This window comes from Clostridium sp. AF32-7AC (genome assembly GCF_003477925.1).
GTDB lineage: Bacteria > Bacillota > Clostridia > Lachnospirales > Lachnospiraceae > Otoolea > Otoolea fessa.
The window spans coordinates 77,378-131,429 of sequence record NZ_QUEG01000007.1 but is presented as its reverse complement, the minus strand read 5'-3'; the positions used below and the strand labels follow the sequence as shown (position 1 = coordinate 131,429).

The 54,052-nt window shown below is 48.1% G+C and carries 72 protein-coding genes, 1 pseudogene and 1 riboswitch (2 of these 74 cut by a window edge); all 73 genes and pseudogenes read right to left on the bottom strand.

The features are described 5' to 3' along the window. Positions 1 to 439: the 5' portion of a 4Fe-4S binding protein gene (locus DWZ45_RS11100; protein ID WP_117796821.1), read on the bottom strand. Its footprint begins 137 nt before the window's first position; only the first 439 of its 576 coding nucleotides appear in the window; it begins with the start codon at positions 437 to 439; the stop codon falls past the left edge of the window. Next, the gene (locus DWZ45_RS11095) at positions 436 to 639 is read right to left on the bottom strand and encodes a 4Fe-4S binding protein (protein WP_107000759.1); all 204 of its coding nucleotides are present in this window, start codon (positions 637 to 639) and stop codon (positions 436 to 438) included. Before DWZ45_RS11095 ends, DWZ45_RS11100 begins: the two co-directional genes overlap by 4 nt. Before the next feature lie 12 nt (positions 640 to 651). Continuing rightward, positions 652 to 897: a ferredoxin-thioredoxin reductase catalytic domain-containing protein gene (locus DWZ45_RS11090; RefSeq protein WP_107001011.1), complete on the bottom strand. Its 246-nt coding sequence runs from the start codon at positions 895 to 897 to the stop codon at positions 652 to 654. A gap of 132 nt (positions 898 to 1,029) precedes the next feature. Continuing rightward, positions 1,030 to 1,188 carry a rubredoxin gene (locus DWZ45_RS11085; protein ID WP_107000760.1) on the bottom strand — a complete coding sequence of 53 codons (159 nt, stop codon included), beginning with the start codon at positions 1,186 to 1,188 and terminating at the stop codon, positions 1,030 to 1,032. Positions 1,189 to 1,277: 89 nt separating this feature from the next. Further along, positions 1,278 to 1,490: a DUF6219 family protein gene (locus DWZ45_RS11080; RefSeq protein WP_107000761.1), complete on the bottom strand. Its 213-nt coding sequence runs from the start codon at positions 1,488 to 1,490 to the stop codon at positions 1,278 to 1,280. Positions 1,491 to 1,566: 76 nt separating this feature from the next. Beyond that, positions 1,567 to 1,941, bottom strand: a complete 375-nt coding sequence (locus DWZ45_RS11075) for a desulfoferrodoxin family protein (RefSeq protein WP_107000762.1) — start codon at positions 1,939 to 1,941, stop codon at positions 1,567 to 1,569. Between the two features lie 20 nt (positions 1,942 to 1,961). Further along, positions 1,962 to 2,504, bottom strand: a complete 543-nt coding sequence (gene rbr / locus DWZ45_RS11070; RefSeq protein WP_107000763.1) for a rubrerythrin — start codon at positions 2,502 to 2,504, stop codon at positions 1,962 to 1,964. A gap of 79 nt (positions 2,505 to 2,583) precedes the next feature. Next, complete coding sequence (locus tag DWZ45_RS11065) at positions 2,584 to 3,240, bottom strand: Crp/Fnr family transcriptional regulator (protein WP_107000764.1); 657 nt, start codon at positions 3,238 to 3,240, stop codon at positions 2,584 to 2,586. 1 nt (position 3,241) lies between these two features. Further along, positions 3,242 to 4,021 (bottom strand): DUF134 domain-containing protein, encoded by a 780-nt coding sequence (locus DWZ45_RS11060; RefSeq protein WP_117796820.1) that lies wholly within the window; start codon positions 4,019 to 4,021, stop codon positions 3,242 to 3,244. 187 nt (positions 4,022 to 4,208) lie between these two features. Then, positions 4,209 to 5,519, bottom strand: a pseudogene (locus DWZ45_RS11055) (DUF87 domain-containing protein); the annotation flags it as partial. Continuing rightward, entirely contained in the window at positions 5,506 to 6,027 is a 522-nt protein-coding gene (locus DWZ45_RS11050; protein WP_270807914.1) for a helix-turn-helix domain-containing protein, read from the bottom strand. The gene DWZ45_RS11050 and the pseudogene DWZ45_RS11055, both read right to left, overlap by 14 nt. 47 nt (positions 6,028 to 6,074) lie before the next feature. Continuing rightward, positions 6,075 to 6,218 carry a hypothetical protein gene (locus DWZ45_RS14535; protein WP_182426670.1) on the bottom strand — a complete coding sequence of 48 codons (144 nt, stop codon included), beginning with the start codon at positions 6,216 to 6,218 and terminating at the stop codon, positions 6,075 to 6,077. Beyond that, positions 6,215 to 7,045 carry a phage antirepressor KilAC domain-containing protein gene (locus tag DWZ45_RS11045; protein WP_118469095.1) on the bottom strand — a complete coding sequence of 277 codons (831 nt, stop codon included), beginning with the start codon at positions 7,043 to 7,045 and terminating at the stop codon, positions 6,215 to 6,217. Before DWZ45_RS11045 ends, DWZ45_RS14535 begins: the two co-directional genes overlap by 4 nt. A gap of 433 nt (positions 7,046 to 7,478) precedes the next feature. Continuing rightward, positions 7,479 to 7,868, bottom strand: coding sequence for a 30S ribosomal protein S9 (gene rpsI / locus DWZ45_RS11040; protein WP_022358510.1), 390 nt, complete (start codon positions 7,866 to 7,868; stop codon positions 7,479 to 7,481). Positions 7,869 to 7,896: 28 nt separating this feature from the next. Continuing rightward, complete coding sequence (gene rplM / locus DWZ45_RS11035) at positions 7,897 to 8,331, bottom strand: 50S ribosomal protein L13 (protein WP_022358509.1); 435 nt, start codon at positions 8,329 to 8,331, stop codon at positions 7,897 to 7,899. 414 nt (positions 8,332 to 8,745) lie between these two features. Then, positions 8,746 to 9,555 (bottom strand): putative hydro-lyase, encoded by an 810-nt coding sequence (locus DWZ45_RS11030; RefSeq protein ID WP_022358508.1) that lies wholly within the window; start codon positions 9,553 to 9,555, stop codon positions 8,746 to 8,748. A 36-nt stretch (positions 9,556 to 9,591) separates the two neighbouring features. Beyond that, positions 9,592 to 10,689 carry a biotin-dependent carboxyltransferase family protein gene (locus DWZ45_RS11025; protein WP_117796819.1) on the bottom strand — a complete coding sequence of 366 codons (1,098 nt, stop codon included), beginning with the start codon at positions 10,687 to 10,689 and terminating at the stop codon, positions 9,592 to 9,594. A gap of 2 nt (positions 10,690 to 10,691) precedes the next feature. Then, complete coding sequence (gene pxpB / locus DWZ45_RS11020; protein ID WP_022358506.1) at positions 10,692 to 11,420, bottom strand: 5-oxoprolinase subunit PxpB; 729 nt, start codon at positions 11,418 to 11,420, stop codon at positions 10,692 to 10,694. Between the two features lie 223 nt (positions 11,421 to 11,643). Continuing rightward, positions 11,644 to 12,867 carry an NRAMP family divalent metal transporter gene (locus DWZ45_RS11015; RefSeq protein ID WP_118469093.1) on the bottom strand — a complete coding sequence of 408 codons (1,224 nt, stop codon included), beginning with the start codon at positions 12,865 to 12,867 and terminating at the stop codon, positions 11,644 to 11,646. Positions 12,868 to 12,891: 24 nt separating this feature from the next. Next, positions 12,892 to 13,653 (bottom strand): 5-oxoprolinase subunit PxpA, encoded by a 762-nt coding sequence (locus tag DWZ45_RS11010; RefSeq protein WP_022358636.1) that lies wholly within the window; start codon positions 13,651 to 13,653, stop codon positions 12,892 to 12,894. Between the two features lie 353 nt (positions 13,654 to 14,006). Further along, positions 14,007 to 15,371: a sigma-54 dependent transcriptional regulator gene (locus DWZ45_RS11005; protein ID WP_107000771.1), complete on the bottom strand. Its 1,365-nt coding sequence runs from the start codon at positions 15,369 to 15,371 to the stop codon at positions 14,007 to 14,009. 75 nt (positions 15,372 to 15,446) lie between these two features. Then, positions 15,447 to 16,763 (bottom strand): HAMP domain-containing sensor histidine kinase, encoded by a 1,317-nt coding sequence (locus DWZ45_RS11000; RefSeq protein WP_117796482.1) that lies wholly within the window; start codon positions 16,761 to 16,763, stop codon positions 15,447 to 15,449. A 61-nt stretch (positions 16,764 to 16,824) separates the two neighbouring features. Continuing rightward, complete coding sequence (locus DWZ45_RS10995) at positions 16,825 to 18,252, bottom strand: sodium:solute symporter family protein (RefSeq protein ID WP_118293461.1); 1,428 nt, start codon at positions 18,250 to 18,252, stop codon at positions 16,825 to 16,827. 2 nt (positions 18,253 to 18,254) lie between these two features. Next, entirely contained in the window at positions 18,255 to 19,286 is a 1,032-nt protein-coding gene (gene truA, locus DWZ45_RS10990; RefSeq protein ID WP_118469091.1) for a tRNA pseudouridine(38-40) synthase TruA, read from the bottom strand. Between the two features lie 156 nt (positions 19,287 to 19,442). Next, positions 19,443 to 20,444, bottom strand: coding sequence for a succinylglutamate desuccinylase/aspartoacylase family protein (locus tag DWZ45_RS10985; RefSeq protein WP_118469089.1), 1,002 nt, complete (start codon positions 20,442 to 20,444; stop codon positions 19,443 to 19,445). A 50-nt stretch (positions 20,445 to 20,494) separates the two neighbouring features. Further along, a complete protein-coding gene (locus DWZ45_RS10980) occupies positions 20,495 to 21,277 on the bottom strand; it encodes a dipeptide/oligopeptide/nickel ABC transporter ATP-binding protein (protein ID WP_117796485.1) in 783 nt (260 codons plus the stop codon). Then, positions 21,265 to 21,420: a hypothetical protein gene (locus tag DWZ45_RS14670; protein ID WP_243023477.1), complete on the bottom strand. Its 156-nt coding sequence runs from the start codon at positions 21,418 to 21,420 to the stop codon at positions 21,265 to 21,267. Before DWZ45_RS14670 ends, DWZ45_RS10980 begins: the two co-directional genes overlap by 13 nt. Continuing rightward, positions 21,383 to 22,120, bottom strand: coding sequence for an ABC transporter ATP-binding protein (locus tag DWZ45_RS10975; RefSeq protein ID WP_243023476.1), 738 nt, complete (start codon positions 22,118 to 22,120; stop codon positions 21,383 to 21,385). Before DWZ45_RS10975 ends, DWZ45_RS14670 begins: the two co-directional genes overlap by 38 nt. Further along, on the bottom strand, positions 22,117 to 22,941 hold the full coding sequence (gene opp1C / locus DWZ45_RS10970) for a nickel/cobalt ABC transporter permease (protein ID WP_107000778.1): 825 nt from the start codon (positions 22,939 to 22,941) through the stop codon (positions 22,117 to 22,119). Before opp1C ends, DWZ45_RS10975 begins: the two co-directional genes overlap by 4 nt. Further along, positions 22,941 to 23,882 carry a nickel/cobalt ABC transporter permease gene (gene opp1B, locus DWZ45_RS10965; protein ID WP_118469087.1) on the bottom strand — a complete coding sequence of 314 codons (942 nt, stop codon included), beginning with the start codon at positions 23,880 to 23,882 and terminating at the stop codon, positions 22,941 to 22,943. The genes opp1C and opp1B overlap by 1 nt, the downstream gene beginning before the upstream one ends. Before the next feature lie 11 nt (positions 23,883 to 23,893). After that, positions 23,894 to 25,519, bottom strand: a complete 1,626-nt coding sequence (gene nikA / locus DWZ45_RS10960; protein ID WP_118469085.1) for a nickel ABC transporter substrate-binding protein — start codon at positions 25,517 to 25,519, stop codon at positions 23,894 to 23,896. Between the two features lie 170 nt (positions 25,520 to 25,689). Beyond that, complete coding sequence (locus DWZ45_RS10955) at positions 25,690 to 26,592, bottom strand: LysR family transcriptional regulator (RefSeq protein WP_107000780.1); 903 nt, start codon at positions 26,590 to 26,592, stop codon at positions 25,690 to 25,692. A 150-nt stretch (positions 26,593 to 26,742) separates the two neighbouring features. Next, positions 26,743 to 27,543: an energy-coupling factor transporter transmembrane component T gene (locus DWZ45_RS10950; RefSeq protein WP_118469083.1), complete on the bottom strand. Its 801-nt coding sequence runs from the start codon at positions 27,541 to 27,543 to the stop codon at positions 26,743 to 26,745. After that, the gene (locus DWZ45_RS10945) at positions 27,540 to 28,403 is read right to left on the bottom strand and encodes an energy-coupling factor transporter ATPase (protein ID WP_118469081.1); all 864 of its coding nucleotides are present in this window, start codon (positions 28,401 to 28,403) and stop codon (positions 27,540 to 27,542) included. The genes DWZ45_RS10950 and DWZ45_RS10945 overlap by 4 nt, the downstream gene beginning before the upstream one ends. A gap of 2 nt (positions 28,404 to 28,405) precedes the next feature. After that, positions 28,406 to 29,266 carry an energy-coupling factor transporter ATPase gene (locus DWZ45_RS10940; RefSeq protein ID WP_118469121.1) on the bottom strand — a complete coding sequence of 287 codons (861 nt, stop codon included), beginning with the start codon at positions 29,264 to 29,266 and terminating at the stop codon, positions 28,406 to 28,408. A gap of 149 nt (positions 29,267 to 29,415) precedes the next feature. Further along, complete coding sequence (locus DWZ45_RS10935; protein WP_107000783.1) at positions 29,416 to 30,411, bottom strand: peptidylprolyl isomerase; 996 nt, start codon at positions 30,409 to 30,411, stop codon at positions 29,416 to 29,418. Positions 30,412 to 30,626: 215 nt separating this feature from the next. Then, the gene (locus DWZ45_RS10930) at positions 30,627 to 31,283 is read right to left on the bottom strand and encodes a Maf family protein (RefSeq protein WP_118469080.1); all 657 of its coding nucleotides are present in this window, start codon (positions 31,281 to 31,283) and stop codon (positions 30,627 to 30,629) included. Positions 31,284 to 31,382: 99 nt separating this feature from the next. Next, positions 31,383 to 31,844, bottom strand: coding sequence for a divergent PAP2 family protein (locus DWZ45_RS10925; protein ID WP_117796491.1), 462 nt, complete (start codon positions 31,842 to 31,844; stop codon positions 31,383 to 31,385). Positions 31,845 to 31,921: 77 nt separating this feature from the next. Next, on the bottom strand, positions 31,922 to 33,367 hold the full coding sequence (glgA, locus tag DWZ45_RS10920) for a glycogen synthase GlgA (protein ID WP_022358456.1): 1,446 nt from the start codon (positions 33,365 to 33,367) through the stop codon (positions 31,922 to 31,924). A gap of 270 nt (positions 33,368 to 33,637) precedes the next feature. Beyond that, complete coding sequence (locus tag DWZ45_RS10915; protein WP_117796493.1) at positions 33,638 to 34,306, bottom strand: hydrolase; 669 nt, start codon at positions 34,304 to 34,306, stop codon at positions 33,638 to 33,640. 207 nt (positions 34,307 to 34,513) lie between these two features. Continuing rightward, positions 34,514 to 35,320 (bottom strand): sporulation transcription factor Spo0A, encoded by an 807-nt coding sequence (gene spo0A / locus DWZ45_RS10910; RefSeq protein ID WP_117796494.1) that lies wholly within the window; start codon positions 35,318 to 35,320, stop codon positions 34,514 to 34,516. Between the two features lie 428 nt (positions 35,321 to 35,748). Continuing rightward, positions 35,749 to 35,824, bottom strand: a riboswitch (cyclic di-GMP riboswitch). 214 nt (positions 35,825 to 36,038) lie between these two features. Beyond that, positions 36,039 to 37,346 carry a SpoIVB peptidase gene (gene spoIVB, locus DWZ45_RS10900; protein ID WP_338126546.1) on the bottom strand — a complete coding sequence of 436 codons (1,308 nt, stop codon included), beginning with the start codon at positions 37,344 to 37,346 and terminating at the stop codon, positions 36,039 to 36,041. Positions 37,347 to 37,736: 390 nt separating this feature from the next. Beyond that, the gene (locus DWZ45_RS10895; RefSeq protein WP_022360547.1) at positions 37,737 to 38,273 is read right to left on the bottom strand and encodes a L17 family ribosomal protein; all 537 of its coding nucleotides are present in this window, start codon (positions 38,271 to 38,273) and stop codon (positions 37,737 to 37,739) included. A gap of 178 nt (positions 38,274 to 38,451) precedes the next feature. Next, the gene (locus tag DWZ45_RS10890; protein ID WP_107000788.1) at positions 38,452 to 39,414 is read right to left on the bottom strand and encodes a DNA-directed RNA polymerase subunit alpha; all 963 of its coding nucleotides are present in this window, start codon (positions 39,412 to 39,414) and stop codon (positions 38,452 to 38,454) included. Positions 39,415 to 39,540: 126 nt separating this feature from the next. Then, positions 39,541 to 40,134 (bottom strand): 30S ribosomal protein S4, encoded by a 594-nt coding sequence (rpsD, locus tag DWZ45_RS10885; RefSeq protein WP_107000789.1) that lies wholly within the window; start codon positions 40,132 to 40,134, stop codon positions 39,541 to 39,543. 18 nt (positions 40,135 to 40,152) lie between these two features. Next, on the bottom strand, positions 40,153 to 40,554 hold the full coding sequence (rpsK, locus tag DWZ45_RS10880; RefSeq protein WP_022360550.1) for a 30S ribosomal protein S11: 402 nt from the start codon (positions 40,552 to 40,554) through the stop codon (positions 40,153 to 40,155). A 75-nt stretch (positions 40,555 to 40,629) separates the two neighbouring features. Next, on the bottom strand, positions 40,630 to 40,998 hold the full coding sequence (gene rpsM / locus DWZ45_RS10875; RefSeq protein ID WP_022360551.1) for a 30S ribosomal protein S13: 369 nt from the start codon (positions 40,996 to 40,998) through the stop codon (positions 40,630 to 40,632). 131 nt (positions 40,999 to 41,129) lie between these two features. Then, positions 41,130 to 41,243, bottom strand: coding sequence for a 50S ribosomal protein L36 (rpmJ, locus tag DWZ45_RS10870; protein WP_003497809.1), 114 nt, complete (start codon positions 41,241 to 41,243; stop codon positions 41,130 to 41,132). A 249-nt stretch (positions 41,244 to 41,492) separates the two neighbouring features. Further along, positions 41,493 to 41,711, bottom strand: a complete 219-nt coding sequence (gene infA / locus DWZ45_RS10865; protein WP_022360552.1) for a translation initiation factor IF-1 — start codon at positions 41,709 to 41,711, stop codon at positions 41,493 to 41,495. A gap of 1 nt (position 41,712) precedes the next feature. Continuing rightward, positions 41,713 to 41,985: a hypothetical protein gene (locus DWZ45_RS10860; RefSeq protein WP_118469078.1), complete on the bottom strand. Its 273-nt coding sequence runs from the start codon at positions 41,983 to 41,985 to the stop codon at positions 41,713 to 41,715. A gap of 254 nt (positions 41,986 to 42,239) precedes the next feature. Further along, positions 42,240 to 42,989 (bottom strand): type I methionyl aminopeptidase, encoded by a 750-nt coding sequence (gene map / locus DWZ45_RS10855; protein ID WP_118469072.1) that lies wholly within the window; start codon positions 42,987 to 42,989, stop codon positions 42,240 to 42,242. Positions 42,990 to 42,992: 3 nt separating this feature from the next. Then, the gene (locus DWZ45_RS10850; RefSeq protein ID WP_022360555.1) at positions 42,993 to 43,637 is read right to left on the bottom strand and encodes an adenylate kinase; all 645 of its coding nucleotides are present in this window, start codon (positions 43,635 to 43,637) and stop codon (positions 42,993 to 42,995) included. Between the two features lie 108 nt (positions 43,638 to 43,745). Beyond that, complete coding sequence (secY, locus tag DWZ45_RS10845; protein WP_107000793.1) at positions 43,746 to 45,062, bottom strand: preprotein translocase subunit SecY; 1,317 nt, start codon at positions 45,060 to 45,062, stop codon at positions 43,746 to 43,748. Position 45,063: 1 nt separating this feature from the next. Continuing rightward, positions 45,064 to 45,504 (bottom strand): 50S ribosomal protein L15, encoded by a 441-nt coding sequence (gene rplO, locus DWZ45_RS10840; protein ID WP_022360557.1) that lies wholly within the window; start codon positions 45,502 to 45,504, stop codon positions 45,064 to 45,066. 23 nt (positions 45,505 to 45,527) lie between these two features. Beyond that, positions 45,528 to 45,710: a 50S ribosomal protein L30 gene (rpmD, locus tag DWZ45_RS10835; protein ID WP_022360558.1), complete on the bottom strand. Its 183-nt coding sequence runs from the start codon at positions 45,708 to 45,710 to the stop codon at positions 45,528 to 45,530. A 15-nt stretch (positions 45,711 to 45,725) separates the two neighbouring features. Then, complete coding sequence (gene rpsE, locus DWZ45_RS10830) at positions 45,726 to 46,235, bottom strand: 30S ribosomal protein S5 (RefSeq protein WP_022360559.1); 510 nt, start codon at positions 46,233 to 46,235, stop codon at positions 45,726 to 45,728. A 19-nt stretch (positions 46,236 to 46,254) separates the two neighbouring features. Next, complete coding sequence (gene rplR, locus DWZ45_RS10825) at positions 46,255 to 46,623, bottom strand: 50S ribosomal protein L18 (RefSeq protein WP_022360560.1); 369 nt, start codon at positions 46,621 to 46,623, stop codon at positions 46,255 to 46,257. 17 nt (positions 46,624 to 46,640) lie between these two features. Beyond that, positions 46,641 to 47,183: a 50S ribosomal protein L6 gene (gene rplF, locus DWZ45_RS10820; protein ID WP_022360561.1), complete on the bottom strand. Its 543-nt coding sequence runs from the start codon at positions 47,181 to 47,183 to the stop codon at positions 46,641 to 46,643. A 178-nt stretch (positions 47,184 to 47,361) separates the two neighbouring features. Continuing rightward, complete coding sequence (gene rpsH, locus DWZ45_RS10815) at positions 47,362 to 47,763, bottom strand: 30S ribosomal protein S8 (protein ID WP_022360562.1); 402 nt, start codon at positions 47,761 to 47,763, stop codon at positions 47,362 to 47,364. 201 nt (positions 47,764 to 47,964) lie between these two features. Next, positions 47,965 to 48,150 carry a type Z 30S ribosomal protein S14 gene (locus DWZ45_RS10810; RefSeq protein WP_022345134.1) on the bottom strand — a complete coding sequence of 62 codons (186 nt, stop codon included), beginning with the start codon at positions 48,148 to 48,150 and terminating at the stop codon, positions 47,965 to 47,967. Positions 48,151 to 48,164: 14 nt separating this feature from the next. Continuing rightward, positions 48,165 to 48,704 carry a 50S ribosomal protein L5 gene (rplE, locus tag DWZ45_RS10805; RefSeq protein ID WP_022360563.1) on the bottom strand — a complete coding sequence of 180 codons (540 nt, stop codon included), beginning with the start codon at positions 48,702 to 48,704 and terminating at the stop codon, positions 48,165 to 48,167. 23 nt (positions 48,705 to 48,727) lie between these two features. Further along, complete coding sequence (rplX, locus tag DWZ45_RS10800) at positions 48,728 to 49,033, bottom strand: 50S ribosomal protein L24 (RefSeq protein ID WP_022360564.1); 306 nt, start codon at positions 49,031 to 49,033, stop codon at positions 48,728 to 48,730. Between the two features lie 12 nt (positions 49,034 to 49,045). Further along, entirely contained in the window at positions 49,046 to 49,414 is a 369-nt protein-coding gene (gene rplN / locus DWZ45_RS10795; RefSeq protein WP_022360565.1) for a 50S ribosomal protein L14, read from the bottom strand. 27 nt (positions 49,415 to 49,441) lie between these two features. Next, a complete protein-coding gene (gene rpsQ, locus DWZ45_RS10790) occupies positions 49,442 to 49,696 on the bottom strand; it encodes a 30S ribosomal protein S17 (protein ID WP_107000794.1) in 255 nt (84 codons plus the stop codon). Positions 49,697 to 49,735: 39 nt separating this feature from the next. Next, positions 49,736 to 49,936 (bottom strand): 50S ribosomal protein L29, encoded by a 201-nt coding sequence (gene rpmC / locus DWZ45_RS10785; RefSeq protein ID WP_022360567.1) that lies wholly within the window; start codon positions 49,934 to 49,936, stop codon positions 49,736 to 49,738. After that, positions 49,926 to 50,363: a 50S ribosomal protein L16 gene (gene rplP, locus DWZ45_RS10780; RefSeq protein ID WP_022360568.1), complete on the bottom strand. Its 438-nt coding sequence runs from the start codon at positions 50,361 to 50,363 to the stop codon at positions 49,926 to 49,928. The genes rpmC and rplP overlap by 11 nt, the downstream gene beginning before the upstream one ends. After that, positions 50,363 to 51,019, bottom strand: a complete 657-nt coding sequence (gene rpsC / locus DWZ45_RS10775) for a 30S ribosomal protein S3 (protein ID WP_022360569.1) — start codon at positions 51,017 to 51,019, stop codon at positions 50,363 to 50,365. Before rpsC ends, rplP begins: the two co-directional genes overlap by 1 nt. Positions 51,020 to 51,031: 12 nt before the next feature. Next, entirely contained in the window at positions 51,032 to 51,418 is a 387-nt protein-coding gene (rplV, locus tag DWZ45_RS10770) for a 50S ribosomal protein L22 (RefSeq protein WP_022360570.1), read from the bottom strand. 26 nt (positions 51,419 to 51,444) lie between these two features. After that, positions 51,445 to 51,726 (bottom strand): 30S ribosomal protein S19, encoded by a 282-nt coding sequence (rpsS, locus tag DWZ45_RS10765; protein WP_022360571.1) that lies wholly within the window; start codon positions 51,724 to 51,726, stop codon positions 51,445 to 51,447. Between the two features lie 14 nt (positions 51,727 to 51,740). Beyond that, a complete protein-coding gene (rplB, locus tag DWZ45_RS10760) occupies positions 51,741 to 52,580 on the bottom strand; it encodes a 50S ribosomal protein L2 (protein WP_022360572.1) in 840 nt (279 codons plus the stop codon). 91 nt (positions 52,581 to 52,671) lie between these two features. Then, positions 52,672 to 52,971 (bottom strand): 50S ribosomal protein L23, encoded by a 300-nt coding sequence (gene rplW, locus DWZ45_RS10755; protein ID WP_022360573.1) that lies wholly within the window; start codon positions 52,969 to 52,971, stop codon positions 52,672 to 52,674. Further along, the gene (gene rplD, locus DWZ45_RS10750) at positions 52,971 to 53,591 is read right to left on the bottom strand and encodes a 50S ribosomal protein L4 (protein WP_022360574.1); all 621 of its coding nucleotides are present in this window, start codon (positions 53,589 to 53,591) and stop codon (positions 52,971 to 52,973) included. Before rplD ends, rplW begins: the two co-directional genes overlap by 1 nt. A gap of 29 nt (positions 53,592 to 53,620) precedes the next feature. After that, positions 53,621 to 54,052 carry the 3' portion of a 50S ribosomal protein L3 gene (gene rplC / locus DWZ45_RS10745; protein ID WP_022360575.1) on the bottom strand. 204 nt of this gene lie beyond the right edge of the window, so only the last 432 of its 636 coding nucleotides appear in the window; the start codon falls outside the window, past its right edge — the gene reads right to left on this strand; it ends in the stop codon at positions 53,621 to 53,623.

Genomic DNA, 54,052 nt, shown 5'->3' with positions numbered 1-54,052 from the left:
CGAAGCTGAATTGGGCTACCCAGTCTGTCACCGTTCCGGCGGTGTAGGCCCAGCCCCACGGCACACGGAAGGTCCAGAACAGCTTAATGGCCTCCCGCAGGGACGAAGTACCCGCAGCGACCAGATATGTCTGAAACACCATGTTGCCGAACATCGTCAGGAAAAAGATCAAAAAGCCATAACGGAACCACTTGGAGGACATCCAGCGGGGCGTGGGCTTGCAGCGGGAGCATTTAAGGTCTGTCCCTAGCTTGCTGAACAGTTGACCCCGTCCGCAGAGGTGGTTGCAAAAGTATTTGTTCCCACCAAAGATGGCTAAGAACAGCGGCAGAAGAAAATCGATCATGCCCAGCCACGCGAACAGGATATTGAAAAAGCCCAGTGCAAAATAGATGATTGCATATACCCACAGGTAATCGTACCAATGCTTTACTTTCATGCGTCAGCCCTCACTTTCACCTCAATGCAGCCGACGGGACAGATCTTTGCGCACTTGCCGCAGCCTACGCATCGTTCCGCCTCCACAGCGGCGTAGCAGCCGCGGCGCACCTTGACGGCCCCCAGTGGACAGGTATTTTCACACACGCCGCAGGCGACGCACCGCGTCTTATCTATGGCGGCCAGTTTCTTTGACAGCATAGCGTTCCTCCCTTAATCCTGCAAGGATTTGTAATAGAGCATACAGTGGCAGAATCCCTCGAAGCCCGGATCTGCAATTTGATCCTTAAACTCCTGGCACATACATTTGGTCGCCTCTGTGCTCTCCCTGCGGCAGGGGCAGTACCCGCCGGTGCGCTTGAGTCCTTCTCTGATGGTGCTGACAATCTCCTGATCGGAATTGAGCTTGATTTTCATGTTCGCCACCTCTTTCTTGTTGATTGATTGTGGCTTTATCATACCGCAGTACAAAGCATTTTTCTGTGACGAGGTTACGTTACGGCAAATTTTTATATAAGTGAGAAAGAGCCGTGAAGCGGTATCTTACATACTGCTTCACGGCTCTTTGTTTATAGGTTTTGTTGTGCTTCCTTACTCAGCCACAGAAAACTGGTCTTTGCCAACAAAACATAAGGGGCATTCAAAATCATCCGGAATATCTTCCCATTTTGTACCCGGTGCAATGCCGCCTTCCGGATAGCCATTTTCTTCGTCGTATTCCCAACCACACACATCGCATACATATTTCATAATGAAATTCTTCTTTCTTGTTTTTTATTTCGCACACAACATTAGCCCGACTTTATCGTCATCAGAAACAATAACGATTCCTATCTTACTCAAAGAATATCCACAGCTTCCGCTTGTTTTACTCTCTTTGTTTTCTTATTCCCTGAAATCATTTTATGACCCGTATATACTGCCATAACCATGCAGATCAAGGAACTAAGCGCAAGGTACTTATGCGTTGTTTTTGAGCCTTTATATCCAGTGCAAAAAGTTCCAAACATGGTAATTACCGCTCCGATTGACCAATATTTATGTGCTTTCATGACTTGTTTGCCTCCTGCCTGCAATACATGACATTCAGTTCTCTATGTTGGTTCTAAGATACCATGCGCGGAACGATCACGCTTTCCACAGACTGTGGAGGTTGCAGTAGGCGTAGACCGCCTCGACTTCGTCGCCCTCGCAGAGCGCAAAGCAGACCTCCGGCTTCTCGCCCGGGTGCAGTTCCTTGCGCTGGTTGCCCTGATTGGTGTGGAGGGACACCCACTCGATGTAGTGCTCCGGCAGCATGGGATGCTCTACGGAGCCGACCTTGACATGAACGATGCCGTTTTCCACAGTCCAGACAGGGACGTGCTTCTCCACGGCGGCGTCGGTGGTACCGGGGATGATCTCGCTCATCGGCTCACCGCAACAGATGACGGGAACGCCCGTGTCCTTGACCTTGGCAATGATGTTGCCGCAATGCTTGCAAATGTAAAACTTCTGCTCCATGATTCGTTCTCCTTTTCTCTTTAATAGTTTTCTGCGTGAATTTCAAAGTAGCTCTGGGGATGGTTGCAGGTCGGGCAGACCTCCGGTGCTTTCTCGCCGATCACGATATGCCCGCAGTTGCGGCACTCCCATACCTTGACCTCACTCTTGGCGAAGACCTCCGCCATCTCCACATTGTGCAGCAGGGCACGGTAGCGCTCCTCATGATGCTTTTCAATGGCGGCTACCAGGCGGAAACGCTGGGCCAGCTCATGGAAACCCTCCTCGTCGGCGGTTTTGGCAAAGCCGTCGTACATATCCGTCCACTCGTAGTTCTCGCCCTCAGCGGCGGAGAGAAGGTTTTCGGCGGTGTCGCCAATGCCGTTCAGCTCTTTGAACCACAGCTTGGCGTGTTCCTTCTCATTATCAGCGGTTTTGAGGAACAGCGCCGCGATCTGCTCGTAGCCTTCCTTCTTGGCCTTGGATGCAAAATAGGTGTATTTGTTGCGCGCCTCGGACTCACCGGCAAAGGCAGCCATCAGGTTTTTTTCGGTTTGAGTTCCTGCGTATTTCGTTTCTTTCATGGCGGATACTCCTTCCTGTTTTTCTGCTTTTATTGTAGCAAATCTATGATTTTCTTCTGTAACGAAGTCACATTTCTTTTTATTTTAGACGATTTAGTCTGTTCTTATCCCGCAGCGTGATTGCACCACGCTTCAGCTCCACCAGCCCGTCCTCCGAGAAGCTTTTGAGCATCCGTGCCACTGCCTCCCGTGCCGAGCTGATGTGCTGGGCGATCTGCTCATGGGTCATGCGTATCGTGTCGGAGCCGGTACGTTCCGCTTCGGCAAAGAGAAATTCTGCCAGCCGCTGATCCAATCCCTTGAACATAATCTGCTGCATCGCCCACATCACATCAGAAAACCGTTTCGTTGCCAGTTCATAAAGAAAACAGCGGACATGGAGATTTTTCTCCTTGAGTGCAGCAATGACATTTGCAGAGATAATCAGAATGTCCGTATCCATTCCGGCAGTCATTTGTGTATCAAAGGTGATCTGACTGATCACGCAGGAGGCGGAAAGCACGCATAGTTCGCCCGGATACAGGCGGAACAGCGTTACCTCCCGCCCCTCATCAGAGAGAAGATAGGTGCGGATCTCGCCGGAAAGAATAAACAGCATTCCGAGACATTCATTGTCGCTGCTGTGAACGAACGCACCCTTTTTATAATGACGGACAAAGGCACTTCGGCGTAGTGTGTCCATTTCGCGTTCGGTCAAGGATGACCAGAACGGAAGTTGTGTCAGTGTGCGTTCCATATCAATGGCAGCTATGCTTGCCGCAGCCGTGGTCACCGCAGGAGTGACCAGCCTCGCCGTGTTCATGGTCATGGTGGTCACAGTGAACATTGGGATCGTAGCCCAAACTTCCGTTGAGCAATGCGCTCACCGCCGCGTCAGCGTCCCCGCTGACACCGCCGTAGAGCTTGATGCCCGCTTCGGCGAGTGCTGCCTGCGCACCGCCGCCGATGCCTCCGCAAATCAAAGTGTCCACGCCGTTCTGCATCAGGAATCCTGCCAGTGCGCCGTGACCGCTGCCGTTGGTATCAACGACTTCCGCATGGACGATTTTGCCGTCCACAGATTCATAAAGCTTGAACTGCTCGGTGTGACCGAAATGCTGAAAGATCTGACCGTTGTCATAGGTAACTGCAATTTTCATAATGGAATCTCCTTTGCAAGTTTTGCCTGATTTTTCCATGTTGGCTCTCTGCATCCGGCAGCAACGGCCGCAGTGAGCTGCCTCCTGTCCTCCGCAGATGCGGTAGTTTCCCCCGGTGATGTGCAGCGGTTTCCCGTGGACAAGACACGCTACGATCTTGCTCCGTGCGCTTTCGTAAATCTCCTGCACGGTAGAGCGGGAAATCTCCATTTGAGCGGCACACTGCTCGTGGGTTTGCTGCTCCAAGTCAACCAGCCGAATGACCTCGTATTCGTCCAGCGTCAGCAGGATCGGCTCGGTATTCTCGCACCCGTTAGGACAGAATGTATCGACCTGTGGTACGCCACAAATTCGACGGCACCGTGGCGGTCTTGGCATGGGAGCTTTCCTCCCTTTGTATTCGGTATATTCCAATTATAGCACTTTGAGCAGAAAAAGCAATTTTTCAAAAGCTGCTACATTTTCCGTCCTCATATGTGTGCTGGCTGATATTCGGTGTCGAAGACTACGTGTGAGCCATGTTCGTATTGTCAGATTATCTACATTTGACAGAACTTCGCAGGGTATCCTCTTCCGAATAGTTCGCATTGATGTCCATCGGGTTGATATACTGCGCGCTGGAAGGGCTGATTTTAATGACCTGCCCCTAAAATTTCTTCACCAGTGCCGTGTACTCGGCTTCCGGATCGCACACAATTACATCGTCATCCGTCACCAGAAACGCATTGGCGATTTCTCGCTTGGCAGAGAAGGATTTACCGGAACCGGGAGTACCCAGAATCAGCCCGTTGGGGTTTTTGAGCTTTTTCCGGTCAACCATAATCAGGTTGTTGGACAGAGCATTCAGCCCATAGTACAGAGCCTCTTTCCCGGTCTGAAACAGTTCCTGGGTGGTAAACGGAACGAAAATTGCCGTGCTGCTGGTAGTCATGCTGCGCTGAATCTCAATCAGGTTCTGTGCCAGCGGCAGACAGCTCATCAGCCCCTGCTCCTGCTGAAAGTCCAGACGGCGCAGGTTGCAGTTGTACTTCTGCGCGATACTGGAAGCTTGAAACACATTGGTTTCCAGCTCCTGCTCCGTCTCGCCGGTATTCATCACCAGAAAGGTCAGCAGGAACATACGCTCATTCTGGCTCTGCAATTCCTTCAGCAGTGCCTTTGCGTCCCTGCCGTAAGTTGCCAAATCTGACGGAATGATGTCCATATCGTATCCGGAACGGACAGCTTTCTTCTGTTCCTCAATCTTGGAACGATCCAGCTCCGTAATGGTGTGCTTGATGGATTTGATTGCTTTGTTCTGGTCTACCGACTGAATGTGCATGGTCACAATCTGGCTGGATTCCATATCCAGAAAGTCCTTCAGCAGCTGATCCGACAGGTCGGAAGCCGTAATCTGGAGATAGGACATGGAACCATACATCCCACCCATCTGAAAAACACGGTTCTTCGGAAAGGCAAACCCGGTCGGGGCAATAAAGTCCTTTACCGACAGCCCGCTCTCCGGCAGCCACTTCCAATCGAAATTGAATCGGTCATGGTCACCCATGTGGAACATATCGTGCATCAGATGAAGCCGTTCCTTACCGTTCAGCAATTTTGCCCGGACACCCAAGCGTTTGAAGTTGTTCATCAGGTCGATCTCAATGTGATTGAGCCTCGGCTTTGCCTGTTTCATGGATTCTGCTTCAATGCCAAACGTCAGGTACTTCGTCTTGGTCAGGCCGTTGTTGCCCTGGGCAAGCTGGCGGCGCAGCATGGTGCTGTACTCCGTGCGCACCGGATTGAAATGATCCTTCTGGTACAGGATGCGCACCATCTTCTCAAAATTCGAGGCATCCGTAGCCATATTCATAAAAGAAAGCTCAAAGCGGATACTCAGAGAGCCGTTCCACCCGCATCTGATAATCTCCTGGGAACTCCTGCCGGAGCTTGCCGTATTCCGTGTCAGAGAGAAGGACATTTTCGTATGAGCCATACCGGTGCTGGATTTCCTTCTTCTCTCTTTTATTGATTGTTTCAGTACTTGTTCTATTAGTACTTAATTGCGCGGGATTTTCCGTAACCGGTGTGTCCGTATCCGGATTTACCGTATACGGCTTTTCCGTACACGGTGATTCCGAACACGGCTTTTTCCTTGGCATCTCATAGACCACATACTCCGCTCTGCCCATCCGACCGTTACTCTCACGCTGCTGGTTCCTTTCCAGATATCCAAGACGTTCCAGTTCTTTCAGAGCTGTAAGCACCCCATCTACGCCATCCGGTGTAATCGAAGATAATCCCCGTACCGAATAGTTCCATGTGTCCGGTAAACTAAGCAGCATAGAGAGAAGTCCTTTTCCTTTCAGGCTGAGACCCTGATCCCGCAGGTGGTAATTGCACATCGTTGTGTAATTGCTGTTTTTCTCAACCCTGAATACCGGCATGGTGCTCACCATCCTTTTTCGCAGGCTCCGTTTTTTTTCTTCGGACATTTGCGCGGACGATCTTCGCTGTCCTCCCGTCGATGGTATTTGCCGGTATCCTGCATCATGCGTTCAAATGCCTGAAGTCGTCCCTCTGTAAAAAGCGTCATTCGATCACACCCCATTTCTTAAACAACTTGAAGAGATGATTCTTTCCCTTGCAGGTCACTCTCGTCTGCTGCACCAGCTTTCCACTTCTGCCGTAGCAATCCCGGACAATAAAATAGCCCCTTGCAGATTTGTCTGCAAAAGGCATCAGCCAGCCGCTTGGACTGCGGTACAGATAGCGGTGATCCAGTAAGAGAGCCACTGCCGTCTTCTCCGGGATTCCGATTTCCTTACAGAAATTTCGGATGCAGGTGCAATCTTCCGGATTCACAAAGGTGTCGAAGTAGTCTGCCTTGGGCTGTGCCGCATCCAGCTGTTTGCGGATACCCTCAAGCTGCTCCCTCTCGGCTACAAGCTCCTGCGCCAGGGTGTAGATGACTTCCGGATGCTGAATCACCTGATCCAAAATGGAATCGCTCATATACACACCATGCTTGCGAATAGACGGGAGAACTTCATCAAACACCCAGTGTTCAAATCGTTCTGCCGATGGCAGCTTGCTGTGAACGATCAGCCGGTAAACATCGCCTTCTGTGATAAAGGAGATTTCAACAACCTGCTCTCCAACATCCCCATACTGATTCATCTTCTGCACGACCCCCTCGCGTTTCGTTAGGGGGCCTCTGCAATGGCGTTTCACAGCAGCGTAGGGATTCACATACCCCAACGCCTTCGCCACATCGCTTGCACAGAAGAAGGTCTTGCCTGCCTCCTGCAACACGCGGATCGAACCAAACTCCTGGTTCTCAAACACCTCCATCATCTGCCTCGACTTTCCGCCATGACTGCCCACATCGGTGTCATGGGTCTTCTGATTGAAATCCGTCATACCTGTTACCTCCTACTCAAATTTGTCTCGCCGGATTTCGGGCGAAAAAAATAGAGCCTCGACCCATTCTCGTTTGCAAAGAATGAGCCAAGGCTCTATGTAACAGGATACCTGATATTATTTTTTTGCAGAATTCGTCAGAACTCGCCAAACGAACCTGACACTGTTTTTCATTCCGTTTCAGCCAGATGTTTGCCGAAAATCTGTCAAGGATATGGGGCGAATTTCCCCTCCAAAATGGCCTTCTGTAAACCCATTTTCCCACCCATTAGGCTCAAAAATAGGCCGTAAACCCATGGTAAACCCATCAAAATGGACTAATTTGAAGTCAAATTTTCTCAAATTTCACCATCGGAATCAGGTGATTTCAGGCATAGAAAAAGCCCGGAAAATGCCATATTTCCGGGCTTTTTTAGCATTTTTAAGTTGTAGATTATCGCTTGCTGAACTGCGGAGCGCGACGAGCTGCTTTGAGACCGTACTTCTTACGCTCTTTCATTCTCGGGTCACGAGTTAAGAAGCCTGCTTTCTTCAGTACCGGACGGTAATCAGCGTCTGCCTGAAGAAGTGCTCTGGAGATACCGTGTCTTACAGCACCTGCCTGGCCTGTAAAACCACCACCACGTACGTTTACAAGTACATCGAACTTATCAACAGTCTCGGTTGCTACGAGCGGCTGACGTACAACTACCTTCAGGGTCTCAAGACCAAAGTACTCGTCGATGTCTCTTTTATTGATTGTAATCTTGCCGGTTCCCGGTACAAGGTATACTCTAGCGATAGATTTTTTTCTTCTGCCTGTTCCGTAAAATTTGTTAGCCATTATTGTTTCCTCCTTCCAGTGCCTTTAATTAAAACTTGATTTCTAAAACTTCCGGCTTCTGAGCTGCCTGCTCGTGCTCCGGACCTGCGTATACATGAAGTTTCGTAATCATGCTTCTTCCTAAAGGTCCCTTTGGAAGCATACCCTTAACTGCTAACTCAACAACCTTCTCCGGCTTCTTAGCCATCATTTCACGAAGGGTTGTCTCTCTCATACCACCTACATAATCAGAGTGATTGTAGTAGATCTTCTGATCCAGTTTCTTACCAGTTACTTTGATCTTCTCTGCGTTTACTACGATTACGTAATCGCCGCAATCCATGTGCGGGGTGAAGATCGGTTTGTTCTTACCTCTTAATACTTTTGCTACCTCAGATGCAAGACGACCTAATGTATATCCTGTAGCGTCAACTACATACCATTTTCTCTCGATTGTTGCTGGACTAGCCATAAAACTCTTCATTGGTTGACCTCCTGTTTTACTTCCTATAATTGAGATTAACTATATCATGAAATGCCTGCTCCGGGGCTTTGGTGCCGGCATATCCCGACTCACGTCATACTGACATATTATATTACACCGTCCCGGACGTGTCAAGCGGTTTTTCCTTGAAAATACAAGGTTTTTTCAACGATTTTCTCAAGGAATTTACAAGGTAAGTGCATTTCATCCCAAGCGTATGATATACGCATGAGATACACATGAAAAAGGAAGACTTCCTCCTCTCAGATTCCATCTTCCCTTTTCGCCGCTTTTTAGGTTGGTAATGAACTTTTTCTCTTTTCTCAAGAGAATTTATTTGAAGGAGACTGGGAAATCTCCGTCAAACCTTATTTTTCGATAAAACCGTTCCTGCAATGGAAGAACCGATTCTGCCTATTTCTGCTTCTTCGCTTCCAGATAATCATTCAGCTCCGTATTCAGGACATTGGTAATGAACATATGTCCCGGTGCGTGGGTAATGACTAACGGAAGTTTTGCATTTTCAATCGCTGCCTGAGGGGTAACGCCGCAAGCCCAGAATACCGGGATCTCACCCTCGCGGATCTCGACTGGATCGCCATAGTCTGGTTTGGAAATATCCTTGATACCGATCGCTGCCGGATCGCCGATCTGGACCGGACCGCCGTGTACGTTTGGATAACGGTCTGTGATCTCTTTGGCTTTCTGTGCGTTTTCTGGGGTCATGGGACGCATGCTGACAACCATCGGTCCCTTGAACACGCCGGCGCTCTCACACTGGATGTTAGTCTTGTACATGGAAACATTGCAGCCCTGCGCGATATGGCGCACTTCAATGCCGGCTTTCATAAGCGCCTCCTCAAAGGAGAAGCTGCAGCCAATCAGGAATGCAACCGAATCTTCTTTCCAATAAGAAGAAACATCTGTCACCTCATCGACTTTCACACCGTCGCGGTAAATGAAATATTTCGGGATGTCCGTCACGATGCTCGCGCCCTCGCCCATATCGTGGATATCCGGTGTGCCCTCTACGACTTCCAGGATTGGACACGGTTTCGGGTTCTTTCTTGCAAATTCTTTAAAATCATCCGCGTACTTCTTCGGCAGGATAACCAGATTTGCCTGTGCATATCCGGCACACATGCCAGCCGTCGGGCGGGTAATCTCGCCAGTCCGAATCAGTTTCCATACTTCCGGTGGTGTCATTTTGCTATAATCTGCCATATACGTTCCCTCCATATCTTTCAATACATCTGAGGTTTATCTGAATCTTTCAGTCTCTTCCTCTAATTCAACCATATATTCAGTTCCATCGATCACAACCCGGTAGGTTCCAATCGGATTCCAGTATCTCTTCGATTCACATCCAACCGCTACCTGAATCACCGCATCGAGTTCTCCGCACGGTTCCGGTACTTTTGCCAATTCTTCTTTGAGTGCCTTGAGTTTTTCCACCTGCTCAATGTAGAGCTTCTGTGCTTCCTCAACCGTTACTTTCTGGAAATGTACTTTATAACCCGGTCTGGACTGTGCAACCAGCGGAAGATCCACAGAGATAACGCCAGCAATCTTCGTATAACCGCCGGTGGTCTGATGATCCGCCATCATGATAATCGGTTGTCCGTGGGACGGCACCTGAATCGCACCAAAGGCGATACCGTCTGTGATAATATCGCCGCCATTTTTATGCTCGATGACCTCGCCCTCGAGACGGCAGCCCATACGGTCGGACTCATTCGTAAATGCATATGTGCTGCTTAAGAAAGTCTCTACACCTTTCTCGGTAAAGCAGTCATCCTGCGGTCCCATGACAACGCGGATGGTTTTCTCCGTCTGGGAGAAGTCCTCCGGCGTCACTTTTCTCTTTCTCATATTTGGAAGGGTCGTCTTCGGAGCGGCAAAACCAATCTCGTCCCCGCCACCGATCTTTCTTCCCTGATAACCGCCTACTTTCAGCTTTAAGTTGGTGGATTTGCTGCCCATCTGTACCGGGATATCCAGCCCGCCTGCTACTGCAATGTACACGCGGCTTCCACTTGTCATACCGGCAAAGTTCATGGAATCGCCCTTATGTACTAAAACTGCCTGATACATCGGAAGATCTTTTCCATTTACCTTTGGAACCAGATTGCCGCCGGTTACTGCGATAATATTGTCTTCTGTAAATTCCATCATCGGTCCCATCAGGGTTACTTCCAGAACCGCCTCGTTTTCATCATTTCCCACTAAAATATTCGCGATCGCTGCGGAACGCTGATCCATAACGCCTGATACAGACATACCGGACTCCTGATAGCCGGTGCGTCCCATGTCCTGTACGGTTGTGAGGAATCCGCCGCTTGCAAACTTAATGCCCATCTTTATACCTCCTTATCGTACACAACGTATTTGTAGGTTCCATCTTCGACTTCTTTTTCGATCTTTTTATACTCTTCCTCGGTTACTGCAGCAAACTTGATATACTGTCCCGCTTCCAGAAGCACTGGTTTCTCGCGGTCTGCATCATAGAGTTTTAACGGAGTCCGTCCAATTAACTGCCAGCCTCCCGGAGATGCTACCGGGTAGATACCGGTCTGCTCACCGGCAATACCGACGGAGCCGCCCTCAATCTTCACTCTCGGGCTCTTCAGACGCGGGGTTGCGATCTCTTTGCTCATGCCGCCCAGATATGGGAATCCAGCGATGAATCCAATCATGTAGATTAGATATTCTTCAGATGTATGAATCTTGATGACCTCTTCCACGGTCTTGTGATTGTGCTCCGCAACATTTTCAATATCCGGACCCATCTCTCCGCCGTAGAGAACCGGAATTTCGATAACGGTTGGCGGCGGGATCGGAATGCTGGATAAGGAACCCATCAATTTATCAAATTTTTCTGTGAGTGCCTTGAATCCGATCACTTCCGGATGATAATGTACTAATAAGGAGCGGTATGTCGGAACCGTCTCCACAATTCCCGGTATATCGCTTTTTTCAACCGCAATCTTGAATGCGCGGATTTTCTTGTTGATCTCCGGGCTGATTTCATTGCCAAACTCAACGCACACAGCGCTGTCGCCCGCTACAAGGTATCTTACCTCGCTCATATATACCTCCTGTCAGATAAACGAAGCCCCCGCCTGCCTGTTCTGCTTTTCTTCGAAAAACCTAAAAACTGCTTCCGACCCAACAAGCCAGTTACAGGGAAACGCCCGGCAGACCTGCTGCCATAAGCCAGCCATCTGCGTGCTCATCCAGCCAGTCCGCCGGGCGCCTGTCCGTTTAATCGTTTTTTATTATTTTACCACATTTTTTGCATTTTTTCATTCATTAACCAAAGATGGTAAGAATCTTCGGCAGAGCCTTGATTCCTGAGTAACCGGTCAGAAGAACAACGCATACACCAAGTACGATGAGTACGGTCGGATGTTTGTAATTTTCACCGACGATATCTTTCCTGCGGCTTGCCAGAAGAATGACAAGCAGTGTAATCGGAAGAATCAGTCCGTTTACGGAACCTGCCAGAACCAGAAGAGTTGCCGGCTGTCCAAGTAATGTCATGATAACGGTCGATACAGCGATGAAGCCGATAACGAACCATTTCTCATTCTCCATGATGAACGGATGCAGGGTCTTTAAGAAGGATACGGATGTATACGCTGCACCGATGATGGAGGTGATAGCTGCAAACAGGATAACCAGACCGAAGATCTTGTAACCGATGATGCCTGCGCCTGCCTTAAAAGCTGCTGCTGGCGGGCTTGCTACCCATGCTTCGCTTCCAACAACTTCCGGAGTTGCTGTAACAACGCCTAAAACTGCGAGGAACAGTAAAATTCTCATAACACCCGATACGCTGACGCCCATTAATACGGAGCGGCGAACGTGCGGAAGATCCTTGGTTCCGGAGAAACCTGCATCTAGAAGACGATGTGCACCGGAGAATGTGATGTAACCGCCGCAGCTTCCGCCAAGCAGGGTAATAATCGGGAATACCAGATTCGGGAATTCGTTCAGATGTCCAACGCTGCTGATTGCCTCAACAACCGGAGGTTTGGAACGGAATGCTACATAAAGTACGGTAACAATCATGATGCTTCCTAAGTATTTGGTCAGCTTATCCATGAAGTTTTTCGCATCCTTGGATAAGAAGATCAGGATACCGATGACACCGGCTACAACGGTTCCGACTTTCAGCGGAAAACCGAATACGATGTTAAAACCGGTTGCGGCGCCGCCGACGTTACCGATATTGAATACCAGACCGCCGAGAGACACAAGAAACGCAATGAAATATCCGAGTCCCGGAACAACTTTATTTGCGATATCCTGTCCACGCATACCGGACACACCGATGATGGACCAGATATTTAACTGGGTTGTAACATCCAGAAGAATGGTGCAGATGATTGCCAGTGCGAAAATAGAGCCATACTGACCGGTAAAGGTTGCAGTCTGTGTCAGGAAACCAGGTCCGATCGCGGACGTTGCCATCAGGAACGCGGCGCCAATCAGGGCTGTCGTGTTCGCATTACTTTTTTTCTTTTCTCCCATATTTTTCTTCTCCTTATATACGTATTAGCGGAACAGATTTTTAATCTCCACTCCCTCGGCTACCAGGGTCTCACGAATGTTCTTTACGAACTCCAGCGCTTTTGGGTTGTCTCCGTGTACACAGATGGAATCTGCCTTGATGGAAATGTCGTTTCCGTTGATGCTCTCAACTTTCCCTTCTTTTACCATTCTTACGACACGTTTGATTGCCAGGTCTTTATCTTTGATGACTGCTCCCGGAAGTTTTCTGGAAACCAGGGTTCCGTCATCGTTGTATGCACGGTCTGCGAACACCTCGCTCGCTGCCTGTAAACCAACCTCCTCGGCTGCCTTGATCATCTGGGATCCTGCCAGACCCATGAAGATGATATCTTTATCTACTTCATAGACTGCTTCACACATAGCTCTCGCCAGCTTCTCATCAACAGCTGCCATGTTGTAGAATGCACCGTGCGGTTTTACGTGCTGGATTTTTACGCCCTGGCTCTTAGTAAATGCGCTCAATGCGCCGAGCTGGTATTTCAGATATGCTTTCGCTTCTTCCGGAGTTACCACCATGTTTCTTCGACCGAAGCCCATCAGATCCGGAAATCCCGGATGTGCTCCTACTGCGGTTCCGTATTTCTTTGCCAGTGCGATGGTCTTATCCATAACCATCGGATCACCTGCATGCCATCCACAGGCTACGTTGGCGGAAGACACGTACTGAAGAATTTCTTCATCCATACCAATCGTATAGTTACCGAAGCTCTCACCTAAATCACTGTTTAAATCGACATAAAACATGGTTCATTCCTCCCTTTCTTAGCTCACACATCTCATTTTTGCGGCTTAACGTTTCTTCTGTCTGTTTTCAACAACCATCGGAAACTATTTTTAAGATGAGATGTTTTTTGTATGTTCCCCTTGTTTTTTTGCTTCTAATGATATTTTATCTGACTTTTATGTATTTTTCAATCATAATTTTAATATTTTTTAAAATAATTTAATTTATATACAAAAATCGTGCAAAAACGCACGTTTTAGGCGTGCGTTTTTGCACGATGTGATTTTTTGCACCTTTTTACCATTCATTCCTGCACCCGGTTTACCAGACAACCGTTTTCGTCCTTCCTCCTGATACAGTTTTTCTGCTTTTTCTACTTCTCCCCGTCTTCCCGCTCCATCTTCCGTTTCATTGAGAACCGGGTGACACCGAGCAGCGCCGCCGCCCGCGTCAGGTTATTGCCGGAAAGTTTCAACGCCTCCGACATATATCGTTTCTCCAGCGCCGCGACCTCCTGCTCGAGGTCGATCGGTCCTTTTTTCAGATCTTTCAGATAGATGCAGTCCCCGCTCTCCGGCCTTGCCTCCCGCTCGACCGGCGCCAGCTCCACGTGTTTTTCCAAGATATTTCCCTGGCTGAAGAGAAAACAGCGCTCAAAAATATTTTTAAGCTCCCTGACATTGCCCTTCCAGTCATACAAGAGCAGCTCCCGCATGAAATCCGGATCCACTTTTTCAATATTGCGGGCAAAGGCTTTATTATAATAGTCAAGGTAATAGTCACAGAGCACCGGGATATCCTCGCGCCGGTCACGAAGCGGCGGAATCTCGATCTGCATAACATTCAGCCGGTAGAACAGATCCTCCCGGAATTGCCCCGCCTTGATCGCCTCCTCGAGATTTCTGTTCGTCGCCGCAATGATCCGAACATCAACCGCCGTGTCCTCCAGCGCGCCGATCCGCTTAAATTTCCGGTCATCCAGGAAGGTCAGAAGTTTCGTCTGCATCGCCATCGGCAATTCGCCGATCTCGTCCAAAAAGACCGTACCGCCGTCCGCCAGCTCAATCAAGCCCTTTTTCGTCTTGAGCGCCCCCGCAAACGCGCCGCGCTCGTAGCCAAAGAGCTCGCTCTCCATCAGATTTTCCGGAATCGCACCGCAGTTAATGCGTACCATCAGGTTATCCTTGCGGGCGCTGTTCGCATGAATCTGCCGCGCCACAACTTCCTTGCCCGTTCCCGTCTCCCCGCGCAGGAGTACATTGACCGACAAATTTTCCCCAAGCACCTGAATAAGGTGCCGGATCCGGGCAGCTGCCTCACTGACACCTAAAAACTGCGGCACATCGCCTTTCAGGAAGACGAGTGAATCCCGGTTGCGCTTCTGCTCCAGACACCGCTTGATCAGCATATCGATCTCATCCACATCAAACGGCTTTAAAATATAATCATATGCACCGCGCTTCGTCGCCTCAACCGCCTGGGAGACGGAACCGTACGCCGTCATCATGATGACCTGCAGTTCCTCATCTGCATTTTTGAAATTGACAATCTCATCCATCCCGACACTGTTTTCGAGGAGATTGTCGAGAAGGAGCACACCCGGATGATATTTCCTGACAAACTCCAGCCCTTCCTCGACGGTTGCGGCTGAATAGGCGTCATATCCCCTGTCTTTCAGTCCTTCCTCCAGTGTATAGCGAATCAGAAATTCATCGTCCACAATCAAAATTCGATCCATGTGCATCCTCCTCCCTGTTTCATAACATTATACTCTAAATACTAAATTCGTGAAATACCTCATTAAATGGTCACACTATACCATTTTCCCCGGAAATTTTAAAACCACGTCTGTCCCTACCCCCGGCTTGCTCACGATCTCCATCGTTCCTCCATTTGACTCCACCAGGCGGCTCACGATTGAGAGCCCAAGCCCGGTTCCGTTGATGCTCTTTGTATAAAATGGTTCCAGCGCCTTGGAGACTTCTTCCTCCGTCATGCCTTTTCCGTTGTCCCGCACCGTCACAATCACTTCTTTCTCCTGCGCGGCTGCCATAAGCTTAATCTGTCCCTCGCGGTCCGGTACCAGCGCCCTCAGGCTGTTGCTGATCAGGTTGTGAATGATCTGGCGAAACTCATTTTCATTGAGACACGCCCTCAGTCCCTCTTCTGCCTCCACAAAAAGCGATGCGCGGCGGCTGTCCGGTCCTTTCGCATAGATCATTCCGATCTCCTTTAAAACACCGGTCACAGAAATCTCCGTTTTCGGTGATTCACGCCGGATTGACAAAGTCAGAAGGTTCATGATCAGCGCCGTGACACGGTCGATCTCATGGATCATGCTGTCACAGAGCATTTTATCGCCGTCCTTGACCGTCCTGCCCTTTAAAAGCTGAATGCCGGAGCGGATGCCCGCGATCGGGTTCTTGATCTCATGCGCCAGCGTCGCTGCCATCCGGCTGGTATATTCCATTTTCGTGTAATTATCCATGTTTTTGAGCAGCCCCTCAAAGGTAACCGCCAGCTGTCCGATCTCGTCGTGGCGGCTGACCGCCTCAAAACGGTATTTCTGATAACTGCCCTTGTTTTCCTCGATTTCCTTACAGGTATGGCTCATCCGGCGGATGGGGCGCGTGATACTGTGGGAAATGAAAATGCTTGCCTGGCAGATGAGAATCAGCGACGCGATCGCGCCGACTACCAAATAGCTCTGCTGCTCTAAGATGCGTTCCCCGAATATTCTCTCATCCATCCGGTACTCCAGCCGCCAGCCAAATGGATTGTCCCCCTTGCTGACTGCCAGTACCGATGTGTTTTCCCAACGGGTTCCAGCCGTGATCTCCTCACCGTCACGATCCAGAATCCGAATCCGCCCGCGCTCAAAATTCCGGTATTTTTCCGCGATCTCCTCCTCCGGCAGACGCTTTTCCAGAAAATGCAGATCGCGGTTTACATCCTCAAACAGCGTATCCGCCAGCTCCAGCTCGCTGTTTTTCTGCATCGTGTAGCCATTATAATAGGAAATCACGCTGAAACTTCCGATGACAAGGATTCCCACCAGAACAAAGGGAATCATGACCTCATTTTCAATCTGGAAAAACCAATTTGAAAGACGTTTCAGCCATTTATTCATCGCTCGTTTTCGCCTCCTTCTCGCTGTTGTCTGACAGCTTCATGTTTCCAAATGCCCGCCTTTAGCAAGCACGTTTTTTCCATATACTCTCCAGCACCGGGGCAAGGACAAAAACCAGGGTCGAACACAGCGTCACCGGAAATCCCCAGTAAACCGGCAGCTCGCGTGGCTGAAGCAGCACCGTCCCGGTTACCCCTGTCACAAATGCCGCCCATGCGCCCGTCCTCGTTGCCCGCTTATAATAAAGCGTGCCGTAGAGAAGTGGCGTCAGAATTGCTGAAAACAATCCCCAGATATCCGCGCCGAAAAACAGGCTGTTGGACGGTGGATTTAAGGAGAGCAGAAGCGCCAGCGTTCCGCCGAGAAAGATAAAGAGCTGCGTCAGCCCCAGGATACGGTCCTCTGTTTTCTTCCATTTTCCATACTGCGCCGCCACATCGTAGGACATCATCGAGCCAATCAGAAGCAGCTGCGAGTTCGCCGTCGACATGCACGCGCCGATCACGCTGATTAAGAAAAATCCGCTGAACCGCGATCGGAGCAAATAATTAATTGCGTAGACAAAAATATCGTCTGATCCGAAGTAATAGGACAGATAAGGAAACAGGATCCGAAGCCCCAGACCGATCTGGGTCAGGCAGAAATAAAAAAATGTCAAGAACACCAGCGAACAGATCAGGACTTTCCGCGCCGTCTCACGGCTCTTTGCCGCCACAATCCGGATCAGATACTGTGGGTTCGCTGCCAGCCCCATACCCCAGCCAAAAAACATCGTGAGGTACATGGTAAGGCTGTAATCTTTCATCAGATTTCCAAAACTGTCCGTCCCGCTGCCCGCCGCATTTCGACTAAACACCTCCGCGTTTGTCAGAAATCCGCTTCCCTCTATTCCTCCGACCACGACAAAATAGACAACCACTATACTGATCGTGAGCATGATAAGGTTGCCGCCATCCGTCTTGGTAACTGAATTGAATCCTCCAAAGGTAGAATACAGAATAAACAGATAAACCAAAAAAATTGCAACTTTATAATCAATATTTAAAAGCGTCGCCGCCGCAATTCCAAATCCCTTTATCTGGATCACCAGATAAAAAACGTAACCGCCCGAGAGCAGCAGCGCACAGCAGGTCCGCAGAAAGCGGGAATGGTAGCGCTCCCCGATAAACTGCGGGATCGTGAGCATGTCGCAGTCATAGATACGACCGCTGATGAGATACAGCAGCCCCGCGCCGATGAACCACGGGATAACCGTCACAGCGATCACGGAGGTTCCATTTTCAAAAACATTGCCCGTGTATCCCAGAATGGTCGCAGCGGACACCCAGGTCCCGACGAAGGTGGAAAACAGCCGCCAGAACCCGCATTTCCGTTCTCCGATAAAAAATTTCCCAATCGAATCGCTCTCACCGAACGATGATTTTCCTATGATCAGGATAATCAGCGAATAGACGCTGAAACAGACCAGATAATCAAATGTTCTACTCATACTCACTGATGTTCACCCTCGTAGACGGCTTCCAGCCAGCCTTCTTCCGTCTCCGGCTGCCGTCTCAGCCGGTAATATCCGCAGATGCTCCCCTCTTCTCCAAACGTATCCCGCACAAATACCTGTTTCGCACCATTTCGGTATGCCTGATGGATCACGCGACGCAGCACACCGTCAAGCTCTTCCGGCTCACAGCGCTCGATCGTGAGGTAGGCGAGCCCTTTCTCCGGGACATTTCTCTGATCGAGCACATAGTGCCAGTGCTTATTTTCGCCCTCCAGGTACGGTGCCAGCTCTTTTTCGTACTCCAGACTTACGAGCGTCAGCCCGCGTGCCGGGATCGTAGGACCTGCTGCCGCCCGGTTTTTCTCCTCCAGAATCTCCTCCATCTTCTCCGGCGGGTAAACGCCCATACCGATCTTAACCAGCGTCCCGGCGATGATGCGGACCATGTTGTAGAGAAAGCCGCTGCCGCTGATCCGGATGGTAATAAGGTCATTTACCTTGGTGATATCTAAGCTGTAGATGGTCCGCACCGTCTCCTCCGCCTGGGTCCGCACCGTACAAAAGCTCTTAAAATCGTGCTCGCCGATGAGATAGGATGCCGCTTTCTGCATTTTCTCTAAATCCAGATTGAAATAGCAGAAATAGCTGTATAAGCGCTGCAGCGGCATATCGATCTTGCGGTTCAAAATCTTGTATTCATAGGTTTTCACGCAGTTTGCCTTGCGTGGATGGAAGGTAAGCGGCACCTCCTCCGACGCCTGGATCCGCACATCGTCCGGCAGGCGCTGGTTGAGTGCAAAGCAGATCTTATCCCCCGGAATCCGGCTCTCGGTATCGAAAACTGCCACATTTCCCATCGCATGGACACCCGAATCCGTCCGGCTCGCCCCGATGACCTGGATATCCTCTTTTAAAAGAGAAGAAAGCGCCTTGTTTAACACTTCCTCGATCGTGACTCCGTTGGGCTGTAGCTGCCACCCGCAGTAGGCGGTTCCATCGTAGGAGACCACCAGTTTAATTCGTCTCATATATATTCCTCTATTTCTATATTTATCCTCAAAAATATATTTTCTGCTATTTATCATACCATATAATCCCCTTTTTTTGACAGATATTTTTTCATTGACCGTCTTTTCCTATGCAAAAAGCATCTTTGGATCCTTTCATCCAAAGATGCTTTTTTCTTAACATTTCCCATATGCTACCAGCGGTTCTCCCTCACTTACCCCCAGTGACAAGGTATAGTAAAAGACCATGCCGTCAAGCTCTGATTCATAACGATACATCAGGCTGCCGTCAAGCCGCCGGATTTCTCCCAGTAAATCTCCTTTTTTCAGGCAGCTTCCTTCCCGGATAGCCGGATACCAGAATCCATTTCCCGGTGCCTCCAGATAGCGCATGATCCGAATCTCCCTTTGCTCTATTTTCCCGGATGGAAGTACCTCTGATTCCGGGGAGCTTTCTGAATCTTTTAAATTCATTCCTTTGACTGATTCCAGAATACTTTCTGGCAAAATATCCAGATGAACCAGCAGTTCATACAGGTTTATCCGATATGCATCCACCTCCCGTTCTGTCCAACGTCCCAGTCCGCCCCGTTCTAGTAGAAGAGCCGGGATTCCTTTCTGCGCTGCCCAGCTGTACAGACCATTTTTCGCCGTTGATGCCACTCTCCACGACAAAGACAGCGCTCTTGCCGCTGCAGCCGCCTTTTTTTCTACCGTCTCGCCTGCTGCCACCGGAAAAAAGGCAAACGGAACTACCATCTCGTGAATATCTCCACTATGGAGATCCACGAGGAAGTCCGCATCTGGATACAGATACGTTTCCACAGCTGCTGCTATCTTCGCTGACCGGCTTCCCATTTCCGTTCCCGGAAATGCCCGATTTAAATTGACACCATCCTCCGGTACCAGCTGCTTGATTTCCTTATAAAATCCACCTTCATTAGCAATCGGAAGAAATACAACCTCTCCCTTCATCTGCCTCGGATCCAGTTCCTGAATCAGACGGGAAACTGCCAGAATTCCTATGTACTCACAGCCATGTACCCCCGCTGTAACAATCAACCGTTTTCCCGGTCTTGAACCACAGAAAGCCGCCGCTTTCAGGCTGCATTCCTCATCCACCGGAATTTTCAGCCACTGCTTCGTGCCTGCCTCCACCTTCGTTTCATATATTTTCATGTTCTATTTCCTGTTCTGAGAACTTTTCTGCTCCTTTTACTCAATTCCATCTAAACGATCGCCTGCAGCAGCCTGCGCGCATATTCATCCGTTGTCTTTCCCAGCTCCCGGACCGGACGGCATTCTGTGATATGTCCGCGGTATAAAAACAGCACCTCATCGCACAGATAGGTAACCGACGTCAAATCATGCGTAATAAATACATACGTCAGATTCAGTTTCTCCTTTAAATCTATAAGCAGATCCATAACCTGCACCTGCGTATGTGCATCCAAAGATGAAATCGCCTCATCGAACAGAATTATCTCCGGTTCGCAGGCTACCGCCCGGGCAATGCAGACTCGCTGGAGCTGACCGCCGGACAATTCATGGGGATATCGATCCAGAAAATCTGCACTTAGTCCCACCATCTCCATCAGCTCTCCGGCACCTTTTTTTATTTTCTCTCTTGAAAGCTTCCGGATTCCCTTTTTACGTGCTGCTGCCCGCTGTCCCTCCGCCAGAATATCCCGTATACGGAAACGCGGGTTCGCCGAGGTTGTATAATCCTGAAAAACAATACTGATTTTCTTCTGCAGATTCTTTCTCCCCTGACGGTTTCGATAAATCTCCTCCCCATCCAGAAGCACCTGCCCGGAATCCGGTTTTAAAAGTCCGCAAAGGACACGTCCAACCGTCGATTTTCCGCTTCCGGTTTCTCCTAAGATCCCCAGGCAGCTTCCCTTTTCCACCTGCAAAGATACGTCAAACAGCACCTGGTCCCTGGAGGTTCCAAACAATTTATCCTGACGCTCACTCCGGAAGCTGACACATATATCTTTTAATTCAAGCATAATTCCTCCTGATTATCCAGGCAAAGCCGGTAGCGCTCCATGACCGAGCGCCGTGTCTCTGCAAGCATCCGTGTATACGGATCCTTTGCATGCCTTAAGATATGTTCAAAATCGCCCTGTTCGACCAGTTTTCCTCCATTCATCACGACGATCTCGTCCGCAATCTTCGAAACCGCCCCCCAAATCATGGGAGATAAATATCATCGCCGTATGACTTTCTTCCTTGATCCGCTGAAATTCCTTCAAAATTTCAGCCTGGGTGATGGCATCGATTGCCGTTGTCGGTTCATCTGCCACCAGAAGTGCCGGCTTCATCGCCAGTGCCAGCCCAATCATGATTCTCTGAAGCATTCCTCCGGAAAGCTGGTGTGGATACTGCCCCAGCACTTCCTCCGGATTATGAATTCTCATTTTTTCCAATACTTCCAGGGAAATCTCCCGGATCTTTGCCCGATCCCAATCTGTATGGGCTGCAAAGGTCTCGGCCATCTGGCTTCCAATCCGGTAAAGTGGATCAAAGCAGGTCATCGGATTCTGGAGAACCATGCCTATCTTCTGCCCACGCAGCCGCCGCAGTTCATCCCGTCCTGCCCGGCATAGATCCTTTCCCTCAAACCATGCCTGTCCTTCTATCCGGAACTGGCGGTCCAGAAGTCCCAGAATTGCTTTTACCGTCATGCTTTTTCCGCTTCCGGATTCTCCCAGAATACCCAGGCACTGCCCCGGCTCTACCTCAAAGCTTACATTCTCGACCAATTTTTTCTGTTTATTTCTGATTTTCAGTTCTACATTCAGTCCATCCACCCGCAGAATCGGCTGCACCCGCTCATGATTCAGGCTCATTTCTGCACCTCCTTCGGATCCAGCACATCCCGCAGGGCATCTCCCATCAGGTTAAACGCTGCTACCAGAATTACCACCGCAATTCCCGGAACCAGCATCTGTACCGGATTGCTGGTGAGGACATTCTTCGCCTCGCTCAGCATCGCTCCCCATTCCGGTGTCGGTGCCTGTACACCCAGTCCCAGAAATGAGAGGGTTGAAATATTGATAATCGCCCATCCGACATCCAGAGAGGATAAAACTGCCAGATCTGCCGCAATTGACGGTACAAGATGGCGAAATAATATAAAAGATTCTGGTGTTCCTATACATCGTGAAAAGCGCACAAAGTTCCGGTCACGATACTGCATAACACCTGTCCGGATCATCCGCGCATACCAGGCCCATTTAATAAACACATTGGCCAGAATTACATTCTGCACGCTGATTCCCAACAGGGCTACCACTGCAAACACCATGATCTGGCTCGGAAATGAAAGCATTACATCGACTGTGCGCATGATCACCTCTTCCACGATCCCGCGGAAATAACCTGCCAAAAGTCCCATCAACGCTCCCAGGCCAATCGTTCCAAGCATGGTCAGGACTGCCAGCCCCAGCGTCGGACGGATTCCATAAATCATTCTCGACAAAATACACCGTCCCAGATTATCGGTACCAAGTGGATACTGCTGGCTGAATCCGGCAAATTTATTTAAAATATCCGTTGCATACGGATCATTCGGTGCGATAAACGGTGCAAAGATCCCTATGAGCGCCACGATAAGCACCAGACCAATCGTTCCAACGGCCGCCCGGTTTCGAATCAATCGTCCTACCATCAATGACTCTCCTTTCTAAGACGCGGATCTGAAATTGTCTGAAGAATATCAAATAATAAATTAAATCCGACAAATAGTACTCCGATCAATAGCACATACGTCTGGATCACCGGATAATCCCGGTTAAAAATCGAGCTGATACAGAGTGTCCCAAGCCCCGGCCAGGCAAATACATTCTCAACGACGAGCGTTCCGGAAATCAGCTGCGGTATGCTCATTCCGATCGCTACAATACAAGTATGCATCGAATTTTTCAAAATGTGTTTAAGAAGAATCTGCCGGTTTGGAATGCCTCTCACATTGGCATAGAGAACATAATCCTGTTTCATGTTTTCCAACATATTATTGCGGATCAGGCGGATATACGTCGATATATAACTCAATGATACCGTAAACGATGGCAGAATCAGGTGTTTAAAGCTCCCGCTTCCGCTCGTTGGAAGCAGATCCAGCTTGATCGAAACCAGCCAGATCAGAAGAAGCCCTACCCAGTATGCAGGCATCGCCGTTGTCATAAAAACAATCGCCCGCATGATGCGGTCAAACACACCATCCTTATAAACGGCACAGAGCACTCCAATCGGAATGCTCAGTACCAGAACCATCACAAACGATACACCCGCAAGCTGCAGAGTCGCCGGAAGACAGCGCATCAGTTCGCCCGCAACTGTACGGCTCGGATTGACGTAACTGATTCCAAAATCTCCCCTCAGACAGTCAGCCAGCCAGGAAATATATCGTATCAGATATGGTTTGTCCAATCCAAGTTCCGCCCTTACCTGTGCCACCGCTTCTTCTGTAATAATCGGTACCTGGCGGATGCGCAGTGCCACCTCCGCCGGATCGGATGGTATCAGGTTAATAAACACAAAACACACAAACGAAATGATAATAAGAAGCGGAATTGCCGACAGGATTCGTTTTATGATATATTGTTTCATTTATTTTTCCTTTATTTCTTCTCTCCAAAATAGAAATCAGCGAACGGAACCTCATACTGAGTCTGCGTAAAATGGAAGCCCTGCAGATCCGAACGGTAGATTGCCTTATTGCACTCATAAGTAAGCGGAATATAGACCGCATCCTCATGCAGACGGGTCAGCACAAATGTATACAGCTCCTGACGGCGCTCTTCATCCGTGGAAACCAGGATCTCTGTAATCGCATCATCGATATCTGCCTTATCTTCCAGTCCCTGCTGTGCCGCAAAATCTCCATAAACCGGAGCGCGCATCGCCGCCAGGGAGGACTGCGGGTCATACGGAGTTCCCCAGCAGATATTAAATACCATGTCAAAGTTTCCAGCCTTCATACTATCACGGTAAGACTGTTCTTCCTCTCCATGAATGTTCAGGGAGACACCCAGCTTCTGGTATTCGCTCTGGAGGTACTCCGCAATCGCTTTTTCCGTCACACTATCGCTGTTATAAAGCAGCTCCAGTTCCATTTTCTGGCCGTCTTTTTCACGTACGCCGTCTCCAGCCAACGTCCAGCCTGCTTCCTCCAGCATCTTCGTTGCTTCTTCCACATCATACTCATATGGGGGCAGATTGATATCGCAGTAAGGAACGGTAGATGCAAACAGTGTATCCGCCGGCTGTTCCAGACCATAAAAAATACCTTCTGAAATCGCTGCTTTGTTTGTCGCATGCTGAAGTGCCTTACGCACTTCCTTCTCATCCAGAATATCACGGGTTGTATTCAGTACAATCTGCCGGGTCGAGGTCGGATCCGATAACGCAACCGTAAAATTGTCATTTCCCGTATACTGGTTAATTGCATCCGCATCAATCATATTTTTACCGAAAATCAGATCAATTTCCCCTTTTTCCAGTGCCATGATACGCGTCTGATTATCCGGTATTACTTTTACCGTAATCTTTTTGATGGACGGCTGCTCCCCCCAATAGTTTTCGTTTGCTTCAAATACTGCATACTCATCTGTCACAAAATCGGTCAGGACATATGGACCTGTTCCAATGTATTCGTTTACGCCATCCTTTGTGCTTCCGTCCTTCATCGCCTTCGGAGAAATCATTGCAAACGGACGGGTAACTCCCAACTCTGTCAGCAGAGGATAGTACGGCTCCGACAGTTCGATCACAAAGGTTTTATCATCCGGAGCCGAAACCCCAACCAGAAGATTCATCATTTCCAGCCAGGTGTGACGATCTTTGTTTTCAATGATTGCATCAAAGTTTGCCTTGATCGCGTTGGCGTCACACACCTCTCCGTCCGAAAATTTCACTCCATCACGGATGTGGAACGTGTAGGTCTTTCCATCTTCACTGATATCCCAGCTCTCTGCCAGGCAGCCCTCATACCCATTTTCTGTAATATTGACTAAGGTCTCGTAGAGCATTTCCTGTGCATACATTTCACCTGCATACAGATGTGGATTCAGATCACGGATATCCCGATAATTAACAAATACCAGTTCATCCTTCGTGCTCTCTGCCGATGCACTCTGCTCTGATTTTGTCCCTTCTGTACTGTTTGAAGCGTTTCCGCCACATCCAGCCAAGACAGCCATGGAAAGAACACCAGCTGCCGCTATGAGTCTTTTACTTTTTTTCATATATGTCCTCCTGTTATGCCTGACGCAGGTTTGAAAGCCTGCATTTCTTTTATCTACTTTGTTAAAACAATTCGTTTTTACCGGCAGATAAAAGGATAACATAGTTACGCACAACTAACCACTATCGTTTTACAGGGGGATTGCTATAACGATTTGTTATATCTAAACAATTAAAGCATTTTTTTGAAATGTTCTAAAAACCACGCTGCCTCCGCACTCAGCTTTTCTTCATTCTGGTAAATATATCCGATTACCAGAAATGGTTCACTATTCCGGATCTTCAGATTACGGATTGGATATTGTTTATAATCCTCATATAAAAAATCAATTCCCAGGCTGCAGATATCGCTCTGCATCAGGAGATTCATTGTCATATGATCGCTATTGGTATGTACAACCGTATTCAGCATATCCGTGCTGATCGCTCCCAGGCTCACATGGTTTAAATGATGCTCCATTGAGAAAAAATCCCGGATTCCGCTGACGAATTTTAACTGCGGAAGCTCGGTAAAATCGATACTCTCATCCTCATAACGCGGATGATTTGGTCCCACATAAACACAGGCAGGTTTGACATCCAGTTCCTGAAAAGACAATTTTTTGTGGGACAAAATATGCCGGAATGCCGGAACCTGTTTCTGTGCTACATACACAATCCCCAACTCCGAAATTCCCTGGGATACCTGATCACTAATCTCCTCCACACTGCCTTCCCGGTGGGAAATCTGGCACTCGCAGCCATATTTCTTATAAAAATCTGTCAGAAGCCTCGCAATCATGTTGCTCGGGTAGGTAGAAACGGTAAATTTCCGTTCCTGCGTATCTTCTGCCAGCGAGTTAATAAGACTCACATGATTTAAAATATTGTGTGCATACTCCCGGACCGTTTCTCCATATGGGGTAACCCTGAGCCCTCTGCTTGTCCGCTCAAATAACGCACGCCCCAGCTCCTGTTCCAGCATCCCGATCACCTTGCTGACATTTGGTTGGGATGTGTATAGGCATTCTGCTGCCTGATTAAAACTGCCTTTTTCACAGGCAACCATAAAATATTCAAGCTGTTTTAATTCCATTGAAGTCCTCCTTCTGTTGTTCTCCATTCCACCTTATGTTAGCTGCAACTAACCAGAATACAAAAATCAAGAGGCACACAGCTTGCGCAGCCTATGCACCTCTCTTTCGATTCCAAAAGTGCCTACCCGCGGACAGTAACCCCTTTTTCGCTAAAAAACGATCCGCAGTACAATCACAATTCCCAGATAAGCCAGAAGAATCAAGTAGGTAATCCGGTCTCTCCTCTCATAATGCAGCGGCTTCATCTTGGTCCGCCCACTTCCGCCCCGGTAGCAGCGCGCCTCCATCGCCATCGCCAGATCCGTCGCGCGGCGGAACGCCGATACGAAAAGCGGTACCAGAATCGGGATCATGCTCTTTGCCCGCTGTACAAGATTGCCAGATTCAAAATCAGCACCTCTCGCCATCTGTGCCTTCATGATCTTATCCGTCTCCTCAATCAGGATCGGGATAAAGCGCAGCGCGATCGACATCATCATCGAGATCTCATGCACCGGCACATGGAGACGGTTCAGACATCCAAGGCTCTTCTCCAAGCCGTCCGTGAGCTGGTTCGGGGTCGTCGTCAGCGTCATGACAGAGGAACCAATCACCAGATACATCAGGCGCAGACCCATGAAAACTGCCAATCGCAAGCCCTCATGCGTCACTTTTAAGAACCCTATCTGGAAAATCACCCGTCCATTTGTCAGAAACAGGTTAAAGCTGATACTGATAAGTAACAGGAACACGATCGCCTTGAGTCCTCGCACGATAAATTTAAATGGTACGCGTGAGGCGCGGACCGCCATCGCCAGAAATACGGTCGCTACCGCATAGCAGAGCAGGTTATCCGCGAAAAATAATGAAATAATGTAGATCAGCGTTCCAAACAGCTTGGTACGCGGATCCAGCCGGTGAACCACTGATTCGACCGGATAATACTGTCCGATTGTGATATCCCGTATCATTGTTTCTCCCTCCGCTTGTTATACAGCGCCAGAATCGCCTCCCACGCCTCTTCTACCGTCGTGATCGCGTCGTCGATCGGAATCCCGCGCTCCCGAAGTCCCTGCACTACATAAGTGATCTGCGGCGCGGCAAGACCGATCGCCTCTAATTCCTTGTAATGGCGGAATACCTCCTTCGGCGTATCGTCAAACATCTTCACGCCGTCGTTCATGACCATGATGCGGTCCACGTAGCGCGCCATGTCCTCCATGCTGTGGGAAACCACCAAAATCGTCAGCCCGTGCTCCCGGTTCAGGCGCTCGATCTGACCTAAAATCTCATCGCGCCCCTGCGGATCGAGTCCCGCCGTCGGCTCGTCGAGGATCATCATCTCCGGACGCATCGCCAGTACACCCGCGATCGCGACGCGGCGTTTCTGTCCGCCGGAAAGTTCAAACGGGGACTGCTTATAAAATTTTTCATCCATGCCGACCAGCTTTAAGGCATGGCGGGCACGTTTTTCCACCTCTTCCTGCGGAAGCCCCAGATTTTTCGGTCCGAAACAGACGTCTGTAAAAATATCTGCCTCAAAGAGCTGGTACTCCGGATACTGGAACACCAGCCCCACTTTACTCCGCAGATCCTTTAATTTATAACCCTGGCTGTAAATGCTGACACCCTGATACTTAATGTCGCCGCTGGTCGGCTTGATCAGACCGTTTAAATGCTGAATCAGGGTCGATTTTCCCGATCCGGTATGACCAATCAGACCGACAAATTCGCCGTCCTGAATCTCAAAACTTACGTGCTTTAATGCCTGGCGCTCTAACGCCGTGCCCTCGCCGTAGGTGTAGCACAAATCTTCTACCTGTATTGCCATCTCTATTCCTCTTTCAAAATCGGTACCAGTGCGTCCAGAAGCTCCGATTTACGAAGGATTCCATCCGGAAGCGGCATTCCCTTTTTCTGCAGCTCCCACGCAAGCTCCGTCACCTGCGGCACATCCATCCGGTATTGTTTTAGCTCCTCCACGCGGGAGAAAATCTCCTTCGGCGTGCCGTCCATCACGATATGACCGTCATCCATGACGATCACGCGGTCTGCATCGACCACCTCTTCCATATAATGGGTGATCAGCACCATCGTGATTCCTTCCGCCCGGTTTAACTCATGGACGGTGCGGATAACCTCCTTGCGTCCGTTCGGATCAAGCATCGCCGTCGGCTCATCGAGCACGATACATTCTGGTTTCATCGCCATGACACCCGCGATCGCCACACGCTGCTTCTGTCCGCCGGACAGATGGTTCGGGGACTGCTTGCGGTACATCGTCATCCCGACTGCCTTTAAGCTCTCATCCACTCGCTTCCAGATCTCCTCGGTCGGAACTCCGATATTTTCCGGACCGAATCCGACGTCCTCTTCCACTATATTTCCTATGATCTGGTTATCCGGGTTCTGAAAGACCATGCCCGCATTTTTGCGGATATCCCACAGATGCGCCTCGTCCCTCGTATCCATCTCCGATACAAAAAGCGTACCGTCGGTCGGGCTCAAAATGCCATTGATCTGCTTGGCAAATGTGGACTTGCCGGAACCATTGTGTCCCAGGATCGCCACAAAGCTGCCCTTCTCAATCTCCAGATTCACATGATCCAGGGCGCGCTTTACTTCCTCTACCTGCCCCTCTTCATCGCGTCTTATATAATCAAATACAAGATTGACCGCTTTTATGATATTCATGTATTTTTCCTCCACAGTATGTCCGCCTGACCGGACATTACCGTTCATTGTAGAAGAATTTTCCCCGGTAGTCAAGCGGTTGTTCCGAATTGTTATCTTTTTTTGAAAATAAGTTTACTTTTTGTCTGCCCGCCCCAGGTACAGACTACCTATTTGATCGCATATTCCGCGTAAATTTCAAAGAAATCCGCGTCATTTTTCTCGAACTCCGAGGTCAGATCCAGACTGTCCCAGAGCCCGCTGCTGTAAGAAACGGAGATCGTATTGCTGAACCGGTCGTAGATCTCCTGAAAGGCGCGTTTTTTCCGCTCCTCGTAGATGCGCTCCTTGCGCGCCGCCGTCTCGTCCTCGTCGTAATCGTCCGTACATTTGAGCACATAGTACGCGTCGTCCGCATGGATCACCTGGCTGACTGCGCCCTCGGCAAGGGAAAATGCCTCTTTCTCATAGGCATCCGACTCATCACCGCGCCCCAGCACCCGGTCACTCACCGTCAGCCCCGCCTCCTCGGCACAGGACTGGAAATCGGCATCTTCCTGCGATGCCGCCCGCTGGAAGGCGTCTGCCTCGCTCTCATCCGATGTCTTTATCTGACTGACATGGATCACCTTTGCCTCACTGTCGCTGACCTCCAGCGCCACATTGTCCGTGAGCTGTCCCGCCAGCTTCTCCGCCAGACCATAATCCTCATAGATATGCTGGACATCCGCCTCTGTCACGCCCATCGAGTCAATCGCCGACTGCGGCAGACGCCCAAAATACTCGGCTGCTGCCCGGTCCATCGCCGCCCGCTCCTCTGAAGTCAGGGAAATCCCCCGATCGGCTGCCAGCAGGTTCATGATTTTCAGCTCATCCATAAACGAACGGATCTGTTTTTTTAGATACGTTTCAAAATCATCGCCCTTTTCTCCAACTGAAACGCCCCAGATCTGATCCGTACAGACCTCCTCATAGCGTTTTTTCTCCGTCATGGCAATCACCATCACTTCCGCGCGGGAATAACCCTTTTCATTCTTCTTTCCCACCACGATCGTGCTGCCGTCCGAGCCGCATCCAGTCAAAAGCCCCAGGCTGAGCGCCAGCCCCGCAAGCAGGGCACACGCCGCCCGGTGGATATGGTTTGTCTTCCTTTTCTGTTTCTGCATGGATACTCCCTTTCTCCTGCATATTTTAGCAATTCCTGTCACATATTCTCTCTGAGCGGCTGATTTATTACTGTTCACACATATGACCAGCAGCGCTGCGTTCTGTCAATCCTTCCACTCTGGTTCACGGTCTGCCACCACGTTTTCTTACGGCACTTTCGGTTCCAAAAGTGCCTACCCGTGAACAGTAACTTTCTTTCCATCCGCCATCCACCTCAGGCCGTATGCTTGAGCAGATCTTCTATCTTCTCCGGGCAGATCCGCTTCAATTCCTGATAGAGCCTTCCGACCGGCAGCCCCATCACATTCGTGTAAGAACCATCGATTCCGCGGATATGCGCGGCAAAACTTCCCTGAATGCCGTATGCACCCGCCTTGTCCATCGACTCGCCGCAGTCTACATACGCCTCGATCTCCGCATCGCTCATCGGATATACATCCACCCGCGTCTCAACCGCAAAGCAGCTCTCCCGATCCTCAGTCAGGATCGCCACGCCCGTGTATACACTGTGGCTGCGCCCCTGGATCCGTCCGATCATCTCAAGCGCCTCATCCCGATCCGCCGGTTTTCCTAAAATCTCGTCATCCACACTGACAACGGTATCGGAACCAATGATAATCCCGGAAAATAGGATTCCCGTCGTCCGCGCCTCCTCACGCACCTGCGCCATCACATCGCGCGCCTTCTGTCCCGCCAGTTCCATCACAACCTGCGCCGGTTCCGTACAGAGCGGATTTTCCTCCAAAGTGCTCGGATGAATCTCCGGTTTCAGCCCAATCCGCTCCAAAAGCTCCCTGCGGCGCGGAGACGCACTCGCCAGAATTAACCGGCAGGCTGGTTTGATATTTTCTATGTCTCTTCTCTGTTCCATTGTTCTGTTCTCATTTCCTCAGTTTCATTTAACGCTTAAATACACGTTATCCCTATATTTATACCATCTATCAGCCAAAATGAAAAGATCCGATGTTCGTTATATGAACATCGGATCGAGAATAAATGCAATCAAAATGCCTAAAATCGCGCCTGCTGCTACCTGTATCGGCGTATGCCCCACGTATTCCTTCAATTTTTCCTGTAATACCACGCCGTCCAGCTTGAGGAAATCATCGAAAAGCAGGCGGTTCAGAACTCTTGCCTGCTTTCCTGTCTCCTGCCGGACACCGATCGCGTCATACATAACAACCATCGCCAGAATAAAGCTGATGGAAAATTCAAAGCTTCCCACTCCGTACCGCAGCGCCGCCGCCGTTGCCAGCGAACATACAGTGGATGAGTGGGAACTCGGCATACCGCCGGATCCAATCAGACGCTCCGGGTTGAACGAATGGTTCAGCCCGATGTCCAGAATCGTCTTGAGCACCTGGGCGACCACCCACCCGGTCACGCCGGTCATCAGCGTCTGGTTTGATGTCAATTCCTGAAAAAAAGTCATGTTTCTCTCCTGTACTATCTTAATTCCTCTGTTTTCTTCCACACATATGCCACTGTCCTAAATCACTCGGTTCGTCATTAATATCCTATCAGCCAGTCATACAATTCCTGATATTTTCCAGCCGATGTCTGCCAGGAAAAATCAGCCGCCATGCCGCGGTCTACAATCTTATTCCACTCGCGCTTCTTATTATAATAGATGTATTTTGCATAGCGGATGCAGTCGAGCATCTCATGTGCATTGTAGTTAGCAAAGGAAAATCCTGTTCCGGTTCCATCGTATTCATTGTATGGCCATACAGTATCCTTGAGACCACCCGTCTCACGAACGATCGGCACGGTTCCGTAGCGAAGCGCCATGAGCTGGCTCAGCCCACATGGTTCAAACAGCGACGGCATCAGGAATGCGTCACAGGCTGCATATACCTTATGCGACATATCTTCCGAATAATAAATATTAGCGGAAACACGATCATTGTACTTCCAGTCATAGTGGCGGAACATATTTTCATACCGTTCATCTCCGGTTCCCAGCACAACCAGCTGTACATCTTCCGTACAGATCTCATCCATCACACACTGTACCAGGTCAAGTCCCTTCTGGTCGGTCAGACGGGAGACGATACCGATCATGAACTTTTTCTCGTCCTGCGCCAGTCCCAGCTCCGCCTGCAGCGCCTTTTTATTCTTGGATTTCTCCTTGCGGAATGTCTTTGCGTTATAATTTTGTACGATCCGTTTATCTGTCTCCGGATTAAATTCATCGTAATCGATACCATTTAAGATACCGCGCAGACTGTTGCTTCTCGCACGCATCAGGCCGTCCAGTCCCTCGCCGTAGAACGGAGTCTTAATCTCCTCCGCGTAGGTGTTGCTGACCGTCGTGATCGCATCCGCGTATACGATGCCGCCTTTTAACATATTGCCGTCTTTGTAAGCTTCCAGCTTATCCGGTGTAAAATAGTAGTCCGGCAGCTCAGAGAAATGCTGGATTGTCTTCACATCCCACACCCCCTGGAACTTCAGGTTGTGGATCGTCATGACGGACTTGATATCCCGGAAGAACTCGCCGCCGTGGAATTTGTCCTTGAGATGCACCGGGATAAGTCCCGTCTGCCAGTCGTGGCAGTGGATGACATCCGGCTTGAAGCCGATCACCGGCAGGGATGAGAGAGCCGCCTTGCAGAAGAAGGAAAACTTCTCCAGATCGTAATACCAGTCCCCATACGGGCGGTCACCCCAGAAATAACTCTCATTATCAATAAAATAGAAGGTCACGCCCTCATATTCATATTCCAGGATGCCCACATACCGGTTCTGTCCCAGATAATCCATATAAAAATGGTTCACATACTTCATTTCATTGCGGAATGACTCTTTGATGCACAGATACTTCGGGATCATGACACGCACATCAAAATACTGCTTATCAAAACATTTTGGAAGGGATCCGACAACGTCTGCCAAACCTCCTGTTTTGATAAATGGAACCGCCTCCGATGCAATAAACAGAATATTCTTCATAGCTACTACCTCCCAACCGTGCCCGCTCGCGATCTGGCACCCTATTAAAATTATTATACAATAGAATCAGGGAATTAGAAAGTAGGCGACAGAGAAAAAAATCGGGAAATATATGACAAATAGTTCCGATTTGCAGACTGTATTTTCTGAATTGGATATTTTGCATAGTACCGGATGAATTATAAATTTTACCGCTTCCTATGAAACAAAAATAAAAGACGGAGCCGAAAAGGAAATTATGTTTTCTCTTCGGCCCCGGCTTTTGTATAATCAGGGATTGATCTCCCTGTATTTCTTCATCGTCCGCGCAAACAGCTCGCCGTTGGACGGCGGCGTGTACGTGATCGCATTGGCTCCTGCCTCGATCGTCTCCAAAATCGATTCATTAGTCGGTCCTCCGGTCGCGATAATGGCAACGTCCGGATACTCCTTCCGGATCTCGGCTACCATCGATGCGGTGGCGGCAGCGCCTGATACATTTAAAATATCGGCTCCCGCCTCCAGTTTGCGGCGGACATCCGTGTGAACCGAAGCAATCGTCGCAATGACCGGAATGTCAACCACCCGCTTGATCTCCGTGATGACCTCATCCGCGATCGGCGCATTGACCACTACACCGTAGGCTCCCTGATGTTCTGCCTGAAGCGCCAGACGGACGGAACGCTTTCCTCCGGTCAGACCGCCGCCGACCCCGACAAACACCGGCACATCCGAGATGCTGATGATCGACTGTGAGATAGCTGCCTGCGGAGTAAACGGATAAACTGCGATGATCGCATCCGCGTTGATATTTTTGATGATTGCCACATCCGTTGAGAAGGCGATCGATTTGATACGCTTTCCAAAGATGCGGATTCCTGAACATTCACTGATACAATACGGACACATAATCGTGTGATCCCGCAGGGTTCCATTGTACGCCGGTACTTTTTTTTTCATAGGCAATTCTCCGTTCTTTTAGCTGCTTTCCTGACCTCTCTGTCCAGCTGTTTTATACAGGGGCAGTTTTTCAGTCCTGCATCTTTTATTTCCCCTTTATCTTATCATACACACATTTACCCATGCAATCAGTCACTTTCATAAATGTGTTACAATCGTGTTAAAAAGGCTTACAGCACTTTCGGCTCCAAAAAGCACCGCACGATTTTATACATCCCGCTTATAATCCAGGCAAATCTTGTCAACAATCAATGCGATAAATTCCGAATTGGTCGGCTTTCCTTTCCCTGTGCTGACGGTATATCCAAATAGATCGTTGATCGTGTCCATCTTGCCGCGGCTCCATGCGACCTCAATCGCGTGGCGGATTGCCCGCTCGACACGGCTTGAAGTGGTCTGGCGCTTCTTGGCGATGGTCGGGTACAGGATTTTCGTCACAGAACCGAGCATTTCTTTATCACTGACTGACAAAATAATCGCATCCCGCAGGTACTGATATCCCTTAATATGAGCCGGAATCCCAATCTCATGCAGAATCTGCGTCACATCGCTCTCCAGATTCTGTCTTTCATATTCCGCCGACACCATATACGGCTCCACCTTCCGGTTGCCCGCCAGGGTCGAAGCGCGGTTCCTGTAATTCTTCAGGCGATGTACCTTGTCTAAAACCGCCTCCTTCGAAAATGGCTTTACTATGTAATAACAGGCGCCCATCCGAAAAGCATCCGCTGTCAGATTCTCGCTGCTCGCAGCTGTAATCATAACAAAGGAAGTGTCAGCTGAACAGTCTTGATTTGTCTTGATGCGCTCCATAACCGAAATTCCATCCATTCCCGGCATCACTACGTCCAGAAATACAATATCCGGCTTTGTCTTTACGATCATATTATAGGCATCGGTTCCGTTTTCCGCTTTTCCGACCACCTGAATCTCCTTATCACTTTCCAGTATATTTCCAAGCATATCCAATGCCTGACGATTATCCTCTGCGATCGCAATCTTCATTTCTGCCATAATATTCTCCTCCTCGGCACCTGTGATGATTAAAATAATTATAAATTCTTTTTTTAACAAGTTTCAACTCGTTTTGATCGCGCAGTTCGACACTCAACGCTCATTTTGTCTATCAATTCTTTTGATGCAAAATAAATTACACAAGATGCAAACTATATATAAGCATGTATTGTAGCTAACCGTATCTGTTAAGATTCCGCTATAAACCTTCTACCGCCCAGCCGCCATACGCCTATCTAACGATCCCTTATCACCACGTTTTACCGATTCCGGTCGAAAGACACACAAAATACACGCAATTAAAAAGCCTCCACGACCGGTTTCTGAACATGAAAATTCCATCTTTGCAGATCAAGTTTCGATAAATTCCTATAAAAAAACAGAGTTACGCCATAGCCATACAACTATAACATACTCTGTTATCGTGTTAATGCAACTGGCTGCCATTTTACAGGCCCTATAGCTTTGCGTCGCAGCTTTTCAACTGTTTTGCCAAATATGTAATTTGCTCTATTATATACGCTTTTTTTATATCCTGTCAATAAAGAGAGCAAAAACTTTGTACTTTGCATGTTACTGTTCACACACGTGTGCCCAGCAACAGGATTTTGCCGATGCTGCGTATTCAAAATCGGCAAAATCTGCTGCCAGAACTGTATCATATGGAATTTTCAGTCCAGAAAATTCCCACTTGTAAACAGTTACTTTGCATCCAGATTCAATGTCCCAGCATATTCTCCACCAGAATCCCATACCCTCGCGTCGAATCCTGAATAAAAACGTGCGTGACTGCTCCGATGAGTTTTCCGTTCTGGATGATGGGGCTGCCGCTCATGCCCTGGACGATCCCGCCGGTCAGGGACAGAAGTTCCGGATCGGTTACGCGGATGACCATGTCCTTGTTGTGGCGGTTGGAAGAGTGGTCTATTTTCTGAATCTCAATCTCGTAGTCTTTCAATTCCCCGGACACGCTGCTGCGGATGCAGGCACGGCCTTTTTTGACGTCCTGACGGTAACCGATCGGAATTGCAGGGTTCTTTACCCGGCTTAAAAAGCGCGGATTTGCCGTCCCGAAAATGCCTTGATCCGTATTCGCCTCCACACTTCCCAGCCGCGACTGATTTCCATAGTAAATAACGCCCGACATCACGCCCGGCTTTCCGAAACTTCCCTTCTCCACGCCCAGAATCTCCGTATCGTATAGTTCGCCGCCGGAGGTCTGCACCAGAAGTCCCGTGTCGCCGTCGCTGATACCGTGTCCCAGCGCTCCAAACGCGCCGTTAGCACATACATAGGTCATCGTACCGATGCCCTGCGTATCGTCGCGGATCCACAGCCCAAGCTTATAGTCTCCCTCCTGCGTCTGTACCGGCGTCATCTGTACATCCATCGTCTCTCCCTCGCGGCGCACTGAAAGTGTCAGAGCCATATTTCCCGCTTCCTTGACCGCCCGTATCATATCTTTCTTGTCCGTCGCCGGCGTCCCGTTGATTGCCTCGATATAATCTCCAGAACGCAGGATCCCGTCCGCCGGATCTATCACTTCCCCCGTCTGTGCCGTCACCCTTCCGGTTCCAATCACCATCAGTCCATCGGATTTCATGTAAATACCCACCGGCAGCCCACAGGGAACCGCGTACTGGACGTCCGACACATCTACCTCGATATCCTTTAATTTCCATATTCCAAAGAGTTTGAGACTTAAACGGTACGTTCCCTCCTGTTCAGAATAGATGGAAAAGGGCTGGTTGAGCTGCAGATGGATCTGGTCGGACGGAATTTTAGAGCTGCCGTTTAGAACCACCTCCTCGCTCTCACTTTCCAGCAATGCCCGAAACGGCAGCCCAAAGCGAACTTGCTCCTGCCGATCCACCACCACATTGATGCGGTCGGGAACCGCGTTCTTCACATATTGATAAGACACACCGGCAAGCGCAATGACCCCCGCACCAAAGATTATCAGCAGAACACGGCGAAGTTTTTCCTTCCGACTTATTGTTTTCCACATACCAGAGTTTTTTCGCACGGTTTTTCCTCCTTCTACTCTTATGTACCTCCCCCGTTCCGTAGATTCCGCACTGCGGCGAATCTCAACGAAATGCAGATGTACACTCTGTTTGAATCCAAGAACTTGTTCGATAAAATCGTTTAATCCTAGTATGCGGAAAACCGTAAAATTCAGTCTGCTATTTTTGCGCCATTCTTTCTATTTTTTTCATTCAAGTGTTATTAAAACCCTGACTTTTTCTCAAGGTAAATGGAAAACCTGAAAAATTCCATTCTAACGTCAAAAAACCCGGTTCAGAAGACAGATTTCTCTGTCTCCCAAACCGGGGGTATAAAATCATCTTATGATTCAAAACTTGCGTAAAAGAACGAAGATTTGATACAACTTAAACAAACGAATCTATCTAAATTATACCAGCTCTAACAGAACTTCCATAGCGCCGTCGCCCTTACGCTGACCGATCTTAACGATACGGCTGTAACCACCATTGCGGTTAGCGTACTTCGGTGCAAGCTCATCAAACAGCTTAGCCGGCATATCTACCTTCTTAGTGTTTTTCTTCTTGCCTGCTCTTGCAGTCGGAACGTCTGTTACATCGTAGAGAACCTTCAGCATCTGTCTTCTAGCGTGAAGTCTGGAAGCTTTATCTTTCTTGATCTCTTTCTCTACTTCGTCGTAAACGGTAACTTTCTTGCCGTCAACAACTTCTTTTACTCTCTTGCCGTTCTCGTCTTTGCGAGCTACCTTAGCGGTAACTTTAACGGTCTCGAAGTTATCTTTCTCTTTTACTGCCAGAGCGATCAGACCCTCAGCGATCTTCTTCACTTCTTTTGCTCTTGCCTCAGTGGTAACGATCTTGCCGTTGAATAACAGTGCGGTTACCAGGCTGCGCAGCATTGCTTTTCTCTGACTGGAAGTTCTTCCAAGTTTTCTATATCCTGCCATGATTCTTTCTCCTCCATTTGCGGAAGCCGACACTCATGCCCTTTGGACTTACTGAATGTCTGCTATATAAAATATAATTGTTTGATGGTTATGCAGGGACCTGTGCCATTCGGACTTACCCGTCCCCGTATCTGCATGAAAGGGACGCACTGCAAAGCACGTCCACCCACGCGGTATCTTAAGCCTCTTCGCTCGGGTTGAGCTGCAGACCTAATTCTTTCAGTTTTGCAAGAACCTCTTCCAGGGATTTGCGGCCCAGATTTCTGACTTTCATCATATCTTCCGGTGTGCGGTTGCACAGCTCCTCCACTGTATTGATTCCGGCTCTCTTTAAACAGTTGTAAGAACGAACGGATAACTCCAGCTCGTCGATGTTCATCTCAAGCACTTTCTCTTTCTCGTTGTCTTCCTTCTCTACCATAACCTCTGCGGTCTTGGCATTCTCGGAAAGGTCAATGAAGAGGTTCAGATGCTCGCTCAGAACCTTTGCTGCCAGGCTGACAGCTTCGTCTGGTGCCAGCGTTCCATTTGTGTATACATCTAATGTCAGCTTATCATAATCTGTCACCTGACCCACACGGGTGTTCTCAACGGTCATATTGACACGCTCCACCGGTGTGTAGATAGAATCAACAGCCAGAACTCCGATCGGAAGATCTTCACTCTTGTTCTTATCTGCGCTGATGTAGCCGCGGCCCTTCGTGATCGTCAGCTCCATGTAGAATTTGCTGTCCGCGCCGCCGCTTAATGTAGCGATGACCTGGTCCGGATTCAAAATCTCAATGTCAGAATCAGCGTGAATGTCAGCTGCTGTGATGACGCCTTCGCCCTCGAACTCGATATAAGCCGTCTTCGGCTCATTCGTCTCGCTGCTGTTTTTGATCGCCAGACTCTTGATGTTCATGATAATTTCAGTTACATCCTCTTTTACACCAGGGATAGAACTGAACTCATGCAAAACGCCGTCGATTTTCACTTGACTTACTGCTGCACCAGGCAAAGAGGAAAGCATAATTCTTCTTAAAGAATTGCCTAATGTGGTACCATAGCCTCTTTCCAGCGGTTCAACCACAAATTTGCCATATCTTTTGTCTTCGGAAATCTCAGCAATTTCAATTTTTGGTTTTTCAAAATCGAACACGATAGCCCCTCCTTTTGGGAACATTTTTGAGGGTCTGCCATACTCTTGTAGTCTCGGAATCTCCCAAGCAGCTGCCAAAGCAGATACATGGGAGATTCTGGACTAACATAATAGTAATACTTCTTATTATTTGGAGTACAGCTCGACGATAAGCACTTCGTTTACAGGAACGTCAATTTCGTCTCTGCTCGGTAACTCTTTAACAGTACCTTTCAGGTTCTCAGCGTCAACTTCCAGCCATGCCGGTACCATTCTTCCGCCGGTTACCTCAGCGATATCTTTATATCTCTGTGAAGATTTATACTTCTCTTTGATCTCGATTACATCGCCAGCCTTAACTAAGTAGGACGGGATGTTTACGCTCTTGCCGTTTACGAGAACGTGCTTGTGATCTACGATCTGACGTGTCTCTTTTCTTGTACGGCCAAAGCCCATTCTGAATAATACATTATCCAGTCTGCACTCCAGAAGGATCATCAGGTTAGCACCGACCTGACCGTTCATTCTGGATGCTTTTGCATAGTAATTTCTAAACGGTTTCTCTAACACACCGTAGATGAATTTTGCTTTCTGCTTCTCTCTCAGCTGGAGTGCATACTCGCTCATCTTTCTGTTGGCTCTCGTTAATTTTCTCGTTGATTTCTTGTCGATTCCTAAATAAACCGGATCAAGGTCAAGAGATCTACATCTTTTAAGTACAGGAACTCTATCTACTGCCACTTTACTTGCACCTCCTAATTAGACTCTTCTACGTTTCGGCGGACGGCATCCGTTATGCGGAACCGGAGTTACGTCCTTAATGCTTGTTACTTCCAGACCACATGCCTGAAGAGCACGGATTGCTGCTTCACGACCGGATCCCGGACCTTTTACCATAACGTCTACAGACTTTAAGCCATGGATAAGAGCTGCCTTCGTTGCAGTTTCTGCAGCCATCTGAGCTGCATATGGAGTAGATTTCCTTGAACCTCTAAATCCCAGACCGCCTGCACTTGCCCATGACAAGGCATTACCCTGTGCATCTGTTAAAGTAACGATTGTGTTATTAAAAGATGACTGGATGTGCGCCTGTCCGCGTTCAACGTTTTTCTTTACACGCTTTTTTGTCACTTTCTTGCCAGTGGACACTTTTTTAGCCATTTTAAACTAACCTACTTTCTCAAATATTGAATCCTGTTGCTAAACCTAACCTGATTCAGTTTCCTTGTTACTTAATTATTTCTTCTTGTTTGCTACTGTCTTTCTCGGACCCTTACGAGTTCTAGCGTTGGTCTTTGTCTTCTGACCACGAACCGGAAGGCTCTTTCTATGACGGATGCCTCTGTAGCATCCAATCTCCTGCAGTCTCTTGATGTTCATAGCGATCTCTCTTCTCAGATCACCCTCAACCACCTGACTGTCAGCGATGATTGCCGCAAGCTTCTTAACTTCGTCGTCAGTTAAGTCCTTAACACGAGTGTCAGGATTAACTTCAGCTTCGGCCAGGATACGGGCTGCACTTGCTCTACCGATACCGTAGATGTAAGTCAAGCCGATCTCTACGCGTTTCTCTCTTGGTAAATCGACACCTGAAATACGAGCCATGTGTGTAGTACACCTCCATTAGTTTTTCTTACTTCTTCGTTGATAATGTATAAATTTGCTTAAACTACTGAACAACTCATCCGAGTGGTTCATAATAGAAAGCCACGCGAAAAAATAGGTGCTAAATCAAATTAGCCCTGTCTTTGTTTGTGCTTCGGATTCTCACAGATTACTCTGATACTGCCTTTTCTCTTGATGATCTTGCACTTTTCGCAAATTGGTTTAACCGATGATCTAACCTTCACAGCAATTCTCCTTTCCGTAATAGTCCGTCCAATCTCGGACATACAATTTTTTATAACCTATTGTAGTCCTGTGTCGGACTTACAGGTACAACAGACTCGTTCCATCCCCCTGCCGTGAGAGGACAAAAGGGCGGATCTTACCTGATGCTTCAACAAAGTTCGCTAAAGCATTATAACATTTAAAATCCTATAATGCAAGCGAAATTTACACTTCTCTCAATATTTTTATTGAGAAAAATGGATTGGTCTTTATTTATCTCTCCAAATGATTCTTCCCTTAGAGAGATCGTATGGCGACATTTCCATTGTAACCTTATCGCCCGGCAGAATACGGATGTAGTTCATACGGAGTTTTCCGCTGATCGTAGCAAGTACGATGTGTCCGTTTTCCAGTTCTACCTTAAACATAGCGTTCGGCAGCTTCTCTGCTACTACGCCCTCAATCTCAATTACATCTGCTTTCGACATTCTATATACCTCCCTGCAATGATTTCTGAATGAAATAGCGGATCGCTTCATCCTGGACTGCCGCGCCGTCCGCAAACTGGGCTGCCAGCGCCTCATCCCATTTGTGGGAGAACTGCACGTGCTTTCTCTTCTTGCGTTTCGGCTTGGCGGCGGTTTTAGTGCGTCCGTCTGCCAGATACACGTAGCGTGCATCTTCTCTGACTATGATATAATAATTGCCTTTGTCATGCCCCGCCAGCGAGCGGACTAGACAGGCCATTCCATATTCCGTCATTCTGATCTCCGTTTCTGCTTAGACAGACACTTTCTAAAAAACATCGCTGCTGATTGACGTAGCTCCAGCAGATACGCTGCCATTTCTCCCACTCTGCCTGAAACATCCAAAAAACATGCAGGTTTGTCTGAAACAAACGATTTTTGTCCATTTCACAAAGTGCAACCAGTTTGGAGAAATAACCAGTGGCAGCCAGCTGAAGCCAGCCAAATCAACGCTTCGAATTTCACAAAAGGTTCTTTCCTATTTTCTATCTATAACGACAGAATCTCAGGCTCATTTTCTGTAATTAGAATCGTATTTTCATAATGAGCAGCCCAGCCGCCATCTTCCGTCATGACGGTCCAGTCATCATCGAGCCAGACTACTTCGTAGCTGCCCTCGGTAATCATCGGCTCGATCGCGAGCGTCATGCCGGGCTGTAAGAGAATTCCTTTTCTTTTTCTTGCAAAATTCGGAATCTCCGGATCCTCATGCAGATGGGAACCGATTCCATGACCAACCAGATCCCTGACAACACCAAAACCGAAACTTTCGGCATATTTCTGGATCGCTGCAGAGATGTCATTGAGATGATTGCCAGCTTTGGCAAATTTAATTCCCTCAAAGAAGCTCTGTCTGGTAACTTCAATCAGTTTTTTGGCATCATCGTCGATCTCTCCGATGCCGTAAGTCCGGGCTGCGTCTGAGTGGTATCCTTTGTAGATCACTCCTGCATCCAGACTGACGATGTCTCCCTCATCGAGAAAATGTTCCTTGTGCGGGATTCCATGTACAACCTCATCATTGACAGAGACGCAGATCGATGCGGGATAGCCGTTGTAATTTTTGAACGAGGGAATGCAGCCGTAACTCCGGATGATTTCCTCTCCCATATGATCAATATCCCAGGTGGACATACCCGGCCGAAGATTCTTCGCCAGTTCCTCATGCGTTTTGGCGAGAATTCTTCCCGCCTCACGCATCAGTTCAATCTCCCTGGGAGATTTTATCGTCACTGCCATGTTTTAAGCTCCCAAAATATCCGTAATGTTCTTGAATACGTCTTCCATGGTCTGTGTACCGTCTACCGTATGAAGAACGCCCTTCTTCTCATAGTACTCGATCAGCGGGTGTGTCTGGTCATGGTATATTTCCAGACGTTTCTGTACAGTCTCCGGCTTGTCATCATCACGAAGCACCAGCTCAGAACCGCACTTGTCGCAGATTCCTTCTTTTTTCGGTGCTGCGAACTGGATGTGGTAGGTAGCGCCGCACTTTAAGCACGCACGGCGTCCTGCCATGCGGTTTACGATGTTTGCATCCGGCACATCTACGTTGAGCGCGAAATCAATCGCCTCGCCGTTTGCTGCCAGTGCCTCTGTCAGACTCTCAGCCTGCGGGATCGTTCTTGGGAATCCATCCAGAATATAGCCGTTCTTGCAGTCAGCCTCATGGATCCGGTCAAGAAGCATGCCGATCGTTACCTCGTCCGGTACTAAAAGGCCCTGATCGATGAACGATTTTGCTTTTTTACCAAGCTCTGTGCCTGCCTTGATATTGGAACGGAAAATATCTCCGGTAGAAATGTGCGGAATGCCGTATTTTTCTGCAATTCTCTGAGCCTGTGTTCCTTTTCCGGCTCCCGGTGCTCCTAACATAACAATCTTCATAATGGTTACAATCTCCCTATATACAACAGAATCGCCTCCAGGCAGGAGCTGTCTCCGGCCACCTCCAGCCGTAAAGTAAGCAAGCTCCCGCCCAGAAAGCGAGTTGTCTTAGTCGTTTAAGAATCCTTTATAGTTGCGAACCAGCATCTGTGATTCGACTGCTTTGATTGTCTCAAGTACTACACCTACGATAATGATAAGAGAAGTACCTCCGAAGGAGAGACGGCTCACTGAGAACAGTCCAGAGACAATAATCGGAACCAGGCAGACAATGATCAGTCCGCAGGCACCAATCAGTATAATATACTCCAGAATTCCATCCAGGTAATCGGATGTTGGCTTTCCTGGACGAATGCCCGGGATGAAGCCGCCAGATTTCTTCATGTTGTTTGCTACTTCAAGCGGGTTGAATGTAATGGATGTGTAGAAATACGCAAACACAATAATCAACGCGATGTAGACAATTAAACCAACTGAATAAGCCGGACGCTCTGGATTAAACCAGGAGCTGGAATTCAGAGCCAGAAGAATCTTTCCTCCGATGGTGTCATAATTAACCTGGAAAAATCCAGCAATTACCACCGGGAAAGACATCAGGGATGAAGCAAAGATAACAGGAATAACACCTGCTGTATTTACTTTTAACGGGATGCTTGTGGACTGACCGCCAACCATCTTACGTCCCTGCATCTTTTTAGAATACTGAACCGGAATTCTCCGCTCTGCATCCTGTAAAATGATAACAAATACAACCATCGCTACGATAACCGCTACGATAATCACGGCTGTTACAACTGCAACCGCCACGATCTTGCCCTGCAGGAAACGCTCATAGAGCGTAATCATATCGCTTGGCATGGTTGAAATGATATTGAACAGAAGCACGATAGAAATACCGTTTCCGACGCCGTTCTCGGTGATTCGCTCACCGATCCACATCAGCATGGCACTTCCGGCTGTCATTGTCACAATAGCGACAATCACATTCAGGGCAGTAAACTCAACTAAAAGTCCCTTGCCGCCGAAACCGATCGCCATAGCGACGGACTGCATCAGCGCCAGTGCAACCGTAAGGTAACGCGTATATTCCGCAATCTTCTTTCTTCCGTCCTCGCCCTCCTGCTGCATTTCCTCTAATTTCGGAATTGCAATTGTCAGAAGCTGCATGATAATGGAAGAAGTGATGTACGGGGTAATACTCAATGCGAATACCGACATGTTCGTGAACGAACCGCCGGTAATCGTATTGAAGAAACCAAACGCATCATTGGACTGTCTTGTAAACAGTTCCTGGAAAAATGTTGTATTAACTCCGGGAATCGGCAGCTGCGATCCGATACGGGTCACAACCAGCATAAAGAACGTATAGAGGAGTTTTTCTCTGACCTCTTTTATCTTAAATGCATTCTGGAGCGTTTTTAACATATTAGATCACCTCGCAGGTTCCGCCAACGGCCTCGATCTTAGCTTTCGCGCCTTCACTTACCGCATCAACCTTTACGTTCAGCTTTTTGGTCAGCTCGCCATTGCCGAGGATCTTAACGCCGTCACGCGGGTTCTTTACGATGCCTGCTTCGATTAATGTTTCAACCGTAACAACTGTGTCGTTCTCGAATCTCTCAAGAGCGCTTACGTTGATACCAACGATGGTCTTAGAATTTCTGTTTGTGAAGCCTCTCTTCGGGAGACGTCTATATAACGGCATCTGACCGCCTTCAAATCCTGGTCTCGGAGCGCCGGAACGAGCTTTCTGTCCCTTATGTCCCTTACCAGCAGTCTTACCGTTGCCTGATGCGTGACCACGACCTCTTCTGAAGCTGTCGCTGTGCTTAGAGCCTACCGCCGGCTTTAAATTGGATAAATCCATGACTGCACCTCCTTGCAAATATCTTAGATTTCCTCTACTTTAACTAAATGTCTAACATTCTGGATCATGCCTCTGATAGCGGCGTTGTCCGGCTGCTCAACTGTCTTGCCAGTCTTGTTTAAACCAAGAGCTGCAACCGTTGCTTTCTGCTTCGGGATAGCGCCAATAGGAGACTTAACCAATGTGATTTTTAATTTCTCTGCCATTTTTATCTCCTCCTATTAGTTCAGAATTTCTTCTACAGACTTACCGCGAAGTTTTGCAACCTCTTCCGGAGTCTTTAAAGAACCTAAGCCTGCCAGGGTAGCAAGAACTACGTTTGCCTTGTTGTTGGAACCAAGGGATTTTGTACGGATGTTCTTGTAACCAGCCAGATCCAGTACGGCACGAGCCGGACCACCAGCGATAATACCGGTACCTTCCGGAGCCTTCTTCAGAAGTACGTTAGCGCTTCCGAATTTGCCGAGGAAATCGTGCGGGATGCTATTGTTCTCATCGAACGGAACCTCCATCAGGTTTCTGGCAGCTGCCTCTTTGCCCTTGCGGATTGCTTCCGGAACCTCAGCAGCTTTTCCCATACCAGCACCAACGTGGCCGTTTTTATCTCCAACTACTACTAAAGCGGAAAAACGCATTGTACGTCCGCCCTTAACGGTCTTGGATACACGTTTGATTGCCACTACAGTATCCTCTAACTCGAACTGGTTGGCATCAATTTTTGTACGTTTCATGTGTATGTTCTCCTTCCTACTAGAATTCCAGACCAGCCTCGCGGGCTGCATCTGCTAATGCCTGAACTTTTCCGTGGTAAATAAATCCGCCTCTATCGAAGACAACTTCTTTAATACCTTTTTCAAGCGCTCTCTTAGCGATTACAGTTCCAACGTGAGCTGCTGCTGCAACATCGTTCGTCTTCTCCAGTTCAGCTTTAACTTCCTTCTCGGCAGTGGAAGCTGCTACTAAAGTTTTTCCAACTGTATCATCAATGATCTGAGCATACATATGATTATTACTTCTAAACACTGCTAAACGCGGTCTCTCGGCTGTGCCAGAAAAACGGTTGCGTAATCTAACGTGTTTTTTAACGCGAATTTCGCTTCTTGACTGTTTGCTAACCATCTTCACACTCTCCTTAATTATTTCTTACCAGTCTTACCAACTTTACGTCTGATAACCTCATCGGCATACTTAATACCTTTGCCCTTGTATGGCTCAGGTCTTCTCTTATCCCGAATCTCAGCTGCATACTGGCCAACTTTTTCTTTGCTGATACCTTTAACAGTGATCTTGTTCTGTCCTTCCAGAACAGTCTCAATGCCTTCCGGATCTTCCATCTCTACCGGATGGGAGTAACCAAGGCTGAGAACCAGTTTCTTGCCCTGCTTCGCTGCTCTGTAACCAACACCGTTAACTTCCAGGACTTTCTCATAGCCTTCTGTTACACCATGAATCATGTTGTTAATTAAGGTTCTTGTCAGACCGTGTAAAGATTTCATTTTCTTTAAGTCGTTCGGTCTGGTAACTACGATATGACCATCCTCTTCTTTGATGTTCATCTCAACCGGGAGTTCTCTCTCAAGAGTTCCCTTCGGACCTTTTACAGTCACTAAATTGTTCTCTGCGATTGTTACGGTTACGCCCGCCGGAATCGCAACTGGCATTCTTCCGATACGTGACATGCCTTTTACCTCCTACTTAGATTTTCGGAGAAGCCTGAGCGGCTTCTCTGTTTTCAGTTGTATCTATAATGTTTCGTCCACTCGACTAAGTTCGTCTATCGTCTTCGACTCTGACTCACTAAGGCTCGGGACGGGCTTTCGCACTAAACTCGAAAAGACCTCGTAAAGTGCTCAATGCCTACCAAACAAATGCAAGAACTTCTCCGCCTACGCCGAGTTCTCTTGCCTGCTTGTCAGTGATAACGCCCTGGTTGGTGGAGATGATAGCTACACCTAAACCGCCCAGTACCTTCGGCATATCTTCCTTGTTTGCGTAGATACGCAGACCCGGTTTGGAAATTCTCTTGATGCCGGAGATGATTTTCTCGTTTTTGTCTTTACCGTACTTTAAGGTAATACGGATAGTCTTGAAATTGCCGTCCTCAACAACGTCATATTTCTTGATGAAACCTTCCTTTACCAGGATGTCAGCGATTGCTAATTTCATCTTGGAAGACGGAACATCTACTGTATCATGTTTTGCAGTGTTAGCATTACGGATTCTTGTAAGCATATCTGCAATCGGATCGCTCATTGTCATTTTGAGTGTGCCTCCTTATAATTTGACTACCACTTACTGTAAGTGGGTTTCGGTGGGTTTTGGGAACACTAGGATGTGTCCTCTATAATATAGGCATCGTCCACTCGACTAAGCTCGTCTATCGTCTTCGACTCTGACTCACTAAGTCTCGGGACGGGCTTTCGCACTAGATTCGAAACTACCTCATCAAGTGCTCAATGCTTACCAGCTTGCTTTCTTTACGCCCGGAATTTCGCCCTTGTAAGCTAATTCACGGAAGCAAACTCTGCAGATGCCGTATTTTCTTAAATATGCATGCGGACGACCGCAGATTCTGCAGCGGTTATATTCTCTGGTGGAGAATTTTGCCGGACGCTGCTGTTTAATCTTCATTGAAGTTTTAGCCATGATAAATCCTCCTATTATTTAGCAAATGGCATGTTGAACTGAGTTAACAGCTCACGTGCTTCTTCGTCGGTCTTAGCAGTGGTAACGAAGATGATATCCATACCTCTTACCTTATCTACTTTATCGTACTCGATCTCCGGGAAGATAAGCTGCTCTTTGATACCCAGAGCGTAGTTGCCTCTGCCGTCAAATGCGTTCGGATTTACACCGCGGAAGTCTCTTACTCGCGGAAGAGCCAGGTTGATCAGACGATCAGCGAACTCATACATCTTCTCGCCACGCAGGGTAACTTTACAGCCGATAGCCATACCCTCTCTAAGTTTGAAGTTAGCGACTGATTTTTTCGCTTTTGTAAGAACTGCCTTCTGGCCAGTGATGATTTCCATATCTCTTACAGCAGAGTCCAGAACTTTAGCATTTTCTTTTGCCTCGCCAACGCCCATGTTGATAACAATCTTGTCCAGCTTCGGCACTTCCATGATATTTTTATATCCGAATTTTTTGATCATAGCGTCTACGATTTCGCTCTGATACATTTCTTTTAATCTAGCCAATTTTAACGTTCCTCCTCTCTGTATTAGTCAATTACTTTACCGGTTGCCTTAGCAACGCGGACTTTCTTGCCGTCTTCTACTTTGAAGCCAACTCTCGTAGCCTTGCCATCCACTACCAGCATAACGTTGGAAATGTCAAGCGCGCCTTCCTGATGGATGATGCCGCCCTGCTGATTAGCTGCAGACGGTTTGGTATGCTTTGTTACCATGTTGCATCCCTCAACCAGGACTGTATTCTTCTTTACATTAACGGAAAGAACTTTTCCGGTTTTGTCTTTGTCTTTACCTGTGATAACCTTTACCAGGTCGCCTTTTTTAATTTTATGCACAGCTGACACCTCCTACAGTACTTCCGGAGCCAGGGAAACAATCTTCATAAACTGTTTCTCACGAAGCTCTCTGGCAACCGGCCCAAAAATACGGGTTCCTCTCGGGTTCTTGTCGTCTTTGATGATAACGGCTGCGTTCTCATCAAATTTGATGTAGGAACCATCTTTACGGCGTGCGCCCTTAACGGTACGTACAACAACGGCCTTCACTACATCGCCTTTCTTTACAACACCGCCTGGTGTTGCATCTTTAACGCTGGCAACGATTACATCGCCAATATTTGCATATCTTCTAGTAGAGCCGCCCATAACGCGGATACAGAGTAATTCTTTCGCACCGGTATTGTCGGCAACCTTTAATCTGGTCTCCTGCTGAATCATGCCCAATACTCCTTTCTGATTTAGAAATTATCTCGCTTTCTCGATAATTTCGACGAGTCTCCATCTCTTATCCTTGGATAACGGTCTTGTTTCCATTACCTTTACAGTATCACCGATACCGCACTCGTTGTTCTCGTCGTGTGCTTTTAATTTATAAGTTCTCTTAACAATCTTACCGATTAAAGGATGTTTTACGTGGTTTTCGATAGCAACTACGATTGTTTTGTCCATCTTGTTGCTTACTACCTTACCGGTACGTGTTTTTCTAAGATTTCTTTCCACGGTAGATATCTCCTTTCCTATTTTAGGAATCTATGATAATTAGTTCGCTTTCTCTGTAATAACAGTCTGAATACGAGCGATGTTTCTGCGAACTTCTTTAATTCTGCTTGTATTATCCAGCTGGTTGGTAGCGTTCTGGAATCTTAAGTTGAAGAGTTCCTTCTTAGCAGCTACTAATTCTTCGTTTAATTCTGCAGATGTCTTAGCTTTTAAATCTTCTACATACTTATTAATTTTCACTGTTATCACCGCCTTCTAAATCTGCTTTAGAAGCAATCTTGCACTTGCACGGAAGTTTGTGCATAGCAAGACGAAGCGCTTCTCTCGCTGTCTCCTCTGGTACACCCGCGATCTCGAACATTACGCGGCCTGGTTTTACTACTGCTACCCAGTACTCAAGTGCGCCTTTACCGGAACCCATACGAGTCTCAGCCGGTTTAGCAGTTACTGGTTTATCCGGGAAAATCTTAATCCAAACTTTACCACCACGTTTGATGTAACGGGTCATGGCAACACGGGCTGCCTCGATCTGGTTGGATTTGATCCAGCACGGTTCTGTAGCGACTAAACCGTACTCACCGTAGTTGATTACATTTCCTCTAAGCGCCTTGCCGGCCATGGTACCACGGAACTGTTTACGACGCTTTACTCTTTTCGGCATTAACATTATTTATCGCTCCCTTCCTTATTTCCTTTCGCAGGAAGTACCTCGCCTTTGTAGATCCAAACCTTAACACCGGTCTTGCCGTATGTTGTGTTTGCCTCAGCGAAACCGTAGTCAATATCTGCTCTTAATGTCTGAAGCGGGATAGTGCCCTCGCTGTAGAACTCTGTACGAGCCATATCAGCACCGCCAAGACGTCCGGATACGGAAGCCTTGATACCCTTAGCTCCAGCCTTCATGGTTCTGCCCATAGCGGACTTCATCGCACGACGGAAGGAAATACGGTTCTCAAGCTGCTGAGCGATATTCTCTGCAACGAGCTGAGCGTCTCTGTCTGGTCTCTTAACTTCTTTGATGTCTACAAAAACTTTCTTGTCAGTTAATTTCTGAACCTGAGCTTTTGTCTTCTCGATCTCTGCGCCGCCCTTACCGATAACAACGCCCGGTTTAGCAGTGTAAAGAATGATTTTTACTTTATCAGAAGCGCGCTCGATTTCGATTTTGGAAACACCGGCGCTGTATAATTTCTTCTTAAGGAAGGTTCTGATTTTGTGATCCTCTACCAGGTTATCTGCAAAATCAGCTTCCGCATACCATCTGGAATCCCAGTCTTTAATAACACCGACTCTTAAGCCGTGCGGATTAACTTTCTGTCCCATAATTGCCTCCTCTTATTTCTCATCAAGCACGATTGTGATGTGGCTCATTCTCTTTTCGATTCTGTAAGCGCGGCCCTGTGCTCTCGGTTTTACTCTCTTCATTGTCGGTCCCTTGTTAGCGAAGCATTCTGCAACGTACAGGTTCTCCGGATTCATCTGGTTGTTGTTCTCTGCGTTAGCAACAGCAGACTCGAGTAATTTTTTAATTAAAGTAGAAGCATATCTAGGATTGTATGTTACAATACCAAGCGCTGTCTTCACATCTTTGCCTCTGATGGCATCTAATACGAAGCATGCTTTCTGAACGGATACTCTGGCGTAAGACAGCTTAGCCGACGGTCTCGTATCCTTATTAGCATTTCTTTCTCTTTTAATCTGGGATCTATGTCCTTTAGCCATTGGTGAAACCTCCTTTCAAGCGTAACTTACTTACGTCCTGCTTTCTTCTCGTCTTTTCCGTGGCCTCTGTAAGTTCTAGTGGCTACGAACTCACCGAGTTTATGTCCAACCATGTCCTCTGTCACGTATACCGGAACATGTTTTCTACCATCGTGAACTGCGATTGTATGTCCAACCATCTGCGGGAAGATTGTGGAACGGCGGGACCAGGTTTTGATAACCTGTTTCTGTCCTGCTGCGTTCATCTCATCTACTTTCTTTAAAAGATGAGCATCTGCAAATGGTCCTTTTTTTAATGAACGACCCATTAGTATACCTCCTATTACTGTTTACCGTTTCTTCTTCTTACGATTAACTTATTAGACTGTTTGTTTTTCTTTCTGGTCTTCAGGCCGAGTGCCGGTTTGCCCCAAGGTGTGCAAGGACCTGGACGACCGATACTGGTCTTGCCCTCACCACCACCATGCGGATGGTCATTCGGATTCATAACAGAACCGCGGACAGTCGGACGAATACCCATGTGACGTTTTCTACCAGCCTTACCGATATTGATCAGGTTGTGGTCGCCGTTGCCAACTACACCGATAGTAGCGCGGCAGCTGATCGGAACCATTCTCATCTCTCCGGACGGTAATCTAAGGGTTGCATATTTGCCTTCTTTAGCCATTAACTGAGCAGAGTTACCAGCGGAACGAACCAGCTGACCACCCTTGCCCGGAAGAAGCTCGATGTTGTGAATCTGTGCACCAACCGGGATTTCAGAAAGCGGTAAGCAGTTACCAACTTTTGCCTCAGCCTCTGCACCGCTCATAACCTTCTGTCCAACCTGTAAACCAGCCGGAGCAAGGATATAAGCTTTCTCGCCGTCTGCGTAGCAGATCAGAGCGATGTTTGCTGTACGGTTCGGATCGTACTCGATACCAAGTACGGTTGCTGCGATACCGTCTTTTGCATTTCTCTTGAAGTCGATGATTCTATATTTTCTTCTGGAACCGCCGCCTCTGTGACGAACGGTGATTTTACCCTGGTTGTTACGACCTGCGTTCTTCTTTAAAGAAACTACTAAGGATTTCTCCGGTGTGGATTTTGTAATCTCAGAGAAATCAGAGCCGGTCATATGTCTTCTGGAAGGTGTATATGGGCTGTAAGATTTAATTCCCATGACTTTGACTCCTTTCGTTCAACGCCTCCTGGCGTTTCTTCATGTTTTTCACGACATAGTGTTCGTCGTATAATTGTCTATTGAGGATGAATTATAAACCAGCGAAGATCTCGATCTCTTTGCTGTCCTCGGTCAGCTGAACGATAGCTTTCTTTGTTGCAGCTGTCTTACCGAATGTCATGCCTCTTCTCTTTGTCTTGCCGTCCATGTTCATGGTGTTGACACTCTTAACTTTGGTGCCCGGGAACATCTTCTCAACGGCTTCTTTGATCATAGTTTTGTTTGCCTCGGTGTGTACCAGGAAGGTGTATTTCTTGTCTGTCATAGCATTCATACTCTTCTCAGTTACAACCGGTTTGAGGATTACGTCATAGTACTGTACGTTTGCCATTATGCATATACCTCCTCGATAGAAGCTACAGCAGCCTTGGTTGCTACTACTGTGTTGTATTTCAGGATATCGTAAACGTTGATGGTGCTTACGGAAGCAGTCTTAACGTCTGCCACGTTTCTAGCGGATAATACAGCCTTGTCACAAGCCTCATCCAGAACAACTAAAGCTTTGTTTACTTTCAGGTTGTTCATAACCTCAACAAATTTCTTTGTCTTGATCTCGTCGAAGTTCATAGCCTCAACTACGATGAACTTGTTCTCGTTTACACGGCTTGTCAGAGCGGATTTAAGAGCAGCTCTCTTCTCTTTCTTATTTAAACGGATTGTGTAATCACGTGGTGTCGGAGCGAATACTACGCCGCCGCCCGTCCACTGCGGAGCTCTTGTTGAACCCTGTCTTGCATGTCCGGTACCTTTCTGTCTCCACGGTTTCTTACCACCGCCGGAAACTTCGGAACGGGTTTTTGCTTTCTGAGTTCCCTGACGTTTGTTAGCAAGCTGTGCTACAACTGCCATGTGAACCAGATGTTCATTTACTTCTACACCGAATACAGCATCATTCAGTTCTAATGTGCCAACTTCGTTGCCTTCTAAATTGAAAACAGATACGTTTGCCATCTGTATGTTCCTCCTTTCCCGTAAAAGCCTTATCTAGCGACCTTTACTGTCTCTTTGATTGTTACTAAGGATTTCTTCGGTCCCGGTACAGAGCCTTTAACAAGGAGTAAGTTGTTCTCAGTATCAACCTTAACAACCTCCAGGTTCTGAACAGTTACTTTTACGCTGCCCATGTGACCCGGCATTCCTTTGCCCTTAAATACGCGTCCCGGTGTGGTTGCAGAACCGTTGGAACCCTGATGACGATGGAACTTGGAACCGTGAGCCATCGGTCCTCTGTGCTGGCCGTGTCTCTTGATGGCACCCTGGAAACCTTTACCTTTGGAAATAGCAGTTGCATCAATTTTATCGCCTGCTGCGAAGATGTCTGCCTTGATTTCGTCTTTTACAGAATACTCTTCAGCATTCTCTAAGCGGAACTCTCTTACATATCTCTTGTAAGCAACGCCTGCCTTGTCAAA

What these genes read in the sequence shown, in the direction of transcription:
- DWZ45_RS11095 (WP_107000759.1), bottom strand. Translation starts at nt 639, where the DNA reads ATGCTGTCAAAGAAACTGGCCGCCATAGATAAGACGCGGTGCGTCGCC.
- DWZ45_RS11090 (WP_107001011.1), bottom strand. Translation starts at nt 897, where the DNA reads ATGATAAAGCCACAATCAATCAACAAGAAAGAGGTGGCGAACATGAAA.
- DWZ45_RS11085 (WP_107000760.1), bottom strand. Translation starts at nt 1,188, where the DNA reads ATGAAATATGTATGCGATGTGTGTGGTTGGGAATACGACGAAGAAAAT.
- DWZ45_RS11080 (WP_107000761.1), bottom strand. Translation starts at nt 1,490, where the DNA reads ATGAAAGCACATAAATATTGGTCAATCGGAGCGGTAATTACCATGTTT.
- DWZ45_RS11075 (WP_107000762.1), bottom strand. Translation starts at nt 1,941, where the DNA reads ATGGAGCAGAAGTTTTACATTTGCAAGCATTGCGGCAACATCATTGCC.
- rbr (WP_107000763.1), bottom strand. Translation starts at nt 2,504, where the DNA reads ATGAAAGAAACGAAATACGCAGGAACTCAAACCGAAAAAAACCTGATG.
- DWZ45_RS11065 (WP_107000764.1), bottom strand. Translation starts at nt 3,240, where the DNA reads ATGGAACGCACACTGACACAACTTCCGTTCTGGTCATCCTTGACCGAA.
- DWZ45_RS11060 (WP_117796820.1), bottom strand. Translation starts at nt 4,021, where the DNA reads ATGCCAAGACCGCCACGGTGCCGTCGAATTTGTGGCGTACCACAGGTC.
- DWZ45_RS11050 (WP_270807914.1), bottom strand. Translation starts at nt 6,027, where the DNA reads ATGTGCAATTACCACCTGCGGGATCAGGGTCTCAGCCTGAAAGGAAAA.
- DWZ45_RS14535 (WP_182426670.1), bottom strand. Translation starts at nt 6,218, where the DNA reads ATGACGCTTTTTACAGAGGGACGACTTCAGGCATTTGAACGCATGATG.
- DWZ45_RS11045 (WP_118469095.1), bottom strand. Translation starts at nt 7,045, where the DNA reads ATGACGGATTTCAATCAGAAGACCCATGACACCGATGTGGGCAGTCAT.
- rpsI (WP_022358510.1), bottom strand. Translation starts at nt 7,868, where the DNA reads ATGGCTAACAAATTTTACGGAACAGGCAGAAGAAAAAAATCTATCGCT.
- rplM (WP_022358509.1), bottom strand. Translation starts at nt 8,331, where the DNA reads ATGAAGAGTTTTATGGCTAGTCCAGCAACAATCGAGAGAAAATGGTAT.
- DWZ45_RS11030 (WP_022358508.1), bottom strand. Translation starts at nt 9,555, where the DNA reads ATGGCAGATTATAGCAAAATGACACCACCGGAAGTATGGAAACTGATT.
- DWZ45_RS11025 (WP_117796819.1), bottom strand. Translation starts at nt 10,689, where the DNA reads ATGGGCATTAAGTTTGCAAGCGGCGGATTCCTCACAACCGTACAGGAC.
- pxpB (WP_022358506.1), bottom strand. Translation starts at nt 11,420, where the DNA reads ATGAGCGAGGTAAGATACCTTGTAGCGGGCGACAGCGCTGTGTGCGTT.
- DWZ45_RS11015 (WP_118469093.1), bottom strand. Translation starts at nt 12,867, where the DNA reads ATGGGAGAAAAGAAAAAAAGTAATGCGAACACGACAGCCCTGATTGGC.
- DWZ45_RS11010 (WP_022358636.1), bottom strand. Translation starts at nt 13,653, where the DNA reads ATGTTTTATGTCGATTTAAACAGTGATTTAGGTGAGAGCTTCGGTAAC.
- DWZ45_RS11005 (WP_107000771.1), bottom strand. Translation starts at nt 15,371, where the DNA reads ATGGATCGAATTTTGATTGTGGACGATGAATTTCTGATTCGCTATACA.
- DWZ45_RS11000 (WP_117796482.1), bottom strand. Translation starts at nt 16,763, where the DNA reads ATGAATAAATGGCTGAAACGTCTTTCAAATTGGTTTTTCCAGATTGAA.
- DWZ45_RS10995 (WP_118293461.1), bottom strand. Translation starts at nt 18,252, where the DNA reads ATGAGTAGAACATTTGATTATCTGGTCTGTTTCAGCGTCTATTCGCTG.
- truA (WP_118469091.1), bottom strand. Translation starts at nt 19,286, where the DNA reads ATGAGACGAATTAAACTGGTGGTCTCCTACGATGGAACCGCCTACTGC.
- DWZ45_RS10985 (WP_118469089.1), bottom strand. Translation starts at nt 20,444, where the DNA reads ATGAAAATATATGAAACGAAGGTGGAGGCAGGCACGAAGCAGTGGCTG.
- DWZ45_RS10980 (WP_117796485.1), bottom strand. Translation starts at nt 21,277, where the DNA reads ATGCTTGAATTAAAAGATATATGTGTCAGCTTCCGGAGTGAGCGTCAG.
- DWZ45_RS14670 (WP_243023477.1), bottom strand. Translation starts at nt 21,420, where the DNA reads ATGAATGGAGGAAAACTGGTCGAACAGGGCGATTTTGAACATATCTTA.
- DWZ45_RS10975 (WP_243023476.1), bottom strand. Translation starts at nt 22,120, where the DNA reads ATGAGCCTGAATCATGAGCGGGTGCAGCCGATTCTGCGGGTGGATGGA.
- opp1C (WP_107000778.1), bottom strand. Translation starts at nt 22,941, where the DNA reads ATGGTAGGACGATTGATTCGAAACCGGGCGGCCGTTGGAACGATTGGT.
- opp1B (WP_118469087.1), bottom strand. Translation starts at nt 23,882, where the DNA reads ATGAAACAATATATCATAAAACGAATCCTGTCGGCAATTCCGCTTCTT.
- nikA (WP_118469085.1), bottom strand. Translation starts at nt 25,519, where the DNA reads ATGAAAAAAAGTAAAAGACTCATAGCGGCAGCTGGTGTTCTTTCCATG.
- DWZ45_RS10955 (WP_107000780.1), bottom strand. Translation starts at nt 26,592, where the DNA reads ATGGAATTAAAACAGCTTGAATATTTTATGGTTGCCTGTGAAAAAGGC.
- DWZ45_RS10950 (WP_118469083.1), bottom strand. Translation starts at nt 27,543, where the DNA reads ATGATACGGGATATCACAATCGGACAGTATTATCCGGTCGAATCAGTG.
- DWZ45_RS10945 (WP_118469081.1), bottom strand. Translation starts at nt 28,403, where the DNA reads ATGGCAATACAGGTAGAAGATTTGTGCTACACCTACGGCGAGGGCACG.
- DWZ45_RS10940 (WP_118469121.1), bottom strand. Translation starts at nt 29,266, where the DNA reads ATGAATATCATAAAAGCGGTCAATCTTGTATTTGATTATATAAGACGC.
- DWZ45_RS10935 (WP_107000783.1), bottom strand. Translation starts at nt 30,411, where the DNA reads ATGCAGAAACAGAAAAGGAAGACAAACCATATCCACCGGGCGGCGTGT.
- DWZ45_RS10930 (WP_118469080.1), bottom strand. Translation starts at nt 31,283, where the DNA reads ATGGAACAGAGAAGAGACATAGAAAATATCAAACCAGCCTGCCGGTTA.
- DWZ45_RS10925 (WP_117796491.1), bottom strand. Translation starts at nt 31,844, where the DNA reads ATGACTTTTTTTCAGGAATTGACATCAAACCAGACGCTGATGACCGGC.
- glgA (WP_022358456.1), bottom strand. Translation starts at nt 33,367, where the DNA reads ATGAAGAATATTCTGTTTATTGCATCGGAGGCGGTTCCATTTATCAAA.
- DWZ45_RS10915 (WP_117796493.1), bottom strand. Translation starts at nt 34,306, where the DNA reads ATGAAAAAAAAAGTACCGGCGTACAATGGAACCCTGCGGGATCACACG.
- spo0A (WP_117796494.1), bottom strand. Translation starts at nt 35,320, where the DNA reads ATGGCAGAAATGAAGATTGCGATCGCAGAGGATAATCGTCAGGCATTG.
- DWZ45_RS10895 (WP_022360547.1), bottom strand. Translation starts at nt 38,273, where the DNA reads ATGGCAGGATATAGAAAACTTGGAAGAACTTCCAGTCAGAGAAAAGCA.
- rpsK (WP_022360550.1), bottom strand. Translation starts at nt 40,554, where the DNA reads ATGGCTAAAAAAGTGTCCACTGGCAAGAAAGTGACAAAAAAGCGTGTA.
- rpsM (WP_022360551.1), bottom strand. Translation starts at nt 40,998, where the DNA reads ATGGCTCGTATTTCAGGTGTCGATTTACCAAGAGAGAAACGCGTAGAG.
- infA (WP_022360552.1), bottom strand. Translation starts at nt 41,711, where the DNA reads ATGTCGAAAGCAGATGTAATTGAGATTGAGGGCGTAGTAGCAGAGAAG.
- DWZ45_RS10860 (WP_118469078.1), bottom strand. Translation starts at nt 41,985, where the DNA reads ATGACGGAATATGGAATGGCCTGTCTAGTCCGCTCGCTGGCGGGGCAT.
- map (WP_118469072.1), bottom strand. Translation starts at nt 42,989, where the DNA reads ATGGCAGTGACGATAAAATCTCCCAGGGAGATTGAACTGATGCGTGAG.
- DWZ45_RS10850 (WP_022360555.1), bottom strand. Translation starts at nt 43,637, where the DNA reads ATGAAGATTGTTATGTTAGGAGCACCGGGAGCCGGAAAAGGAACACAG.
- secY (WP_107000793.1), bottom strand. Translation starts at nt 45,062, where the DNA reads ATGTTAAAAACGCTCCAGAATGCATTTAAGATAAAAGAGGTCAGAGAA.
- rplO (WP_022360557.1), bottom strand. Translation starts at nt 45,504, where the DNA reads ATGGATTTATCCAATTTAAAGCCGGCGGTAGGCTCTAAGCACAGCGAC.
- rpmD (WP_022360558.1), bottom strand. Translation starts at nt 45,710, where the DNA reads ATGGCAGAGAAATTAAAAATCACATTGGTTAAGTCTCCTATTGGCGCT.
- rpsE (WP_022360559.1), bottom strand. Translation starts at nt 46,235, where the DNA reads ATGAAACGTACAAAAATTGATGCCAACCAGTTCGAGTTAGAGGATACT.
- rplR (WP_022360560.1), bottom strand. Translation starts at nt 46,623, where the DNA reads ATGGTTAGCAAACAGTCAAGAAGCGAAATTCGCGTTAAAAAACACGTT.
- rplF (WP_022360561.1), bottom strand. Translation starts at nt 47,183, where the DNA reads ATGTCACGTATCGGAAGAATGCCAGTTGCGATTCCGGCGGGCGTAACC.
- rpsH (WP_022360562.1), bottom strand. Translation starts at nt 47,763, where the DNA reads ATGACAATGAGCGATCCGATTGCAGATATGCTTACAAGAATCCGTAAT.
- DWZ45_RS10810 (WP_022345134.1), bottom strand. Translation starts at nt 48,150, where the DNA reads ATGGCTAAAACTTCAATGAAGATTAAACAGCAGCGTCCGGCAAAATTC.
- rplN (WP_022360565.1), bottom strand. Translation starts at nt 49,414, where the DNA reads ATGATTCAGCAGGAGACCAGATTAAAGGTTGCCGACAATACCGGTGCG.
- rplP (WP_022360568.1), bottom strand. Translation starts at nt 50,363, where the DNA reads ATGTTAATGCCGAAAAGAGTAAAGCGTCGTAAACAGTTCCGTGGTACC.
- rpsC (WP_022360569.1), bottom strand. Translation starts at nt 51,019, where the DNA reads ATGGGACAGAAAGTTAATCCGCACGGCTTAAGAGTCGGTGTTATTAAA.
- rplV (WP_022360570.1), bottom strand. Translation starts at nt 51,418, where the DNA reads ATGGCTAAAGGACATAGATCCCAGATTAAAAGAGAAAGAAATGCTAAT.
- rpsS (WP_022360571.1), bottom strand. Translation starts at nt 51,726, where the DNA reads ATGGGTCGTTCATTAAAAAAAGGACCATTTGCAGATGCTCATCTTTTA.
- rplB (WP_022360572.1), bottom strand. Translation starts at nt 52,580, where the DNA reads ATGGGAATTAAATCTTACAGCCCATATACACCTTCCAGAAGACATATG.
- rplW (WP_022360573.1), bottom strand. Translation starts at nt 52,971, where the DNA reads ATGGCAAACGTACAGTACTATGACGTAATCCTCAAACCGGTTGTAACT.
- rplD (WP_022360574.1), bottom strand. Translation starts at nt 53,591, where the DNA reads ATGGCAAACGTATCTGTTTTCAATTTAGAAGGCAACGAAGTTGGCACA.